At 64.0% G+C, this 57,671-nt stretch carries 47 protein-coding genes, 1 tRNA gene and 1 pseudogene (1 of these 49 running past the window's edge); 36 read left to right on the forward strand and 13 right to left on the reverse strand.

The features are described from left to right. From IVB13_RS25070 to IVB13_RS25085, 4 genes and pseudogenes are all read left to right on the forward strand, one after another. A pseudogene (locus IVB13_RS25070) lies at positions 1 to 184 on the forward strand (amidohydrolase); the annotation flags it as partial. Positions 185 to 195: 11 nt separating this feature from the next. After that, the gene (locus IVB13_RS25075; RefSeq protein ID WP_247522949.1) at positions 196 to 858 is read left to right on the forward strand and encodes a trimeric intracellular cation channel family protein; all 663 of its coding nucleotides are present in this window, start codon (positions 196 to 198) and stop codon (positions 856 to 858) included. Positions 859 to 915: 57 nt separating this feature from the next. After that, positions 916 to 1,488 carry an NADPH-dependent FMN reductase gene (locus tag IVB13_RS25080; protein ID WP_247490837.1) on the forward strand — a complete coding sequence of 191 codons (573 nt, stop codon included), beginning with the start codon at positions 916 to 918 and terminating at the stop codon, positions 1,486 to 1,488. A 22-nt stretch (positions 1,489 to 1,510) separates the two neighbouring features. Then, positions 1,511 to 2,026 (forward strand): heme-binding protein, encoded by a 516-nt coding sequence (locus IVB13_RS25085; RefSeq protein WP_247490839.1) that lies wholly within the window; start codon positions 1,511 to 1,513, stop codon positions 2,024 to 2,026. Between the two features lie 7 nt (positions 2,027 to 2,033). Here the strand turns inward: IVB13_RS25085 and IVB13_RS25090 are convergent, their stop codons facing one another. Further along, a complete protein-coding gene (locus tag IVB13_RS25090; RefSeq protein ID WP_247490842.1) occupies positions 2,034 to 2,342 on the reverse strand; it encodes a hypothetical protein in 309 nt (102 codons plus the stop codon). After that, positions 2,335 to 2,994 (reverse strand): hypothetical protein, encoded by a 660-nt coding sequence (locus IVB13_RS25095; RefSeq protein WP_247490844.1) that lies wholly within the window; start codon positions 2,992 to 2,994, stop codon positions 2,335 to 2,337. The genes IVB13_RS25090 and IVB13_RS25095 overlap by 8 nt, the downstream gene beginning before the upstream one ends. 156 nt (positions 2,995 to 3,150) lie before the next feature. Here IVB13_RS25095 and IVB13_RS25100 point away from each other — a divergent pair, with 156 nt between their 5' ends. After that, the gene (locus IVB13_RS25100; RefSeq protein ID WP_247490846.1) at positions 3,151 to 4,311 is read left to right on the forward strand and encodes a hypothetical protein; all 1,161 of its coding nucleotides are present in this window, start codon (positions 3,151 to 3,153) and stop codon (positions 4,309 to 4,311) included. 9 nt (positions 4,312 to 4,320) lie between these two features. Here IVB13_RS25100 and IVB13_RS25105 read toward each other — a convergent pair whose 3' ends face one another. Next, complete coding sequence (locus IVB13_RS25105; RefSeq protein ID WP_247490848.1) at positions 4,321 to 6,381, reverse strand: hypothetical protein; 2,061 nt, start codon at positions 6,379 to 6,381, stop codon at positions 4,321 to 4,323. A 766-nt stretch (positions 6,382 to 7,147) separates the two neighbouring features. On the opposite strand from IVB13_RS25105, the gene IVB13_RS25110 reads away from it, so the two are divergent. The 3 genes from IVB13_RS25110 to IVB13_RS25120 all read left to right on the forward strand — a co-directional run bounded on the left by IVB13_RS25110 (position 7,148) and on the right by IVB13_RS25120 (position 11,363). Further along, positions 7,148 to 9,976 carry a CHAT domain-containing tetratricopeptide repeat protein gene (locus IVB13_RS25110; protein WP_247490850.1) on the forward strand — a complete coding sequence of 943 codons (2,829 nt, stop codon included), beginning with the start codon at positions 7,148 to 7,150 and terminating at the stop codon, positions 9,974 to 9,976. A 289-nt stretch (positions 9,977 to 10,265) separates the two neighbouring features. After that, entirely contained in the window at positions 10,266 to 10,964 is a 699-nt protein-coding gene (locus IVB13_RS25115) for a hypothetical protein (protein ID WP_247490852.1), read from the forward strand. 295 nt (positions 10,965 to 11,259) lie between these two features. Next, a tRNA-Ser gene (locus tag IVB13_RS25120) sits at positions 11,260 to 11,363 on the forward strand. Between the two features lie 129 nt (positions 11,364 to 11,492). On the opposite strand, the gene IVB13_RS25125 is transcribed toward IVB13_RS25120, so the two are convergent. Beyond that, positions 11,493 to 11,717 carry a hypothetical protein gene (locus IVB13_RS25125; RefSeq protein WP_018453038.1) on the reverse strand — a complete coding sequence of 75 codons (225 nt, stop codon included), beginning with the start codon at positions 11,715 to 11,717 and terminating at the stop codon, positions 11,493 to 11,495. Between the two features lie 227 nt (positions 11,718 to 11,944). Between IVB13_RS25125 and IVB13_RS25130 the strand changes: the two genes are divergently transcribed. From IVB13_RS25130 to IVB13_RS25150, 5 genes are all read left to right on the forward strand, one after another. Continuing rightward, positions 11,945 to 12,430: a hypothetical protein gene (locus tag IVB13_RS25130; RefSeq protein ID WP_018453039.1), complete on the forward strand. Its 486-nt coding sequence runs from the start codon at positions 11,945 to 11,947 to the stop codon at positions 12,428 to 12,430. 698 nt (positions 12,431 to 13,128) lie between these two features. After that, positions 13,129 to 13,287: a hypothetical protein gene (locus IVB13_RS25135; protein ID WP_018453041.1), complete on the forward strand. Its 159-nt coding sequence runs from the start codon at positions 13,129 to 13,131 to the stop codon at positions 13,285 to 13,287. A gap of 256 nt (positions 13,288 to 13,543) precedes the next feature. Further along, entirely contained in the window at positions 13,544 to 15,697 is a 2,154-nt protein-coding gene (locus tag IVB13_RS25140; RefSeq protein ID WP_018453042.1) for a GumC family protein, read from the forward strand. Positions 15,698 to 15,756: 59 nt separating this feature from the next. Then, positions 15,757 to 16,863, forward strand: coding sequence for a cellulase family glycosylhydrolase (locus tag IVB13_RS25145; protein WP_245288363.1), 1,107 nt, complete (start codon positions 15,757 to 15,759; stop codon positions 16,861 to 16,863). Between the two features lie 78 nt (positions 16,864 to 16,941). Next, a complete protein-coding gene (locus IVB13_RS25150; RefSeq protein WP_247490854.1) occupies positions 16,942 to 18,522 on the forward strand; it encodes a hypothetical protein in 1,581 nt (526 codons plus the stop codon). 45 nt (positions 18,523 to 18,567) lie between these two features. Here the strand turns inward: IVB13_RS25150 and IVB13_RS25155 are convergent, their stop codons facing one another. Next, positions 18,568 to 19,590: an LLM class flavin-dependent oxidoreductase gene (locus IVB13_RS25155; protein WP_018453045.1), complete on the reverse strand. Its 1,023-nt coding sequence runs from the start codon at positions 19,588 to 19,590 to the stop codon at positions 18,568 to 18,570. Between the two features lie 273 nt (positions 19,591 to 19,863). Between IVB13_RS25155 and IVB13_RS25160 the strand changes: the two genes are divergently transcribed. The 6 genes from IVB13_RS25160 to IVB13_RS25185 all read left to right on the forward strand — a co-directional run bounded on the left by IVB13_RS25160 (position 19,864) and on the right by IVB13_RS25185 (position 27,687). After that, positions 19,864 to 20,373 carry a DUF2867 domain-containing protein gene (locus IVB13_RS25160; protein WP_018453046.1) on the forward strand — a complete coding sequence of 170 codons (510 nt, stop codon included), beginning with the start codon at positions 19,864 to 19,866 and terminating at the stop codon, positions 20,371 to 20,373. Positions 20,374 to 20,646: 273 nt separating this feature from the next. Beyond that, positions 20,647 to 21,729 carry a hypothetical protein gene (locus IVB13_RS25165; protein WP_018453047.1) on the forward strand — a complete coding sequence of 361 codons (1,083 nt, stop codon included), beginning with the start codon at positions 20,647 to 20,649 and terminating at the stop codon, positions 21,727 to 21,729. Positions 21,730 to 21,790: 61 nt separating this feature from the next. Next, positions 21,791 to 22,906, forward strand: a complete 1,116-nt coding sequence (locus tag IVB13_RS25170) for an efflux RND transporter periplasmic adaptor subunit (RefSeq protein WP_256467286.1) — start codon at positions 21,791 to 21,793, stop codon at positions 22,904 to 22,906. Continuing rightward, the gene (locus tag IVB13_RS25175; protein ID WP_026232448.1) at positions 22,903 to 25,941 is read left to right on the forward strand and encodes an efflux RND transporter permease subunit; all 3,039 of its coding nucleotides are present in this window, start codon (positions 22,903 to 22,905) and stop codon (positions 25,939 to 25,941) included. The genes IVB13_RS25170 and IVB13_RS25175 overlap by 4 nt, the downstream gene beginning before the upstream one ends. 215 nt (positions 25,942 to 26,156) lie before the next feature. Further along, positions 26,157 to 27,065: an alpha/beta fold hydrolase gene (locus IVB13_RS25180; protein WP_157642887.1), complete on the forward strand. Its 909-nt coding sequence runs from the start codon at positions 26,157 to 26,159 to the stop codon at positions 27,063 to 27,065. A 76-nt stretch (positions 27,066 to 27,141) separates the two neighbouring features. Next, entirely contained in the window at positions 27,142 to 27,687 is a 546-nt protein-coding gene (locus IVB13_RS25185; RefSeq protein ID WP_018453052.1) for a hypothetical protein, read from the forward strand. A gap of 660 nt (positions 27,688 to 28,347) precedes the next feature. On the opposite strand, the gene IVB13_RS25190 is transcribed toward IVB13_RS25185, so the two are convergent. Further along, a complete protein-coding gene (locus IVB13_RS25190; protein WP_018453053.1) occupies positions 28,348 to 30,369 on the reverse strand; it encodes a YgiQ family radical SAM protein in 2,022 nt (673 codons plus the stop codon). Positions 30,370 to 30,635: 266 nt separating this feature from the next. Here IVB13_RS25190 and IVB13_RS25195 point away from each other — a divergent pair, with 266 nt between their 5' ends. After that, positions 30,636 to 30,800 (forward strand): hypothetical protein, encoded by a 165-nt coding sequence (locus IVB13_RS25195; RefSeq protein ID WP_162847272.1) that lies wholly within the window; start codon positions 30,636 to 30,638, stop codon positions 30,798 to 30,800. Between the two features lie 6 nt (positions 30,801 to 30,806). On the opposite strand, the gene IVB13_RS25200 is transcribed toward IVB13_RS25195, so the two are convergent. Both IVB13_RS25200 and IVB13_RS25205 read right to left on the reverse strand, forming a co-directional pair. After that, a complete protein-coding gene (locus IVB13_RS25200) occupies positions 30,807 to 31,472 on the reverse strand; it encodes a GntR family transcriptional regulator (RefSeq protein ID WP_018453055.1) in 666 nt (221 codons plus the stop codon). 8 nt (positions 31,473 to 31,480) lie between these two features. Next, positions 31,481 to 32,893, reverse strand: a complete 1,413-nt coding sequence (locus IVB13_RS25205; protein ID WP_018453056.1) for an FAD-binding oxidoreductase — start codon at positions 32,891 to 32,893, stop codon at positions 31,481 to 31,483. Positions 32,894 to 33,074: 181 nt separating this feature from the next. Between IVB13_RS25205 and IVB13_RS25210 the strand changes: the two genes are divergently transcribed. The 6 genes from IVB13_RS25210 to IVB13_RS25235 all read left to right on the forward strand — a co-directional run bounded on the left by IVB13_RS25210 (position 33,075) and on the right by IVB13_RS25235 (position 42,139). Continuing rightward, the gene (locus IVB13_RS25210; RefSeq protein ID WP_018453057.1) at positions 33,075 to 33,959 is read left to right on the forward strand and encodes a dihydrodipicolinate synthase family protein; all 885 of its coding nucleotides are present in this window, start codon (positions 33,075 to 33,077) and stop codon (positions 33,957 to 33,959) included. A gap of 204 nt (positions 33,960 to 34,163) precedes the next feature. Further along, entirely contained in the window at positions 34,164 to 36,488 is a 2,325-nt protein-coding gene (locus IVB13_RS25215) for a TonB-dependent siderophore receptor (protein ID WP_026232450.1), read from the forward strand. A 63-nt stretch (positions 36,489 to 36,551) separates the two neighbouring features. Then, entirely contained in the window at positions 36,552 to 37,745 is a 1,194-nt protein-coding gene (locus IVB13_RS25220) for a PepSY-associated TM helix domain-containing protein (protein WP_018453059.1), read from the forward strand. A gap of 78 nt (positions 37,746 to 37,823) precedes the next feature. Next, entirely contained in the window at positions 37,824 to 39,056 is a 1,233-nt protein-coding gene (locus IVB13_RS25225) for a rhodanese-like domain-containing protein (protein ID WP_018453060.1), read from the forward strand. Between the two features lie 99 nt (positions 39,057 to 39,155). Continuing rightward, a complete protein-coding gene (gene serA / locus IVB13_RS25230; protein ID WP_018453061.1) occupies positions 39,156 to 40,400 on the forward strand; it encodes a phosphoglycerate dehydrogenase in 1,245 nt (414 codons plus the stop codon). A 77-nt stretch (positions 40,401 to 40,477) separates the two neighbouring features. Next, complete coding sequence (locus tag IVB13_RS25235; protein ID WP_018453062.1) at positions 40,478 to 42,139, forward strand: tannase/feruloyl esterase family alpha/beta hydrolase; 1,662 nt, start codon at positions 40,478 to 40,480, stop codon at positions 42,137 to 42,139. A 21-nt stretch (positions 42,140 to 42,160) separates the two neighbouring features. Here IVB13_RS25235 and IVB13_RS25240 read toward each other — a convergent pair whose 3' ends face one another. Then, complete coding sequence (locus tag IVB13_RS25240; RefSeq protein ID WP_247337563.1) at positions 42,161 to 43,879, reverse strand: ATP-dependent Clp protease adaptor ClpS; 1,719 nt, start codon at positions 43,877 to 43,879, stop codon at positions 42,161 to 42,163. A 209-nt stretch (positions 43,880 to 44,088) separates the two neighbouring features. Here IVB13_RS25240 and IVB13_RS25245 point away from each other — a divergent pair, with 209 nt between their 5' ends. From IVB13_RS25245 to IVB13_RS25270, 6 genes are all read left to right on the forward strand, one after another. Continuing rightward, entirely contained in the window at positions 44,089 to 44,556 is a 468-nt protein-coding gene (locus tag IVB13_RS25245; protein WP_026232451.1) for a MarR family winged helix-turn-helix transcriptional regulator, read from the forward strand. 17 nt (positions 44,557 to 44,573) lie between these two features. Continuing rightward, a complete protein-coding gene (locus IVB13_RS25250) occupies positions 44,574 to 45,344 on the forward strand; it encodes an enoyl-CoA hydratase (RefSeq protein ID WP_018453065.1) in 771 nt (256 codons plus the stop codon). A gap of 133 nt (positions 45,345 to 45,477) precedes the next feature. After that, complete coding sequence (locus IVB13_RS25255; protein WP_247490859.1) at positions 45,478 to 47,559, forward strand: methyl-accepting chemotaxis protein; 2,082 nt, start codon at positions 45,478 to 45,480, stop codon at positions 47,557 to 47,559. 124 nt (positions 47,560 to 47,683) lie between these two features. Next, a complete protein-coding gene (locus IVB13_RS25260) occupies positions 47,684 to 48,625 on the forward strand; it encodes a dihydrodipicolinate synthase family protein (RefSeq protein WP_026232453.1) in 942 nt (313 codons plus the stop codon). Positions 48,626 to 48,884: 259 nt separating this feature from the next. Further along, entirely contained in the window at positions 48,885 to 50,285 is a 1,401-nt protein-coding gene (locus IVB13_RS25265) for a selenium-binding family protein (protein WP_247299231.1), read from the forward strand. 77 nt (positions 50,286 to 50,362) lie between these two features. Beyond that, entirely contained in the window at positions 50,363 to 50,956 is a 594-nt protein-coding gene (locus IVB13_RS25270; protein ID WP_018453069.1) for a hypothetical protein, read from the forward strand. Between the two features lie 3 nt (positions 50,957 to 50,959). On the opposite strand, the gene IVB13_RS25275 is transcribed toward IVB13_RS25270, so the two are convergent. From IVB13_RS25275 to IVB13_RS25285, 3 genes are read right to left on the reverse strand one after another with little or no spacing between them, the layout of a single operon-like run. Further along, entirely contained in the window at positions 50,960 to 51,658 is a 699-nt protein-coding gene (locus tag IVB13_RS25275; RefSeq protein ID WP_018453070.1) for a DUF1045 domain-containing protein, read from the reverse strand. A gap of 18 nt (positions 51,659 to 51,676) precedes the next feature. Then, positions 51,677 to 52,870 (reverse strand): alpha-D-ribose 1-methylphosphonate 5-triphosphate diphosphatase, encoded by a 1,194-nt coding sequence (locus IVB13_RS25280; protein ID WP_247490861.1) that lies wholly within the window; start codon positions 52,868 to 52,870, stop codon positions 51,677 to 51,679. Continuing rightward, complete coding sequence (locus tag IVB13_RS25285; protein WP_018453072.1) at positions 52,867 to 53,526, reverse strand: acetyltransferase; 660 nt, start codon at positions 53,524 to 53,526, stop codon at positions 52,867 to 52,869. The genes IVB13_RS25280 and IVB13_RS25285 overlap by 4 nt, the downstream gene beginning before the upstream one ends. Before the next feature lie 183 nt (positions 53,527 to 53,709). Between IVB13_RS25285 and phnC the strand changes: the two genes are divergently transcribed. From phnC to phnE (IVB13_RS25305), 4 genes are all read left to right on the forward strand, one after another. Continuing rightward, entirely contained in the window at positions 53,710 to 54,519 is an 810-nt protein-coding gene (gene phnC, locus IVB13_RS25290) for a phosphonate ABC transporter ATP-binding protein (protein ID WP_018453073.1), read from the forward strand. 63 nt (positions 54,520 to 54,582) lie between these two features. Then, complete coding sequence (gene phnD / locus IVB13_RS25295; protein WP_026232455.1) at positions 54,583 to 55,518, forward strand: phosphonate ABC transporter substrate-binding protein; 936 nt, start codon at positions 54,583 to 54,585, stop codon at positions 55,516 to 55,518. Between the two features lie 76 nt (positions 55,519 to 55,594). After that, complete coding sequence (phnE, locus tag IVB13_RS25300) at positions 55,595 to 56,479, forward strand: phosphonate ABC transporter, permease protein PhnE (protein ID WP_026232456.1); 885 nt, start codon at positions 55,595 to 55,597, stop codon at positions 56,477 to 56,479. Further along, on the forward strand, positions 56,476 to 57,324 hold the full coding sequence (phnE, locus tag IVB13_RS25305; protein WP_026232457.1) for a phosphonate ABC transporter, permease protein PhnE: 849 nt from the start codon (positions 56,476 to 56,478) through the stop codon (positions 57,322 to 57,324). Before phnE (IVB13_RS25300) ends, phnE (IVB13_RS25305) begins: the two co-directional genes overlap by 4 nt. A 164-nt stretch (positions 57,325 to 57,488) precedes the next feature. Here the strand turns inward: phnE (IVB13_RS25305) and phnF are convergent, their stop codons facing one another. Beyond that, positions 57,489 to 57,671: the 3' portion of a phosphonate metabolism transcriptional regulator PhnF gene (gene phnF / locus IVB13_RS25310; RefSeq protein ID WP_018453077.1), read on the reverse strand. It continues 549 nt past the right edge of the window; only the last 183 of its 732 coding nucleotides appear in the window; the start codon falls outside the window, past its right edge — the gene reads right to left on this strand; the stop codon is at positions 57,489 to 57,491.

Below are 57,671 nucleotides of genomic sequence, written 5' to 3' on the forward strand. Positions count from 1 at the left end.
CCCCTCCGTTTTCTGGTTTGTCGGCGGCACCGACCCGGAAACTTATGCGAAGGCGAAGGAAGCCAACCGGCTCAACGAACTTCCCGTGAACCACAGCCCGAAATTCGCACCCGTTCTTCACCCGACGCTGCAAACCGGCGTCGAGTCGCTGGTCGTCGCGGCACGCGCTTGGTTGCCAGCATAGTAGGCCCAGACATGGTGGACGAGCTTTCGCTTGCACTCGATCTGGTCGGCACCTTCGTCTTCGCGCTGAGCGGGGCCTTGGCCGGGGTCAAGCGAGGGCTGGACCTGTTCGGGGTTCTGGTTTTATCGTTCGCAGCGGCGAACTCGGGAGGTATCACGCGCGACCTCCTGATCGGTGCGGTTCCGCCCGCCGCGTTCCACGATCTGCGCTATCTCGGCATCTCCCTTTTCGCGGGTCTCGTCACCTTCTACTGCGCGTCCTTGATCGTGCGGCTATCAAACGCGATCCTGTTGTTCGACGCGGCGGGCCTCGCGTTTTTCGCCGTCGCGGGCGCATCGAAAGCGCTCGATCACGGACTTAGCCCGGTCATGGCGGTCGTGCTCGGCATGGTGACGGGGATCGGCGGTGGTATGGCGCGAGATGTGCTGCTCACGGAGATCCCGACCGTGCTGCGCGCCGAACTCTATGCTGTCGCGGCACTTGTTGCGGCGACCGTCGTCGTGATCGGTCACTCCCTGCAGTTGCCAGTAGCGCCGGTGACGATTGCCGCCTTGGTCCTGTGCTTCGGCCTCCGCGTCATGGCAATTCGGTACAGATGGCAGCTTCCCGTCGCGAAGTTCGCCAAACAGTCCGATCTGAGCGCTAAGGATCGGAACAATCCCGAGAGTTTCTGACCACCAGATGCCGAGCGGTGCGCGGCGCCACAGAACCGAACCGAGAGGAGTTGCCAGATGACCGGTTACAAGGTGGGATACTTCGTCGGAAGCCTTGCTACCAAGTCGATCAATCGCAAACTCGCGCGGGCGCTGACGAAGCTGGCGCCTGCGAGCCTCGAATTCACGGAAATATCGTTCAAAGACCTTCCTCTCTACAGTTACGATTACGATGCCGACTTTCCGCCCGTTGCGCGCGCATTCAAGGACGCCGTCAGCGCGGTCGACGCGTTGCTGTTCGTTACTCCGGAATATAACCGGTCGATTCCGGGCGGCCTGAAAAATGCCATCGACTGGGCAAGTCGGCCTTACGGGACCAATTCGTTCACGCACAAGCCTTCCGCGGTCATTGGGACCTCCCCGGGAGCGATCGGGACGGCGGTAGCGCAGCAGAGCCTCCGCAGCGTTTTGAGTTTCTGCAATTCGCCGCAGATGAATGCGCCGGAAGCCTATATCCAGTTCACACCCGGCCTGGTCACCGACGAGGGTGAGGTGACGGTCGGGTCGACCGAGGAGTTTCTGCGCAATTATATGGCCGAATTTCACGCGTTTATCGGGCGGGTTCTGTCGGGTCGTCCAGAGGATAGTTGATCCGCCAATCTTTTGGTGGATTATGGGCGGCGCCTCGATCTCCGGCGAGGCGGCGGCGCGCTGGATCTTGCAACCAAAGCAGTCGCTGAAGGTTCGTTCTGGAAGAGTTGCCAAGGTGTCGGGATCTGGCGTGGCGATCACCCTTTCAGAGGCTAATAAACTGGTCGACGGCGCTATTCGTCGAGCAAGGTCGATTTCCGCGCATGTGAGCGTCTCTGTGTGCGATCCGTCCGGTCATCTGATCGCTCATCAGCGCATGGATGGCGCATCGGCCGACGCCTCGTGGGGGTCGATTGGTAAGGCCGTGGCCTCGGCGGAGGAGGGGCGCCCCAGCGGAGAAGCCCTGTCCGGCCACGAGCCTTTTCCCCAGACCGGTTTGGTGACGGCCATGGGCGCGCCGCATCTCAGGCGGCCCGGTGGTCTGCCTGTCTTCATAGACGGGGCGCTGGCAGGAGCGATCGGTGTAAGCGGGGCTGGCACCAATTCTGATGATGAAGATTGCGCGCGGGCGGGAGTTGCCGCTCTCGCTCCCAAATGAAGATGGACTATAGCGTGCATCGGCCCGGCCCGCATTCTACTGGGCAGGACGACTTGCGGAGCGCATCGCGCTCGCGGCTGAGGTCGTCGACCTTCGTCCGCATCCTCGAGAGCAGCAGTTCGGCCGAAGCGGTCGCGACGCCGGACCGCTGCAGCATCTGGATTTCGCGCTCCTGGGCGCGGATCTGCCCGCGCATCCGCGCCTCGGCCCGCATCACCGCAGCGTTGGCGCTCAGGCACTCGGCCGCCTCGCCAGCGGCCACGCCGTCGTCGGAGAAAACGAACGGCAGAGCGACATAATAGGTCACTTCAGACATCTGCCTCATCCTTGCGTTCGCGCGGCCCTGGGAGCCGCACGCGGGCGTAGCCGGTCGACACCTTCCCCCGGAGTTCGTCGAGTTGGGCTTCGAGAAAGTCGGTGGCGACGATGCGAGCGACCCCGGTCCGGGCAAAGACCATGTCGGCATGTCGGCGATGCACTGTTCCGACGGCTGCCCTGTATTCCGTCGCGAAGACGACGATCGCCAAGCGAGCGCCGCGAGCTTTGGCCCGCAAGTCGTCTATGGACGGCGGTCGGACACCATAGACGTAGTTCTCGATCACCTCGATCTCCGCGAGGGTCGGAAAGCCCTTGAGGGGTTTCGGACGACCGCGCTCCCGAAACGTCGTGACACGCGGAGAAGCCAACGCATGAAAAAGCAGGCTTGCTGCCGGTGCTCCCGGCTCGATCCCGCGGACCCCTTCGCGCGCGAAGTCTTCGAACCCTGGAAAAGACCGGTCTATTCCGCTCAGGTGCTTGGACAGCTCGGCGGGCAGATCTTTCGCGGACAGGTCGATCCCGTGGTGCTTGAAAAGGGTCGCCCAGCCTAGGGGACCGAGACGTTGGACGACCGCCTTTACCCCTGAAAGCAGACTGACCTTGGGCTTGTCTGCCGTTTCGACGAAACGCCGTGGTGCGTCGTTGTCCATCGAAAGACCCCCCAAATCGATCAAGAATTGTCGATACAGAAAAGAAAATTCGAAATGCTGCGGTCCGACGCACTTGGACGGTCAAACCCGACCGTTCTTGGCGAAATGTGCCTGGTCGGCGTTCCAGAAAAGCTTCCGAGCGCTCCTGGATCATAGTTGCGTTCCCTTGACACAACAACCCAATTGTTGCCCAATGCCATTGGGAAGATTGCGGACGCTGCTATCGGGGGCAATATGTGGGGGCTTTTGCGCGCCGTCGCGCCGCTGACGTTGTCGGCTGCGCTCATGTCATGCACGAGCATGTACTATATTCACGATCCTGCATCCGGCGTGATATCCGCGGGGCAGCTTCCCGATTTCCTGAAATCCATCCGCTGCGAGATGGTGACGTTCTATGAAATCGAGCGCTCCCGCAAAGCCGCCTATGATAAACTGAAAAAGTCGGATTCGATCGAGGCGTTTCGAAGGTATTCCCACTTCAACATTGCACCGGATCTCTTCGGCGCCTTCACGCTGGAACTGAAGGTCACCGACACGGCGAACCTCGGACAGGGAACGACGTTCGACTACAAGCTGCCGCCGGACTTCGCGAAGAACGCAATCGCGCATCTCGGTCCCACGGCCGGCTCACAAGGAATATACGACCTCATCTGGGCTTTTCTGCTGAAGCAGAACGCCAAGCTTGCTCCGGGCAATGCATTGGCTCCGGACGCGCCTCGCGAGCTATGGGAAAAAGCCTGCTTCAGCGGAGCGATTCCCGATCTCGATACGCTGGAGGCCTTGGCCGAAAACCGATGGCCGGAACGGGCACGCTTCGCGCGGATGGTGGTCAACCTCAGCAAGCCGCTCGCTGCATGGCTCAGGGACAACGGCAGCCTCATGAGCGCGGGCGAACTGTTGCCTGGCAAGGACTCGGAAATGGCCGAGGCCGCGCAGATGTACTACTCCTTCGCGCTGCAGGCCAGCGCGGGTCTGGAGGGGAAGTACTCTCTCACCGCCCTCCATTGGAGCGCGCTGGCGGGACAGGCGAGCGGCTCTCTGCAACAGAACAGCAATCTTCAGATCTATATCAACGGGCCCGGCGCCGCCTACGTCAACGGCGCCAAGGCGGGCACGGCCGGCTTCGGCCCCAAGCCGGACGAATTGGGGAGCGAGAGGAAGCCGATGCACGTCACGATCGACAACCAGCCAGGCGGTGCGGGACCTGGACCGGCCGTCACGAAGGGCGGCAGGTCCGGTCGGTCGGGCGGTCGGGGCGGAGAGCAGCGCTTCCTCATCGCGCCCGTCCCCATTTTTCCGCCCGCGGCGTCGCCCTAGCGGACGCGACTACTGGAGGGGGATCTTGGCGCCAAGGTCCAGTTGCTTGCTTGTCGCGACGGTCTCATGGATGCCGTCGCTCGCCCGCACGCGTACGTCCAGCGTCGTCGCGCCCTGGATCCAGCTCGGATCGATTGCGATGCTGTGCTGTTGTGTCTCGACCGCAACGGTATTCCACTCCTTACCTCCGTTCGTGGAAATCTGAACCGTGTACTTCAGATCGGGCGGACCTTGTGCTTGCCACTGGTAGACGAGCGGGCCTTTGTCCCCCCCGTTCGGAGCCGCCGGGGCTGTCGTCTGAGGCCCAACGTTGAATGGACCGCCTTGGATCGTATTGAAATTGTTTCTGAGCAGGTTGATGAGTGCCGTCGGCTCGAGTGTCGGCGGAGTTATCGCCGGGCGCTCTGGCGACGACGATCGTACGGCCAAGGTCTTGTCCTTGAAGACCAGTTCGAGCCGCGCGATATCGCCGGCGTAGGGCACCTCCCCGCTGACCACGCCCGTGCGTGGACTATCGGGCGATGTATCCGTGTCCAGCAGGACGGTCGCTGGTCGTTGAGCCAATAATCTTCCCTGCGAGTCGAAGGATTTTATGAGAGGCGTTTCGGAGCCGCCTGCGGCCGGCTTGGTCGTCTCGACCGATTGTTGGAATCGGTTGACTGACGAAATCGCGCCGGTTTCCCGATCCAGATTTATGCGGCCGGTGACCGAAAGCACCGGGCCGCTCACGTTGGCCGGAAGATCGGCGCTCGAAGGCGCCGCTGCAGGCGCGGGCGTACCGGTCTCCGCGGTCCTCACGATCGGGGGAGCCATGCGACCGACCATGGTGATCGGTCCGCCCGGGCCGGAAACCGAAAGCGCCGCCACTGCTCCCGGGCCCGCACCGCTGGTTTGTGCGGACAGAGGGCAGAACGTCTTGTTTTCCGCCGAGGTCCTGTTGCAGATCTCGACGTAATTGTGCGCGCTGGGCCAGACCGAGTCGCAATACGTCATCAGGTCCGCGCCCACGTCCCACGCCAAGACGCTGATCGGAGCTTGGATGGATGGGTCGCCGCGATCGAAACCGACGTAGGGATGGTCCGAAGTGCCTAGCTTGTTTTTCGGCATTTGTGCCGGCCATTGCGGATCGCCCGTCCGGTCCCAATCGCCGCAGCCACTGTTGGGATGATGGCGGCCGAAGGTGTGACCCAGTTCGTGACCGGCATACCAACCGGCATAGGACGGGCCCTTGTCCCACGGAAACAAGACGGAGGTGGCAGTGCCGGCGGGGCCGCTCCCCACAGCGGACGGATCGGGATCGGCCGGAATCGACGCGCATCCTCTCATGAAGTTTGCCAGCGACGATCCGTCGTATACGACGCCGTAATAGTGGAATAGGGCGTTCTTTCCGTTCGCGACGTCGAGCTTACGGATCGCCGTTATGGCCGCGTTGGCTTCGCCGCATGCCTCGGTGCCGGTGTCGAACACCGACGGCGCGTTCCAATCCACGACCCTGGTGTGAAACTCGAACTCCGAAGCCGGATAGGCTCTCTGTATCCATGAGACGATGGATCGGTAGTCGATGTCGCGAGGAACGTGCGTCTTCGCGTTCCGCACGTACCGCATACCCAGGAGCTCGATCCTGACCGGAGATGCTTGACCAAACTTGAGGTTCTCTTTCAGGTCGCACTTCCCGCAATCCAGAATGGCGCCGTCCGATGCTTTCACCGACGAGAGCGAAAGCGATAGGTCCCCCGGCACGGTCCAGTCGGCAGGCAGTTCGAATACAAGGCTGCGGTCCGCGACCCGCCGCTTGACGTCCAATTTCCCGTTTTGAGCCGGGTCGAGCACCGCCGTTAGCCCGCCGATGCTGTCCACGGAACGGGCCGCGCCGGCCTGACGGCGCAATTCCAACGTGCCGCGGACACCGGATGCCGTCGCAGGCGCGGCATAGTCCACGAAGATGCGCACGAAAGTCCGCTTCCCGGCGATCAATCCGACGGAGTTTCGATGGTCCTGAATGCCCTGCGTGATCTCGATGTGCTGCACCTCGACGCGAGGCCCGGCCGCAGCCGCGACCTGCGCCAACATGCAAGACGTTCCTAAGGCGATGCTGACAGCGAAAGAACCGGTCTGATATCCCGCTCGGGTCATAGGAAAGCTCTCCACCGCCTGGGAAATCCGAAGCCGCAAAAGCCTGGTATCCGTTGGCACAAAGAGGGTTGGCCTACTTAGAGTAGTCCAATGGAGCATATTCGACCATTCGCTGGCGGGTCTATCGTTTATTGTCGAGTTTTCCCGATCATCGGGAATGGGCCTGTTGGCCGGCACGTGGCATCAACATCGTCGATCCATGCCTGGCGTGCAGTTGCCGATGCTGAGATCCCCGCAAATGGGCTCCTGAAGGTCGGCGACGCGGGCGGCTCCGGACATGAACGATTTCGACCGAAGTCTGCACATGCTGCGGTCTCTTGAGATCACCGACGAGGTATTCGCCGGCGACCACACGGGCCGAACTTCGCGTTCGAAATGATGCGATGGAATTGATGAAGGCCAGGCACACGTTGACGAACCAGCATCGTGCCCTCGAACGTCTTTTGCCTACTGGCCTCAAATTGATACGCGACGATGCTCCGCAAGCCGCCCAGGACCCGCGACATCCGATAGACGCTTCACCCAGATTGTGGACGACCTTACTTCGTGGCACCATTTTTTGCGGGCCGCTGCGGCATTGCGGGAAAGGTGCTGAGCGCCCGCGCTCGGTCAGAACGCTTGAGGGGCGGCCGTCACTTGCGGAAACGAAGGTACGAAGATAATTTGCAATCCTCTGTTGCCGTGTTTCGAAGTCGCTACCAACTTGCAGATCGGGATTGCGATGAGATGTCTTGCCGCCCCCTTGCGCTATCTCTTGTTGCTGGTTTGCGCTCAATTAGTTCTCTGTCATTCAGCATTGTCCCAGCAGCCGCCGTCGTCGAGCGGCCCCGCGCTGCCGCAAGCGCAGAGGGCGGAAGATGGCATCGAGCGCGCGAAAACCGAGTTGGCCGAAGCGAGAGCGTCGCTCGGCTCCTCAAATGCGCAAGTCATGTCGAAGGTCGACGAATTGGTGGATCTTCTCGATCGTCGTGGACGCGTTCAGGAAGCGGAAGCCGCGCTGCGGGAATCGGCGGACGCCAATGAAAAGGCGCAGGGCGAGGAGGCTCCTGCGACTCTCCAGACCAAGGAGAAGCTGGCCGCCTATCTTCGCCGGCAGGGAAAGTACACCGAGTCGGAAAGGTTGCTCAGGGAATCGCTCGCGACGAGGCGCTCCGTGCAGGGCGCGGAACACTCCGACACTCTGCGGACTGCGAATTCGTTGTCGGGACTCCTTCGGGTCGAAGGAAAGTTCGGCGAGGCTGAACGTCTGATCGAAAAGGAACTGGAGATTCGTCGGCGCATCCAAGCAAACAAGCACGCAGATACGCTGACCGCTATAAACAACCTCGCGACCATCTATTTCGAGCAAGGGCGGTATGACAAAGCGGAACCATTGCTACGCGAGAACCTCGAGGCGAGAAAGCTAACGCTCGGAGATCACGACCCCGCGACGCTGCGGAGCATGAACAATCTCGCTTCCGCCAACAGGCTATTGAAGCGAAACGCTCTCGCGGAGCCTCTTCTCAGGGAAGCGCTCGAGTTGCGTCGGCGCTACCTGGGACCCGAGCATCCCGACACGCTCAGCAGCATGAACAATCTGGCGCTGGTGCTCAGGGACGAGAAGAAGTTCGCCGAGTCGGAAGAATTGCTCGGCACCGTGTTGGCGGCACGAAGGAAGTCGCTTGGAGACGACGATCCCGACACGCTACTGATCATGAACAATCTGTCGGTTCTGTTCCGGATGAAGGGAGAGTACGGCGCGGCCGAGGATCTGCTCGGTGAAGCCCGCGAACGAAGCGTGCGCAGGCTCGGGTCCGAAAATCCGCTGACGATGGCGATCCTGACGAACAGCGTGCTGAACAGCATCGCAGCCCGGCAACTCGCAAAAGCGGCTTCGATCGAGAAGCGGATCGAGCAGTCTTTGCTTTCCTACCTGGGATCGGAATTGTACAGCACGGAGGCGGTATCCGCCCGACGACAACTCGTCCACGGGCAGGCGAGCTTCCAAGACGTCGCCATCAGTTTCGCGCTCATTCCCGACGCCGACGACGATGCCATTCTAAACGCGGCTTCGATCGTACTGCATTTCAAGGGGCTCGCCACGGAAGAGAATGCGTTCCTGTCGCATCTGATGCGCGAACGAAGCGATCCACGCATCCGTGCGCTCGCGCAGGACATCTCCGCGCTCCACAACAAGCTCTCCCTCGCGTTCCAGATGGGCCAGAGGCGCGAAGTCTTGAGCGAGCTCTCGTCGCAGCTGGACCGCAAGGAACTGGAGCTGGGAGGCATCAGCCGCGAGTTCACGCAAGCGCTGCAATCGCGTACCGCTACCACCGGGGACGTGCGCGCGAAGTTGGACCCGGAGGATTGCCTGCTGGAAATAAGGCAATACCGCCCCGTGGACTTCGTGTCCGGGGAAGGCGGGGAGCCCCGCTTCGCCGGGATTTTCCTCGAACGCTCCGGCCGCATCCAGATCAGGGATCTCGGATCGGTTGCGGCTTCGAGGGATTCCGTTGCGGCGATGAGCGACAAGAAGCCGGACGACGACAATCTGAAAGCCGCCAACCGGCGATTGCACGACCAGTTGCTCGCTCCGTTCGCAACCGAATGGAAGCAGAAACGCAGATTGTACGTCGCCCCGGACGGAATTCTCTATTTGGTCCCGTTCGGCGCCCTCGCCGACCGGACGGGACTGCGTGTGGTGGAGATGAAGGACGTACGTCTGCTTCAGACCGCACGAGATGTCCTGCGCGCGCCCGCGGAAAGGATGGCGCAAGGTCTCGTCGCCATGGGAGGCATCGATTTCGGTCCGCCACCGCGGGACGACGTGAAACCGGCCCCGGAGGTGCCCGCGCGTAAGGCAACCGCCGTCAACGAGGCCTCGGGCGCGGTCGCCTATGCGCGCGAAGCCGGCACCGACGCCGTGCGCGGCGGCTTCGGTCCGCTGATCTTCAGCAAGCCCGAAGTGGAGGGCATCGGCATGCTCTACCGTCTGAGCCGGCCGGACGAACCCGCGCCACAGATCGTGACGGGCGCGGAGGCCACCAAGGCCAGGTTGCTGAGCCTGCAGCGGCCCCCCCGCGTTCTCCATCTCGCCACGCATGCCTTCTTCAGGCCGTCCAGACAGCCGGCCGATCTACCTCTTCTGCTGTCGGGCATCGCCGTCGCGCGCGCGAACGACACGCTTACCGACAAGTCCGCCGCCGGGCTTCTCTACGGGATCGAATTCCTGGACATGAATCTGGAAGGCACGGAGCTCGCGGTGCTGTCGGCATGCGCGACGGCTCAGGGGCAGATAGACTACGGTGAGGGAGTCTCGGGACTGGTGCAGGCGCTGAGAACGGCTGGAGCGCGGACGGTCATCGTGACCCTTCGTCCCGTGGAGGACGAGGCTGCCGAGGAATTCATGACGCTCTTCTATCATCACTGGCTCAGTCAGGACGGCGGCGATCCGGCCGAGGCGTTCCGCAAGGCCCAACTGGACTCCTTGGGGAGCGCGGCTCGCGCACCGGGCTCCTCTGCCTGGAGCAATTTCATCTTGATCGGAGGTTGAAAGTGCGGCTATCGCAGGTCATCGCTTGCGCCATCCACGCCATCGCGATCGTCGCGTCCGGCGGGAGCTTCGCCCAGCAGGCCGCTCCCACCGACGGAAAGACATGTTTCTGTCTTCTGCGGGACGGCCCGCCCAAGACGGTACAGCACGATTGTACGGGCTTCCGGCCGCCGAAGGCGGCGGACACCACCGCGACATGCAGGGGCGAGGATCCGACGGCGACGCCGGTGCAGATCACCGTCGCGCCTCCCTGGTCCGTCGTTGCGGACGGACAGGAGGGCTGCGCGCCATGCCGCGGCTCCAGGCGGACGATATGGGTGCCTCGCAACGATTCGGCCGACCAATGAACGGGACCCATCAAGGCTCGGGGAGCGCCCCGCCCTCCCTGTCGGACATGCTGACCGCCGCGGGGCTGTTGGTCGGCCTCGCCACCGCTTGGCTGTACATGGCGGGTTGGAACTATGCGTACAGCTATTTCGACCATTTCCGCATTCCGCTGCTGATGATCGAACTGCCGTTCGAGCACTACCTGATGTACGGAGGATCTCTGGCGACGACGTTTCCGGGCTGGACCTTCTTCCTTCTCTGTGTGCTCCTGGTGGTCGCCCTCGTCGTCCGCCGCTGCGCGCACGTCCTGGGCAGGGTCGGGCTAACGATCATCACGATCGTCATTGGTCTTTCCCTGGTCGATCTGGCCCGTTGCGGCGGAGAAGCGGCGGCCAGACATGACATCCGGATGCTCGAACGCACCGATTTCGCCGCCTTCCCCAGGGTTCAATTCGTTCTCGACGTTAAATCCGAGGCGCAAAAGGCGATCGGCGACGTCGCGACGGCGGACTGCGGTCGCCTCGTGGCGTCCGGTAAGGAAAGGATGTTCATCATCAGACCGATCAAGGGCGCTCCGACGGCCTCGCTGCCGACCATCGTCGTATCGGCGAAGAGCGCGGAGGTATTCGTCATCACCGCCGAATATTCGAGCTGCAAGTAGCGGCGGAGCGTTGGGGCGGCGGGGCGTCGCGGGAGAGGTAAAGGTCCGACGCCGGCGCGGGTGGTGGAAAGCGTTTACCATCCGCTCGATTCCTGTTGAGCTGCTGCCGCCGATCCGGTACATACCATCGGTACACGCAACCCACCGCGGTTGTCCGGAAACGCTGATTTAACTGCAGTTTTCGAGGGTCCTTGGACCCCGGCGGAGAATCCCTCCCTCTCCGCCACCTTTTAACTGCCGCCCCTCAATATCAGTAACCAGCCACGTCCACTAAGGCCGGAGATCGCACGGTTTTGCGAACTTGGTCGCTCCTTACGGTAACAAGCCCTAGGGATATCAATAGCCTCGACCAGACTACGAATCTGAGGGTCGGACGTTCGAATCGTTCCGGGCGCGCCATTTTCGAATACGCGATCGACGCCGATTTCCCGCATCCATTCGTTTCGTCCGCAGGCGGCGCACCCGTTTCGGCGCGATGACAATCAATTGCACTGTTCGGGATTCTGCGTACCGCCGACAAAGCCCGCTTTAGCGCCGCCCTACATCTTGCGCCGCCGGATCCGAACCAAGCCCCTTGCTCGTCAGCAAACGGTTGAACTGATCGGCGGAAAAAAGCTGCCCGTCCGGAGCCGTGATCGACACCACAAAACCATTCACCGCATGCTTGCGGGCCAGGATCACCGCAACGATCGCGCTGTCACGGAAATCCACGGTGCGGCAGTCGTCTTTTACAGCTTCGATGATGAATGTCATTTGGCCCACGACCACCGTTGGCACGCGCCAATTGCGCGCCCGGCCACTCAATCCCGTATCGGTGAAAATGATATTGCCGACAAGCCGGCTATTGACCCGATTGAACCGCAACCATACCCATATTGGGGGAACAGCAGACCGGTCCTGCCTCACGCGTGGTGCGCCACGGATACATAGAACCGGCTTGTGGGCGTCGGACCGGACATCTGTAGAAGCGGGGACTGGTGATGGTTGGTACGACTGAAGGCGAGGACATCGCGTCGGATTTGATCCGAACCGTCTCCCGCCACTCGTTGGCCTACATGCTGTGCGCAGCCAGCGAAATGTTCCGCCACTACGATTTCGATCCGCTGGACTTGATGATCATTCATGCGGTCCTGAACGCCAACGTTCTCAAGATCATGAAGACCCCCGAACTCGACCGGCAATTTGGCAGTATCCAGGCGGTGGAGCCGGACAAGATCAAGCAGGGCGTTTCCCGTGCCGCCCTGTCCCGCTTTTTCGGTCTGCCGATCGAAACCGTTCGGCGGCGCGCCGATCGCTTGAAGAAGCAAGGCATTTTCCGCGAGACCGACCAGGGTCTGATCGTAACCGAAGCCAACCAGTTCAAGTTCGGCAATAATCACGAGTTGCAGAGAACTAACATGCTCCTGGTGCGGAAATTCCTCCGTGACCTGACGGAAGCGGGCGTTGAGCTTCCCGGCGGGATTTGATGGACCATTGGCGCTTCCGAATCGGGACCGCACCAGACGGTGCGCCATTCATCATCCGGCTTTCACGCGCTCTTCGGCCGAAAAGCGACGATGGATCCGCTTGGCTCGTCTTCGCGCATTGCCGCCTCGATTGCCTTCGCCAACGCAGCCTGGTCGAATGGCTTTGATAAACGCGGCAGGCTGGATCGTTCGTTGCTGGGAATCTCTGCGTATCCCGTGCTCAGGAGGATGACCGTCCCGGGGCGCTCCGCGGCGACAGCGCCGGCCAGCTGCAGTCCAGTCATCCCAGGCATGGCAAATTGTCCTCCCCTGACGACGCCGAATCATCCTCGGCACCAAGATCGTTTCCGCCTGACAGGGACCGCGCCGATGAGCGGCCGCGACATCCGTACCTCGTCAGACGAGAATCAGTTGAGAATAATACCGGCCGCGAGCCTGCGCCGCAAAGTGGCAGCAAGTCGGCTGTTTCCCGCATAAGATGTAGGTCGCGCGACCGCCCGTGATACGCGAGGGGCACGTCACGCGCTGCTGCGCCGGCAAGAGCGTGGTGCTCTATGAATGGTAAGATCCAGGCACGCTCGGCCGGCGGTGTAAGGTGCAGCACGCAACATCACTTGTAATCTGCTTCACACGCAAATGCGCCCAATGACGCTAGACAAAACAGGTCGCGCCTTCGCGCGGCCTGTTCGGAGCTGGCGATGATGGCTGCACTGGCAAAGGCGATATCCCGCGCGACGAGAACCAACGTTGATGTCGAAACTCTGAAAGTCCTCGTGATCTTTTCGGGCGCGGGCTTGCTGCTCTCTCTCGTGGCCGCAATGATCTACGGGCAGGCTGGCAACGCCGCTTTGTTTTGAGATCCGGCGCGCCGGGTCGTCGAAGCGCAAGAAAGTCTTCCGCAAGCGTCCGCGCCAACCAATAGCGGACTTTATGCATTCGGTGTCGCCCGGTATCCGGACGCACGGAACCCCTCTCCGCGCAGGGCCGTGCGTCGTCTCCTTAACGAATCGTTTACCGAGCTTCGCGGCAGCCGTAACCGCGGGTTAACCATGGATATTTACGGTGCAGCAAGTCTCTAGGCTGTGCCTGTTAGTTGATTTCGAGTCCAACCCCATGGCGTTCGGTAGAAGCGCATCTCCGCGAAGCATCGCCCCGACGGAGCCCGCGGCTTCGTGGGAAGCGCCGCGGGCTGCGGCGGCGACCCCCGACAACACCGCCCCCGCGCTGATCAAGGGATCGCTGACCCTCACCGGCGCGTTCTCTTTTCTGCGTGAGAACGGCCGGCGCATCCTGATGCTGGCGCTGGCACTCTTCGCGCTCGGCGTCGCCGTGCTGATGGTGCTGCCGGTCCGCTATGCCGCGACGGCGCTCGTCGTGGTCGATCCCCGCGAGCTGCGCGTGACCACGGACCAGGACGTGCTGCCTGGCATCGGCCAGGACGCCGCTGCGCTTCAGAGCCAGATCGAGATCGCCAAATCGGACGGCTTTCTCCGGCCCCTGATCGAGAAGCTCAAGATCGCCGACGACGAGGATATCGCAGGCGGTCATACCGACATGACGCGCCTGCTCGAAAAACTCCGCAGCCGCCTCGATATCTCGCGTCGCGGCCTGACTTACGTCATCGCCATCTCGTTCACCTCGAACAGTGCGGAGCGGGCAGCGTATTATGCCAATGCCATCGCAGAGGCGTTCGTCGCGACCCAGAGCCGCGTGCGCAGCGATGCGACGGACGAGGCGGCCGACTGGCTCAAGGACCGGCTGAAGACGCTCAGCGAGCGCCTGCGCGTCTCGGAAGACGCCGTCGCAGCCTTCCGGCTCGAGCACAAGATCCTCAATGCCGGCAAGGATTCCACCACCCAGCAATTGCGGGTGACCGACCTGAACCAGCAGGTCTCCGCGGCTCGTGCGCGCACCGAGGAAGCCAAGGCGCGTTACGAGCAGGTGCAGCGCGATCTCAAGGCCAATGTCGAAGGTCCGGTGAAGCAGGATCTCCTGAGCATGCTGCGCGCGCAGCGCTCGACCCTGAACGACCAGATCGCACAGAAGAAGGCGGTCTACGGCGACCGCCATCCTGATCTTGCGATCTCCTACAGCCAGTTGGCTGACATCAACAGGCAGATCGAGGTCGAGCGGAAGAAGAACATCGACACCGCGAAGTCCGAATACGAGGCCCAGCTCGAGCAGCAGGCCGCGCTGGAAAAGCAGCTCAAGGCGGTCGAGACGCAGATGCTGGTGGACGGCCAGGCGCTCGTGAAGCTGCAGGAGCTGCAGCGCGATGCCGATGCCAACAAGAACATCTACGAGCAGTTTTTGTCGCGGTTCAAGACGACCAACGAGCAGCGTCAGCTTCAGAGCTCGCAGACCAAGATCGCTTCGCCCGCGATCCCGCCGCTGCGCTCGACGCGTCCGCCGCTCGCCCTGCTGCTCGCCGCGCTCGCGATCGGCTCGCTGCTGACGTCAACCGCTACGGTTGCGGCGATGACGAGCATGTCCGACAAGTCCGATCCTGCCGAGGCTCCGGCTCGAACGCCCACGCGTGCGGAGGCCAGGGAGACGCCGAAGCGGCAAGCCAAGCGTCCGGCTCCGGCCGTGCAGCAACCCGAGGCGATGCCGAACCTTCCGGTCTGGTCCCGCATTCCCGAACTGATGTCGGGAGCTGCGCCCAACACTGTCTGGCAACGACCGATTGCCGCCCCAGCCGAGCTCGATCTCGGCGCTTACTTGCGTCCGCTGCTCGAGCGTATCGATCGTGCCCCGGTGCGTGGCTGCAAGGTCGCCCTCGTGCTGTCGGTCGGCAAGAGCGCCGGCGGCAATACCGTTGCGCGCTCGCTCAACCGCGCGGCCGTCAATCGCGGCATGATGAGCGTGCTGATCCGGCTGCAGCCGGAATTCGCGGGCGCCCAGCCGCCGGTGACCGAATGGCAGGACGGCTCGACCACGGCAGGACTCCAGTCGATCGACGAGCTGCTGAGCGCCGGCAGGAAGGCCGATGCGCGGCCGGAGGACGACATTCGCTCGGAGTTCGACCTGATCATCGTCCATGCGAACAATCTTGCCTTGCAGCCAGATGCGATCGCGCTCGCCGCGCACGCGGACCTGATCATCCCGGTGGTGCGCGCCGGCGAGCTCGGTTCGGCGGCGATGCGACGGGTGACCGCCGCGCTGTCGAAGTACGACACCGTGCCGACCGGTCTCGTCGTCAATCATGCGCCCGCCGGCTCTGCCGCGCCTCACCCTGACGGCGGTGCGCTTAGCAGGGCGGTTTGACGATGGCGACGCCGTGCCGTCGTCTGCTCCTTGCCACGATCTTGCTATCCACGATCTTGATGCCAACGTCGCTCGCCTCCGCGACATCGGCCGAAACTTGCGTACCTGCCTCGCAGACCGTCGCGCCGCACAGGCTCGCCGCACTGTCGCGCGGGTTCAATGCCGACGGCTGGATCAATGGCGAAAAATCCGCGCCTCCAACTCGCGAATTGCTGCAGCAGCTTCGCAAGGCGGGGATGAGTCATGTCCGCTTGCCGGTGCCGGCCGAGCGCGTGATGCTGCGCTTCGCTTCGAAAGCGGAACGCGATGAGACGCTGCGTGCGCTCGACAAGGCATTGAAGCAGCTCATCTCGCTCGGCTATTCAATCTCCGTCGATCTTCATCCCGGCGATCGTTTCAATCGCCTGCACAAGGACGACGCCGACGCCTCGCTGCGCGAGCTGGAGGATGCGTGGGGCACGCTCGCCCGGGTCATTCAATCGTTCCCGGCCGACCGCGTGTTCGCCGAGCTGCTCAATGAGCCCGACATCGAAGCCGGCAGATGGCAAAAGCAGGTCGAAACGCTCGCCGCCTTCGTTCGCCAATTGCTTCCCGCGACCACGCTGATCGTCGGCCCGGTCGACTGGCAACGCGCGGACTCGCTGCCGCGGTTTCGCCCGTTGCCGGATCCAAACGTCGTCTACGCCATCCATTTCTACGATCCCATGGTGTTCACACACCAGGGCCACTGGGACGTGCAGGATCCGCTGCACGACATCACGGATCTGCGTTATCCGATCAGCGCCGGCGATCCCGGGGTTCAGGCGCTCCGCCGGGATTTGCAGGACAGAGGCGCGACGAAGGCGCTCCTCATGCTCGACACGGCGATTGCCGCCGCCAGGGACAAGCCGGATGTCAGCCGCTGGCTCGCGCCCGCGGTCGCGTGGCAGCAGCAATTTTCGCGGCCGATCATCATCAACGAATTTGGCGTGTTGAAAGCCGCGGCGCCCCGGGACAGCCGCGTACGCTGGCTCGCGGCCGTGACCGCATATGCGCGGGCGCATTGCTGGGGCTGGGCGCATTGGGAGCTGGCGCAGGGATTCGGCCTGCTCGAAAACGGGACCGGCAAGCCCGATCCCGACGTCATGCGCGCGCTGTTCGGCGCCGCGAAGCCGGGCCGCCGCTGAAGCCGGTCCGTCATCGTTAACGAATCCTTACGCATCCTGCCGCTATCGTGGCCGCCGCGCTGCGCCAAAGGACGAGTCATGAGTGGCGGGACCTCACCGCATCTTCAAGCCGTGCAGGCGGGCTGTCCCGAGCCTTCGCGTTCGCCTTCACGTTCGCCTTGGCGCGAGCTGATCCCGACGCTCTGCATCGCCATCGCAACCATCGGCTTTGTGCCGGTCCTGCACGGGGCGAGCCCGGTCCTGTCCCTGACCGTCGAAGTTCTCGTCGCCATCGCCATCGTGGTTGCGGCTCCAACCTACGCGCCGGCGATCGCGATCTTCGTCCTGTTCTTCCAGAACCTGTTCGTCTCGATCCTGTCGCCGCTGATTTCGGCGCCGTCCGACCTGGACTTCATCAAAGGCTATAATTTTCTCGTCTGCTCCGTGATGTGGCTGACGACATTTGGGCTCTACGTCGCCGGCCAAAGGAACCGGTCGACTGAGGTCAATCAGATCATGCGCTGGGGCGTCGTGACCCTCGCCGTGGTGTCGTTGTATTTCGCGATCGGCTTCGTCCAGGACGGCCAGGCGGCAACGGTCTATCTGCGCAACATCGTGCTGCCGCTGTTCCTGTTTCAGCTCTCGCTGCTGACGGCCGCGACCTATGAGGTTCGCGCCACGCCGTTCCTGGTGACGCTTGGAGTCATTCTGATCCCGTGCGGATACGTCGAGTTTGCGTTTCGGGATTTCTGGCTGGCCGTCACCAACGGCTACACGTTCTGGGGTTTCGACGAGCTCAAGGCGGCCCGCTCCGGCGCTTGGGAAGCCGAGATGCGCGCCACCGGCAACGTGCCGGTCGATCTGAAGGATCGCTTCAGCTTCGACTTTCTCAATACGCCCCTGCTCGAAGGGTTCGGCGTGTCGAAGATCCTCCGCATCCACGGGCCGAATATGCACCCGATCAGCTTCGCGTACGGGATCGCGTTTTTCGGGCTTTTCCTGTTTTCGGTAGGGCGTCCGGTTCTGGCCCTCGTGGCGTTGCCGCTGCTGATCGTTTGCAGCGTGAAGGGAGCGCTCATCGTGGTGGTGTTCGTCGCCACGGCCTGGATATCGACCCGTCTGCTCGGCGCCTTGGTGACGCTATGGCTCGGCTTCGTGGCCTTGATCGTGTTTGCAATTGTCGCGATCCGCGTCGGCTTGCAGATCGGCGACTATCACGTCCTCGGCCTCATGGGCGGCTTGAACGGATTTCTCGAAAAGCCGTTTGGCCGCGGCCTGGGCGTCGGCGGAAATCTGTCGGACGATTATTTCTCGATCGACTGGAGCGCCGCGCAGGCCGCCGGAACGACCAACGGCGCCGTCGAGAGTGCGATCGGGGTCCTGCTGTACCAGATGGGCATCGCCGCCCTCGTTCCGCTGGCGTTTCATTTCGCGGTGGCGCTGAAGGCCTGGCGTCTTTATGCGTTCTCCGGATATCTGACGCAGGGGCTCGCGGGCTTCGGCGTCATGGTCGTGCTGCTGAATGGATTGTTTCAGGAAGAGGCCTTGTTCGCGCCGCTGGCGCTGGGGCTCATGCTCTCGCTCACCGGACTGGTCATCGGCAGCCAGATCAGGGCGCAGACGGTCTCCGTTCCGGATGCCGATCCGGAGCGGCTGGCACACTACCAGCCCGCGACGTAGCCTTTAAAAGCCGTAACCTTTAAAAATTGTGCGGCAGTCCAGGCGTCACCGCCACCCCAGCGCAGGCGCCACATGCGTGAGGATCGCCTCGATGGCGTGCGCGCAATAGTCGACGCCGAGCTGGTTCGGAATCGTCAACAGCAACGTGTCCGCCTCGGCGATCGCCTCGTCCGTTCGGAGCTGCTCGATCAGCACATCAGGCTCCGCCGCATAGGAGCGGCCGAAGATCGCGCGGGTGCGCGGGTCGATGAAGCCGACCTGGTCCTCGCTGCCGCGCTCGCCGCCGAAATAGGCGCGGTCGCGATCGTCGATCAGCGCGAAGATGCTGCGGCTGACGGAGACGCGCGGCTCGCGGGGGTGGCCGGCCTCTTTCCAGGCTGCGCGATAGGTACGGATTTGCGCGGCCTGCTGCACGTGGAAGGCTTCGCCGGTCTCGTCGTTCTTGAGCGTCGAGCTCTGCAGATTCATGCCGTGCCTGGCGGCCCAGACCGCCGTGGCGTTCGAGCCGGCACCCCACCAGATCCTCTCGCGCAGACCTTCCGCATGCGGTTCGAGCCGCAACAGCCCCGGTGGATTTGGGAACATCGGCTGCGGGTTGGGTTTTGCAAAACCTTCGCCGCGCAAGATGTCGAGAAAGACCTCGGCATGACGCCGGCCCATGTCGGCGTCGCTCTCGCCGTCGGCCGGCCCGTAGCCGAAATAGCGCCAGCCATCGATCACCTGCTCGGGCGAGCCGCGGCTGATGCCGAGCTGGAGGCGCCCGCCGGCGATGAGATCGGCAGAGCCTGCGTCCTCCGCCATATACAGCGGGTTCTCGTAGCGCATGTCGATCACGGCCGTGCCGATCTCGACCTTGCTGGTCCTGGCGCCGACCGCGGCCAGCAGCGGAAAGGGCGAGGCGAGCTGGCGCGCGAAATGGTGCACGCGGAAATAGGCGCCATCGGCGCCGAGCTCTTCCGCCGCAACCGCAAGCTCGATGGATTGCAGCAGCGTGTCCGCAGCCGAGCGGGTCTGCGATTGCGGCGAGGGCGTCCAGTGCCCGAAGGAGAGGAATCCGATCTTTTTCATGGAGGCAACATATGGAGGACGGGAGGAGTTTGCGACACTTCGGCCGGAGGAAAGATGACGACCTGGGAAGCGCGTATGGGTAAGTGCCGCTCCTCGAGGGGGAAGCGGACCGAAGCAGACATCGCTGCCAGCTGGCCTTTTGGCCTAACTGAGACATGTGCGCCGCAGGATTGTTGCGTTGCAGAGCGCGTGGATATAAAAGGACGGCGGCGGCAAGATCCTCTGCAACGCCGGCTGCGCTACGCCCCTCCCCGGCATGCGGTACCTGATCCCATGACAAAAGCGCGCGCCGTGCCGATGCCCAGCAACAGCGTGCTTGCGCCGCTTTACGCGGGCGCGGACCTTTTGGACGCCTTTGCAATTCAACTGCCGGCGGGCGCCAGCGATGATGTAGAGGTGCTGGCACGCGCCGCGCTCGAGCGACAGGCGTGGTGGATTCGTGCGCTCACGCGTGTCCGCGATGTGGTGATGGCGGCAGTCGCGGTCAAATCGTCGCGCGCCGTCGGTCTTGCCGCGGCGGCGCGTGGGCCGGTTATCGGCTTCTTCCCGGTGCTGTCAAAGAGTGCGACGGAGTTGGTCGTGGGTGCGGATGACCGGCATCTCGACTTCCGCGTCACCATTCAACTTCGCGCCGATGCAGCAAATGGGCGCGAGCTGGTCGCGGGTACCGTGGTGCATTGCCATAACCGACTGGGGCGCATCTATCTTGCTACGATAGCACCGTTTCATCGCGTGATCGTTCCGGCCAGTTTGGAACAGGCGGCAAGAGCAATGAAGAATTGAGCAGGCTTGGTGGTCGTGACCGGCTGCGGTCGACCAACGAGTCGGCTTCTGGCCCCTCAGCTGACTTGCCGCGCAATCTGTCGAGGACCGCTTGTGACCCGAAGCGGACCTAAGCCGCGAGGAAAACCCCTGGCTGTTTCCGGATGTCTTTCAATCATTGGAGGTTCCCGCGTATGATGGGAGGTCACAAGAGGCCGGCCCATCACAGTACTTGGCGCCGGCCGTCGGGATGAGAATCGCGCCTGAGACGCGATCAAGAACCGGGGGATCGACATGGGTGTGGTGGGTACGACAGCGCGCTGGACGTGGATTTGGCCGGCTCTCGCCTGGGCCATCTTGTTGCTCAGCCTGGTTCTCGGCGGCGGCGGAATTGTATACGCAGCCGCCGGCGCGGCCCTGTTCGGCACGGTCTTCGCCGCCGTATACCACGCCGAGGTGGTCGCTCACCGCGTCGGCGAGCCGTTCGGCACCCTGATCCTCGCGTTAGCGGTGACCGTGATCGAGACGGCGCTCATCGTCTCGGTGATGATCGCAGCGCCTGCCGAGAAAGCCGGACTGGCCCGGGACACGGTCTTCGCGGCGGTCATGATCGTCTGCAACGGCATCGTGGGGGCCTGCCTGCTGTGGGGCGGCGTCCGGCACCGTGAACAGGGTTTCCAGGCGCAAGGCGCCGGCGCCGCTCTCGCCGTGCTCGTCGCTCTCACCAGCCTCACGATGGTGCTTCCGAACCTTGCGGCGCAAGAACTCGGCCCGCTGTACAACACCTCGCAGCTGGTGTTCGCCGCGCTTGCGTCCTTGGTTCTGTACCTGGCGTTCGTTTTCGTTCAGACGATCAGGCACCGTGACTATTTCCTGGCCGCGAAGGGTGCCACGGCGGACGAGCATTCGCCTCCTCCGGACAACAGAACGACCGGTCTGAGTGCCGCTCTCCTCGTCGTCTCCCTTGTGGCCGTCGTGGGCCTTGCAAAGGTCCTGACCCCCAGCGTGGAGAGCGCCATCGATTATCTTCAGGTGCCCAAGGCAGTCGTCGGCACGATCATCGCCGCGCTCGTTCTTCTTCCCGAGGCGGTGGCGGCCGTGAAGGCGGCCCAAAGCGACCGGCTGCAGACCAGTCTCAACCTGGCCCTGGGCTCGGCGCTTGCGACCATCGGGCTGACGATCCCCGCGGTCGCCGCGGTCTCGATCGCGATGGGTTATCGGCTCGAACTCGGGTTGGACATAAAGGATTTGGGCCTGCTGATGCTCACGCTGCTGTTGAGCGTAATCACGCTCGGGACCGGGCGCACCACGGTGCTGCAGGGCGTCGTCCACCTGGTCATCTTCGCCGCGTTTCTGTTTTTCGCGGTGGTGCCGTGATTTGCCGGAACTACGCGGCCGCTCCGAACGGTCGAATTCGGCAGGACTCGAGGAATGCCCGATGATCCGACATCTCGCGCGATTCACCGCTTTGGGCCTCCTTGTCGTCGGCCTGCAGGGCTGTGGAGAGAAGAAGAAGGAAGCGAACGAACAGCCTGTCCGCGGTCTGCGCGCCTACAAGGTCGCTGCGACAGCCGAAAGCCGTGTTCGGCGCTTTCCGAGCGTGCTGCAGCCGGCCGACGTCAGCAGCCTCTCGTTCGAGATCGGCGGGCAGTTGAAGACCGTTGGCCTCACCGTCGGCCAGAAGGTGCAACTCGGGGACGTCCTCGCCGAAATCGACCCGAGATCGCTGCAGAGCCAGGTGGACCAGGCCAGCGCCGGTGTGCAGCAGGCGCAGGCGCAGCTCGACAACGCTCAGTCGGACTTCCAGCGCAAGGAAGAGCTCCTGAAGCGGGGCGTCTCCACCCAAGCGGCTTTCGAACAGTCGAACGCCACCCTGCTCAGCTCCAGGGCCCAAGTTGACCAGGCACGGCGCCAACTCGAATTGGCCAACCAAAACCTGGACCGGAGCAAGCTGCTGGCCCCCTTCGCCGGGACCATCTCCCGGATCGAAGTCAAATCGTTTGCGCAAGTCGCTGCGGGGCAGCCGGTGGCCACGCTCTACAGCGACGACAGCTTCGAGATGTCCTTTCTGGTCCCGGCCGCGACTTTCCAGAATCTAAAGGTTGGAGCCAAGATTGCGGTCAAGGTCGCCGACAAGCCTGACCTGCCGCTCAAGGGCGAGATCAAGGAGCTCGGGTCGAAGGCGGAGCAAGTGTCGGCCTTCCCGGTTGTCGTCCGGCTCGAGAACACCGCCCCGGGTCTGAACGCCGGCATGTCGGTCGAGGTCACGATCGAAGAGCCCTTGGTCGTGGGTCGCAGCGGCTTCCTCGTCCCGCTCAGCGTGCTTGTGCCCGACGGCGGAAGGGTGCTGCAGAATACCGGGACCGTGTTTGGTTACGACGAGGCAAGTTCGACTGTGAAGAAACGCACCATCACCGTCGGCGGGATCCGGGACAATCGCCTGGTCGTCGTGGAGGGCGTCAAGCCAGGCGATATCCTGGCCTCGGCCGGGGTGTCGTACCTCGCCGACGGACAGAAGGTGAAGCTGCTTCCCTTGGAGGACGCCGCGCCGTGAATCTCCTCACCCGATTCGGACTTGCACGGTCTCGATTCACGATCATGGCCATGATCGGGCTTCTGATCGCCGGGATCGGGCTCTATCCGAACTTCCCGAAGCGCGAAGACCCCGTGATCGTCATCCGGACTGCGGTCGTGTCGGCCCTCTTCCCGGGCATGGCCCCCGAGCGGATGGAAAATCTAGTCGCGATTCCCATCGAACGAAAAGTACGCGAGCTCGCCGAGGTCAAGGACATCAGGACGCTTGCGGGCGAAGGATCCCTGACGATCTATGTCGACTTGAAGGACGAGGTCGCGAACGTCACTGCCACCTGGCAGCGGCTTCGCGACAAGATGGCCGATGCTAAGGTCGAACTGCCCGACGGCGTCGTTGGACCCTTTGTCAACAGCGACTTCGGCGACGTTGCGATCGCCACCATCGCCATCACGGGCGAAGGCTTTTCGCCGCGCGAGCTGAAGGATGCGGCCGAGGATTTCCGGAAGAAGCTGTACCAGATCGCCGGCATCTCCAAGGTCGAGCTTCACGGCGTACAGGACGAACGGGTCTGGCTCGAACTCGATACCCGGAAGTTGGCCGCGATCGGCGTTCAGGTGAACGCTTTGATCAAGGACCTACAGGGGCAGAACGTGGTGCTGCCGTCCGGCAACATCAACGCGGACGGCACGCGCCTCCTGCTGGAGACCTCCGGAGATTTCCCGAACGTGCGGGCGATCGAGACCATGCTGACCCGTGTGGGCAGCACCGACAGCCTGGTCCGGCTCGCTGACATCGTCACTGTCCGCCGGGATTACGTCTCTCCAAAGGTTAAGCCGATCTATTTCAACGGCCGTCCTGCTGTAGTCCTCAGCGTGATCATGCAGCCGGACCAGGATGTCACCCAGATCGGTGTCAAGCTCCGTACGGCGGCACGCGAATTTGAGCAGCGGCTCCCGATCGGCTTCGCCCTCTCCTTCCCCACCTACCAGGCCGATCAGGTCAGCGCCTCCGTCAATTCGGCCCTCTCCAGCGTGGCCCAGACCTTCGTCGTGGTGGCCGTGCTGGTGGTGGTCTTCTTGGGCCTGCGGGCGGGCACCATCGCCGCGATGATCGTGCCGTTCGCCGTGATGTTCTCGTTGATCGGGATGCGGGCTCTTGGGATCGCGCTTGAGCAGGTCTCGATCGCGGCGATCATCATCGCGCTCGGTCTGCTGGTCGACAATGGCGTCGTGATCGTCGAGGACATCGTGAGCCGGATCGGCCGCGGAGTGCCTCCCGAGGAGGCCGGATTGGCGTCCGGAGCACAGTATGCGCTGCCGCTCCTGATCTCTTCGATCACTACGATAGCGGCGTTCTTGCCGCTCATGCTGCTGTCCGGAGCGTCCGGCGAGTATGCGTTCTCGCTCGCGGCCGTGGTGGCGCTCACGCTTGGGGGATCCTGGATCACGGCGCTGTACATCCTTCCCGCTTTGACCGTGTGGCTCATCGGCCGGCGAGCCGGCTCCGGAACGGAGGATGCCGCGCCCTCACGGCTGCAGCGGCTCTATGCCACCGCGCTCGGCCGGGCCTTGCGCTTCTCGCCCATCGTCCTCGCCGGTTGCGTCGCGCTGGTCGTGATCGCGCTTACACAATTCCCACGCATTCCAAAGGAGATGTTTCCGCTCAGCGAACGGAGCCAGTTTCTGGTCTACATGAACATGCCTGACGGGACCGACATCTCGCAGACCGAAGCTCGCGCGCGCGAGATCGAGCGATGGCTGGGCGACAAAACGGCCAACCCTGAAATCTCCAGCCAGATCCTGTACGTCGGAGATGGCGGCCCGAGGTTCTACCTCACCTTGACCCCCGTCCCTCCGGACCCGGCGTCCGCTTTCTTCCTGGTCAATACCACGGACTATCAAGGCGCGGTGCGTGCGGCCGATCGCGCCTGGAAGTATCTCTACGCCAACCATCCGGAGGCAAGCTTCAAAATCAAGCGGCTGGCCATGGGCGCGGTGGAATCCGGCGTCGTGGAGCTCGAGATCTCGGGGTCCGATGGGGACCGGCTGCTTGGCTTCAGCGAACGGGTCCGATCCCTGCTGCAGGCGGCTCCGGACGTGCGCGAGAACGACGACGATTGGGGCAACAAGATCGTCAAGGTGGTCGTCGAGATCGACCAGGACCGTGCCCGCCAGCTCGGGGTGACCTCGGAGGAAGTGACCCGACTGCTGAACACCTACTTCAGCGGCACCGCGGTCTCGATATACCGCGAAGGCGACAACGCCATCCCCATCGTACTGCGCGCCGGCGCCTACACCTCGCAGAGCCTGGAAGGCCTCACCAGCGCCACCTTCGCGAAGAACGGCGGGCTTATCTCGCTGGCGCAGGTCGCCAGGCTGAAGCCCGGGTTCGACTTCGCGCGGATCCGCCGCAAGAACCAGGAACGGACGATCACGGTCACGGCCCGCAGCACCTCCCTGACGGCCGGGCAGCTACTGGAATCGATCCAGCCCCGGCTCGACGAGATGGACATGACCGGCGGCTATCACGTGACCGTGGGGGGCGAGATCCAGAAAAGCGCCGAGACGAACCAGAAGCTGGCCGCCGGCTTTCCCGTCGCGCTCGCCGTGATGGTGCTGGCGATCATCCTGCAATTCAACTCCTTCCGTCGTACGCTCCTGACCTTCGTCAGCATACCGCTGATCCTGATTGGCATTCCGTTCGGGCTGTTGGCGACGGGACAACCGCTCTCGTTCTTCGGCACGCTGGGCATCATCAGCCTGTCGGGGATCATCATCAACAACGCCATCGTGCTGATCGATCAGATCGACATCGAGCGCGAGACGCTCCCGCTGCGGAAAGCCCTCGTCGCTGCGTCGGAAAAACGGCTTCGTCCGATCCTCCTGACGTCCGCCACCACGGTGCTCGGGCTCGCACCGATGGCACTGGCCGGCGGCGCGTTGTGGCAGCCCATGGCGGTGCTCATGATGTCGGGACTAGCCGTCGCATCCGTCCTGACACTCTTCTTCGTGCCGGCAGGATACTTTCTGCTGTTCCGCTCGGCTAAAGGAGCCTGACTCCCTTGTGGCGCGCGCCCCTCAGCCATGGCGAAACCGGGAAGATCTGCCGGTCAACCCTCGGCCTCATCGTCTTGGCGCTGTGCTGCTGCGCCTGCAGCCGCGTGCCTCTGGACACGCTGCTACCCGTCGGACAGGTCGAAGCGGAAGGCGTGTCGGTCGTCCCGCTGCTGGTGGCAACGACGCGCAACCGAACGGCTGCCGGAAATGCAGCGATGTTCGACAGCGAACGGGCGGACCAGGTGAACTACGCCTCCATCGCCGTTTCCATCCCGCCGGACGCATCGCGCACTGTCGGTCAGGTTCAGTGGCCGACTTCCTCGCCCGGGGATCCACGACTAAACTTCGTGACGGTCTCGGCCGAAGCGGCCGAAAAACCGGCATTTGGCGCTGCGCTGGCGGCGGCCGCAAAGAAGCCGCGAGCACGTGGAAGAGTCCTTGTATTCGTCCATGGCTTCAACAACAGGTTCGATGAAGCCGTGTACCGGTTCGCCCAGATCGTTCATGATTCCGGAGCGCCGGGGGCTCCCGTCCTGTTCTCCTGGCCGTCGCGGGGGTCCGTCAGCCTGGAAGCCTACAAGGAGGATGCGGAGAGCGCGGCGCAGTCTCGAGATGCATTTTCGCAAGTGCTCGATGCGATCGCCGCTACTCCGAACGTCAAGGAAGTGACCGTCCTGTGTCACTCGATGGGGTGCTATCTCACGTTCGAAACCTTGCGCGCGCGAGCGATAGCTGGCCGCATTGGGGCCAAGATCAAGAACGTGCTGTTCGTTGCGCCCGACGTAGACGCCGACAGTTTCCGTACGCAATTGCACGACATGGGAGCGGTACGGCCACGCTTCGCATTGTTCGTGTCGCGGGACGATGCCCCATTGAAGCTATCGAAGTCTCTCCATGGAGGCGCAATCCGCCTCGGCGGCATCGATCCGGACCAAGAGCCGTATGCCGCTGAATTTCGGCGGGAGGGCGTCGAGCTATTCGATTTGACCCGCCTGCATGGACGCGCTCATTCGCGAGCGTTCGACGACGTGACGACCGTCATGAGTATGATCCAGGCACGCCTTGTCGGCGAGCAGCAGGGTACGGGCGGCGTCTCGAGGCGCCAGGGAGCCGCGCTGCGATGATACGGTGGAGTGGACTCGCATTGCTCATTCGGAAGGCATCGGCCGAAATCGAAACCCAATCAGTTGGAAGGCGCCCTTGATCAAGCGCGGAGAAACACCATCCGATTCCATAGCTGAGGAAATCCCTGAGCCCCTGGCAGAGCCGATTTCCCATTCTTCCGCGGGGCGCGGTGTGCTCACCTACCTGCTCTTGATGGCGGTCCAATTGTTCGGATCGGATTTCATCGTATGGAAGGGCCTGCCGGCCTTCCGGGAGCTAGTGCTCGCGCCTGGTCAGCAGCCGGCCAATACGCCCTATGACGACAATCTGACCCTTGCTGTTCTCATGCTTATGCAGGCGGCTTACTGGTACCGCCTCTTGAAGGTGGCGATCCCGTTCAAAGGCGGACGGCTGTCCCTGAGCCACCTCTTCCTGTTCCTAGGCCGGCTGAACTTCATCTTCGGCAGCGCTGTGTTCTCGATCGTGCTGTTTCGCCACCTTCCCGAACTCGGCCCCGATACCGACGTGGTCTTGATGGCCCGACGTGGGGTGTTGATGGTGATTACGCTGTTCGCGCTGTTCTGCTTCACGTTAGAACTCGAGCGTCTGGGGGATGCACTTGGCGAGAACAAACGAGAGTAGCGCATGCGGCTCGACCGCGCTCTCCACCGAGGTCTGCCGGAGACTATCACCGCTACTACCAGGCCGCCGCGATTACTGTCCAATTTCCTCCTGTGCTTCGGAGGGACCAGGGATCCCGAGCGGAGCGACGCGAAGTCACCGTACTCTGCGATCGCCCCCCTTTAAGAGAGCACTGTCATGACCGCTGTTGGCCCCTAGCTGACTCACAAGGCGGGACTGGCTATGTCCGGTTTCGCGGACAGAGCGGACACCGGCTACCCCGCGAGCTATCGGGTTTACGACTACGCTCCCCAGCGCATCCGGGCGCGCATCGACGCCTGCTGTGTTGAATGGATTCAAGTCGGAGGACGGTTGCTTCGAGCCTCCGCGCGGGACGCGGTGTGAAGCTCGAGGATATCGATACGGAGTAGCGGTTGGGGCTCGCCCTGCCACGCGTGCCGCGACAATGGCATCTTGCGCCTGTTTTGCCCGACGAGTCAATATTTCGTCAAAACATAATTTCGGTTTTTCCGTTATCTCACCCCGCGGATTCAACGGATTCGGCAATCGCCTAAGTCATTGATCCCGCTCATGCCGGCTACTGTGCATGGGGTTGTTTTCGAGGTTTTTGTTTTGAGGGCGACAATGCGAAGCTGAACCGGACCTGATCCGGCTCGCCCGCTACTTCATCACCCGCAAATTCTTGGTCGTGAACCGCTGCGTCTTGCCGTCTGGACGAACCGGCCGCCGCGTGCCGGCGGCCTTGCCGGTGCCGGGCGGCTGGTGCGCGGGGACCAGCTGGTCGGGGCGCGAACCGATCAGATCGGCGCGGCCCATCTCTTTCAGGGCTTCACGCAGCACCGGCCAATTGTCGGGGTCATGGTAGCGCAGGAACGCCTTGTGCAAGCGACGCTGGCGCAGGCCCTTGATCGCCTCGACCTTGTCGCTGCCACCGCGCCGCACGCCGCGCAGTGGGTTGACGCCGGTGTGGTACATCGCCGTCGCGGTCGCCATCGGCGAGGGCAGGAAGGTCTGCACCTGATCCGCGCGGTAGCGGTTCTTCTTCAGCCATAGCGCCAGGTTCATCATGTCCTCGTCGGTCGTGCCCGGATGTGCCGCGATGAAATACGGGATCAAATAGTATTTCTTGCCGGCCTGTTCGGCCGCGGCATCGAACATCCGCTTGAACTGGTTGTAGGCGCCGATGCCGGGCTTCATCATCTTGTCGAGCGGCCCGCGCTCGGTATGTTCGGGCGCGATCTTGAGATAACCGCCGACGTGATGGGTGACGAGCTCCTTGATGTATTCGGGGCTCTCGACCGCGAGGTCGTAGCGCACGCCGGAGGCGACCATCACCTTCTTGATGCCCTTGGTCTCGCGCACCTTGCGATAGAGCCGGATCAGATCGTCATGCGAGGTGTTGAGATTCGGGCAGATCTCGGGGAAGACGCAGGACGGCCGCCGGCACGCGGCCTCGACCTTCGGGTCCTTGCACGCCATCCGGTACATGTTGGCGGTGGGACCGCCGATGTCCGAGATCACGCCGGTGAAGCCCGGCGTCTTGTCGCGGATCTTCTCGATCTCGCGCAGGATCGAGCCCTCGGACCGGTTCTGGATGATGCGGCCCTCGTGCTCGGTGATCGAGCAGAAGGTGCAGCCGCCAAAACAGCCGCGCATGATCGTCACCGAGAACTTGATCATGTCCCACGCCGGGATCTTCGCGTCAACGTAGGACGGATGCGGGGCGCGCGCGTAAGGAAGATCGTAGACGGCGTCCATCTCCTCGCTGGTCAGCGGAATCGGCGGCGGGTTGAGCCAGAGATCGCGATCGCCGTGGCGCTGCACCAGCGGCCGCGCATTGCCGGGATTGCTCTCCCGGTGCAGCACGCGTGACGCGCGCGCATAGGCTTCCTTGTCCTGCTCGACCTGCTCCAAAGCGGGCAGCCGGATCACGGTCAAGCCTTTCGTGCGCGAAGCGCCCTCATCGGCGGAGTCGATATCGTCGGCGTGCAGCTCGGTGTAATCGTCGGGCACGCGGCGGAACAGCGCGACGCCCCTGATGTCGTCGAGCTCGCGCGGCGCCTCGCCGGCGGCGAGACGATTGGCCACTTCGACGACGGCGCGCTCGGCATTGCCGTAGAGCAGCAGGTCCGCCTTGGCGTCGGCCAGCACCGAGCGGCGCACCTTGTCGGACCAGTAATCGTAATGCGCGATCCGGCGCAGCGAGGCCTCGATGCCGCCGAGTACGACCGGGACGCCCTTGAACGCCTCGCGGCAACGCTGCGCGTAGACGACGGTGCAGCGGTCCGGCCGCTTGCCACCTTCGCCGCCCGCGGTATAGGCATCGTCATGGCGCAGGCGACGATCCGCGGTGTAGCGGTTCACCATCGAATCCATGTTGCCGCCGGTGACGCCGAAGAAGACTTTTGGCTTGCCCAATGCCTTGAACGGCTCGGCCGAATGCCAGTCCGGCTGCGAGATGATGCCGACCCGAAAGCCCTGCGCCTCCAGCAGCCGGCCGATGATGGCCATGCCGAAGCTGGGATGGTCGACATAGGCATCGCCCGTCACCAGCACGATGTCGCAAGCGTCCCAGCCGAGCGCATCCATCTCGGCGCGACTCATCGGCAGGAACGGCGCCGGCTTGTGCGGGCGTGCCTGCGCCATCAGGGGTTTTTCGGCGGCGATGATCTGGATGTCCATGGCGCATACGCATAGGACTCCGGGCCTCCGAATACAACCGACGGGCAGGTGAAAGATCCGGTTCCGCGACCGGCAGCCCGGGCGTGCGACCGCGTTAACCGTTCGCGAGCGCCGCCATCAGCTGTCTGCACCTTCTCGGGTCACGCGCAGGAACCAACTGCCCTCGCGAACATTCTGATGCAGGGTTGCGCTGGGCCCGGCTGGCGCGCGCTCGCCTCCGGGGTGTAATATTGCCTCGATGTTCGCCCCTGGCGGATGGGGGAGCCGTGAGTACAGTCATAGAGAACTTGCTGCTCCGAAAGCAGAAGCTGGTTGAGCAGCTCGAGAAGGCGCCCACGGCCGAGGACCGCGACAAAATCGAACACCAGCTCGAACAGATCAACACCGCGCTGGATTTTCTGGACAGGCCCGGCACGAAAAATGCGCGGTAGCAGCGCTCAATCGACCTGCAGCGCTTTGGCGTAGACCACGCCAGAATTGGTGACGTGCGTGGTCATCAGCGTCGCGAAGGCGGCAAACTCGCCGCGGGCGAACAGATCGAGCAGCTTGCGATGCTCGTCGAAAGACGTGCGCGTGCGCACGTCGATCGGCGAAGTCAAATTGGTGCGGAGTGCCGCGACGCGGCTAGATGCGAGCTGATAGGATTCGGCGAGATAGCGGTTGCCGCAATGGGCGAACAGCGCCTCATGGAAAGCGGCATCGGCGCGGCCATAGGCGATGTTGTCCCTGGCTGCAATCGCCGGCTCCATCGCCGCGATCGCCTCGCTCATCGTCGCGATCGCACCGGCGCGATCATGGCGGAAGGCGAGCTCAGCGGCCTTGGGCTCCAGCGCGATCCTGAACGTGCAGAGCGCGGTGATGTCTTCCGCGCTTGGCGTAAAGACAAAACTGCCGACCTGCGGCCGGATCACGACGAGGCCCTGCGCCTGCAGCTGACCCATCGCCTCGCGCACCGGGGTGCGGCTGACGCCGAAGGAGTTTGCCACCATCTCCTCGGAGATGGCGGCGCCGAGCGCGAACTCGCCGTCGATGATGGCCTGGCGCAGCCGCTGCATCACCCGCTGCGACAGCGATTTCGGCGCATCGAGCTTCAGCGATCGCATTGGCTCTCTCAGATCACCTTGCCGGGGTTGAGCAGATGATCGGGATCGAGCGCGGCCTTCAGCGTTCGCATCAGCGCGATCTCGGCCTCGCTGCGGGCATGACCCAGCCACTTCTTCTTCAACGTGCCGATGCCGTGCTCGGCCGAGACGCTGCCGCCCATCTCGCGCACGAGACCGTAAATGATCGCGTCCATCTCTTCCTTCGGCTGCTGCTCGACGGCAAGGCCGGTGACCCAGGAGACGAGATGCAGATTGCCGTCGCCGATATGGCCGTAATAGACGCTTTCGCATCCCTCGACGCCATCAGCCAGCGCCGCCTTGCAGCGCGTGACGAACTCGTCCATCCGCGCCACGGCGAGGCCGATGTCGTAGGAGATGTGCGGACCCAACACCTGGCCGAACTCGGCGCAGATGTCGCGCACGCGCCAGAAGCTTCGCGTCTGCGCCAGCGATTGCGCCACGGCGGCGTCGGCGAGCAGCCCGCGCTCCATCAGCTCTTCGAGCCAGCTTTGGAAGCGCGGTGCGTCGAGGCTCTCGTCGGTGCCCTGCGCTTCCACCAGCACGTAGAGGCCATGGCCTGCGGCGACCGGCGGCTTGACGCCTGCGCGCGACGTGATCACGTCCCAGTAATCCGGCCACATCACCTCGAACGCCGACAGCAGCGGGCCGAGCCCGCTTCGCGCGGCGCCGAGCAGCGCGATCACCGCGGCATAGTCCTCGAGCGCGCAGAGCGCGGCCATGGTCGAACGCGGTTTTGGAAACAGCCGCAGCACCACGCGGGTGATGATGCCGAGCGTGCCTTCCGAGCCGATGAACAGATGCTTCAGATCGTAGCCGGCATTGTTCTTCATCAGCTTGTTGAGGCTAGTGATGATGGTGCCGTCGGGCAGCACGACTTCGAGCCCGAGCACCAGTTCGCGCGTCATGCCATAGCGGATCACGCGATTGCCGCCGGCATTGGTCGAGAGGTTGCCGCCGATGGCGCAGGAGCCGCGCGAGCCGAGATCGAGCGGAAAGAAGAAGCCGGCTTCGTCGGCTGCCATCTGGATCGTCTGAAGCGGCGTGCCTGCTTTCACCGTCATCGTCATCGAGGCGTGATCGATCTCCTCGATCCCGCTCATGCGCTCGAGCGAGATCGCGACCCAGCCTGCTTCAGGCGATGCGCCGCGGCACAGCCCAGTCAATCCGCCCTGCGGCACGAACGGCAGATGCGCCTGCCGGCAGGTCAGAATCGCGTCGGCCACGCCTTGCGCATCGACCGGGCGGATCACCGCGAGCGGCGTTTGCGGCAGGCTCGCGCTCCAGTCGTTGCAATTGCGCGCGGGCACGTCCGGGCCAACGAGCACGGCGGCCGCGCCGAGGCTGTCGCGCAAGGCGCCGAGCAACTGGGTGGGCCGCTCGACCGGGGTCACCATGTCCATGCGAGACCTCCTCGGAATCTGGCTGCGTGTTATGCGCGCCATGACGGCGGAAAGGATTTGCGCCTTTGTTGTATGTAAGGTACAAGCCCGAAAGTAAAGCAAAAACAAGGCTTGCCAAGCTCTGGTTTGATCGTCCGAGACCAGACGCCTGGTCCGAAGCCACAGCAACGGATGGTGTGTGATGACGGAGGCAATTCGCGGGTTCTGGGTGGCTTCGGCGACGCCGCTGGCGACGGACGGCAGCGTGGACTCCGCCAAGCTCGCCGCCCACGGCAAGCAACTCTTCGGTAAGGGCATCGACGGTGTCGTGCTGTTCGGCACCACCGGCGAGGGCACCTCGTTCAATGTCGCCGAACGCGTCGCGACCATCGAAGCCGTGCTCAAGGCCGGCGTTGCGCCGGACCGAATTGGAATCGGCGGCGGCTTCCCCGCGATCGGCGACAGCATCGCATTGACGCGTGCCGTGCTCGGTCTCGGCCTGCGTCACGTGCTGTATCTGCCGCCTTACTTCGACCGAAGCGTCAGCCCTGAAGGCATCGAGGATGCCTTTGCGGCGATCCTCGACGGCGTCGCCGACGATCGCCTGCGTGCCTACCTCTATCATATCCCGCAGATCTCGGGTGTCGCGATCCCGACCGGCGTCGCCGCGAATTTGCGCAAGCGCTACGGCAAGGTCGTTGCGGGCCTGAAAGACTCTAGCGGCGACTTCAAGCAGTTCCAGGCGTTCCGTGCCGCCGCTCCCGAGCTCGCCATCACCGTCGGCAACGAGGTTGACATCACCCGCGCGATCGCCGCCGGCGGTGCCGGCACCATCTGCGGCATGGCCAACATCGCGCCGGAGCTGGTCAAGGCAATGATCGACGGCAAGGATGTCGAAGCACGCATGCAGGCTGCCGTGGACATCGTGGTGAAATCACCATCCTTCCTCACGACGCTGAAAGCCATCCTCGCGGCACAGACGGGCGACGCGAGCTGGCTACGCGTGCGGCCGCCGCTCCGGGCCTTGTCCGACGGCACCGCGCTCAAGCGCAAGCTCGACGAGCTGATGGCTCCCGCGATCGCGTGAGATCGCGGGAAGCCGCGACACGTTGCCGCGAATTCGCGCGCTGCGTGTCGCGGTCGCTGCGCAATCCATCGAGGATTGTCGAATAGCGATCAAAGCCTAGAACCATTCAACACTAGAGCGATTCAAGGCCGCTTGCGGTTCTCTTCACGAACAACGGCTGTTAGACGCGCCAGCTTCTGCGTCTGACTTGGAAGTGAATCGAAAGTGCGTGCTCATCTGGATGGCCAGCGCGTCAGCGGCCGTCGAACTCCTGCCGGCACGAGCTGCGCAGTCCTCCTCATTGGAGCAGCCGTTCTGCTCGGCGCACCTTCCTTCAGCGCGACGGCCGCCCAAGCGCAATCGGCTCTGCCGCCGGTGACGGTCGAGGCGCCGGCACCGCGGCCGAAAGCGGCGCGTGCATCGGACCAGTCCCCACGCCGCGCTCAGACCGCCGCGCGCCAGCGCAATCGCAATCCCGCACCCGCAGCGCCGACGCTCTCGGAGCGCGCGGCCGCGGAAGCCGCCGCGCAACAGGCCGCCAAGCTCGGCTACCGCGCGATGCCGAGCGCGACCACGCTGCGCAGCGGCGCTTCGCCGCTCGATACGTCGCAGGCCGTCAACGTGGTGCCCGAGCAGGTGCTGAAGGACCAGCTCCCGCGAAACATCGACGACGCGCTGATCAACGTCAGCGGCATCACCCAGACCAACACGCTCGCCGGCAGCCAGGACGCGGTCATCCGCCGCGGCTTCGGCGACAACCGCGACGGCTCGATCATGCGCAACGGCATGCCGCTGGTGCAGGGGCGCAGCTTCAATCCCGCAGTCGAAAGCGTCGAGGTGCTGAAGGGGCCGGCCTCGCTGCTCTACGGCATCATGGATCCCGGCGGCATCGTCAACACGATCAGCAAGCGGCCGGAGCTGTACCAGCACGGCTCGGTTACGCTGCTTGGTTCGGCCTTCAGTGCTTCCAAGACCGGCGCCGACGGCTTGCTCGACATCACCGGTCCGATCGGTGATCAAGGCCTCGCCTATCGCTTCATCGGCTACAGCGTCAGCGAGGATTACTGGCGGAATTTCGGCCGCCACCGCGAGATGCTGGTTGCGCCGTCACTGGCCTGGTATGGCCAGGACACCACGGTGCAGCTCAACTACGAGCATCGCGAGTTCATCTATCCGTTCGATCGCGGCACGGCGTTCAATCCGGTGACGAAGGCGCCGCTGGCAGTTCCCACGACGCGCCGGCTCGACGAGCCCTTCAATAACACGTGGGGCACGTCGGACCTGATCCAGGCGTCGGTCGAGCACCGTTTCAATCATGATTGGAAGCTCTACGCCGGCTACAGCTACAACACCGAGACCTTCAGCGCCAACCAGCTTCGTATCACCGGCATCAACTTCACGACAGGCGCCGAGACCCGCAGCAACGACGGCACGCAGGGTTCGCTCAGCAACGCCAGCTATGGAACGTCCTATATTTCAGGCGGCTTCTGGCTCGGCGACATGCGCAATGATGTGGTGTTCGGTGGCGACGGCCAGTATCGCACCATCTACCGGGACAATCTGATCCGGCAGATAACGCCCGCCTTCAATGTCTACAATCCCGTTTACGGCCTGATCGGGCCGGGAACGACGGTGTCCAATCCAGACAGTGCGCAGACCGACAAGCTCGGCCAGTGGTCGATGTTCGTCCAGGACACGTTGCATCTGACAGAGCGGTTCGCCTTGGTCGGCGGCGTGCGCTACATGGACTACGACCAGATCGCCGGGCGCGGGAAGCCGTTTGTCACCAACACCAATGTGTCCCAGGACAAGGTGCTTCCGCTCGGCGGCGCCATTTTCAAGCTCACCGACCAGATATCGCTCTATGCGAGCTATACTGAATCGTTGAAGCCGAATTCGACCATTGCGCCGATCGGCGTCACGATCGGCTCCAACGTCGCGCCGGAAGAAGGCGTGTCATACGAGACCGGCGTCAAGTTCGATTTGAACAAGCGCATCTCCGGCACGCTGGCGCTCTACGATCTCGACAAGAAGAACGTGCAGACGACGAAGACGAACAGCGCAGGCGTGGTAGAACTCCACACCGTGGGCCGTGCCCATTCGCGCGGTGTCGAGTTGGACGTCACCGGCAGGATCACCGATAGCTGGGCCTTGATCGGCAGTTATGGCTACACCGACGCCCGCGTGACGGCATCCGAGGACATCACGCTGCTCGGCAGGAAGTTGCAGAACGTCGCGCTGAACACGGCCTCGCTCTATCTGGTCTATGACTTCGGCACAGCCCTGCCGGGTCAGCTCCGCCTCGGCGGCGGCGCGCGTTATGTCGGTGATCGTCCCGGCGATTCGATCAACTCCTTCTTCCTGCCCTCTTATGTGGTCGCCGATATTTTCGCGACCTATGAGATGAAATACCAGAACACGCCGGTGATCTACCAGCTCAACGTCAAGAACCTGTTCGACACTGTCTACTATCCCTCCGCCGTCAATAATCTGAACGTCGCCCTCGGCGACGCGCGGCGGGTCTCGCTGTCGGCGACGGTGAAGTTTTAGCGATGGGCATGTCGCGCAGGGACGCCCTTCGGATGATCGCGCCGAGCAGGAGGGCTCGCGCCGATGCGTGAGTCCTGGCGCGCGATCAAGGCCGCTCTGCTTCATGTCCATTCCATCGCGGGCCTCGTGCTGGCGCTGCTGCTCGCCGTGATCGCACTGACCGGTGCGATCATGAGTTTTGAGGACGAGATCGTCGATCATCTCAACGCCGGCATCATGCAGGTCGCGCCGCGCCAGGCACCGGCGCTGATGCCGGACGAACTGGTTGCGCGCCTGACTGCGGCGCAGGACGTCGGCAAAATCTCCGCCGTGACGCTGGCGAGTGATCCGTCGGCCGCGGTGCATGTGCGCTTCGCCCGCGACGAACGAGGCGCGCGGCCGTCCTCGCTCTATGTCGATCCCTATGACGCGCGCGTGTTGGGCACACCGGACGGCGAAGAGTTTTTCGCGACCGTGCGCAAGCTTCATCGCTGGCTGTTGATTCCCGGCGATGCCAAGGGCTGGGGGCGCCAGATCACGGGCGTGGCCGCGCTCGGCCTGATCGTGATGCTGATCTCGGGCCTCGTGCTGCGCTGGCCGCGTCGTGCAGGCAGCGTGAAGATGTGGCTGAAGCCGAATCTCGGGCTCAGTGGCCGCGGTCTGCATCGGTCGCTGCATGCGGTGATCGGCACCTGGGTCCTGCCGGTCTATCTGGTGATGACGTTCACCGGGCTCTGGTACTCGTTCGACTGGTACAAGGATGGCGTCGTCTGGTTGCTGTCGCGCCCGCAGATCGCCGCGGCGAAGATGCAGCCCAAGATGCCCACAAAGGCGTCGCGTGCTGCCGGTGTCAGCGAGACGGCACAGCCGATCGGCTTTGATCGCGCGTGGGCCGCCTTCCTGCACGAAGAGGGCGGCCGTTTCTCCAAGGCGTTGCTGACGCTGCCCGCCGGTCCGGGCACGGTGATACGGATCCGCTCCTGGGGGAAAGACTCGACCCTCGACACCACCCGTGACGAATTCCGCGTCGATGCCATCACAGGCCAATTCGTGTCTGCGGAGCGTTATTCCGATAAGACCCTCGGCGAGAAGACCATCGCGAACGTGCTCGATATCCACCGCGGCGCATTTCTGGGCTGGCCCGGCAAGCTCGCGTTCATGCTCGCGGCTGTGCTGATGCCGCTGTTCGCGGTCACCGGCGTTTTGCTTTATTTGTCGCGTCGAAAGCTGAGGCGGCTGGCGCAGCCACGGCTCGGGCGGCTCGTTCCCGGCGAATGAACGGGCTGCCGCAAAGGCTAGCCAACACTTCTGCAATCGTTCAAAAGCCCATGGCCAATCCTCGTCAGGGTTTACGCCATGAAGATCACCACCGTCACTCCCGCCGACATCCGCCGTGCACTGCTGCTCCGCGAGGAGATCGCGTTGCTTGATCTCAGGCACGAGGCTGGTTTCGCGACGGGACATCCGCTGTTCGCCGCCAACATGGCTGCCGATCGGATTGCGATCGAAGCGGACGTCAGGCTGCCGCGCAAGAATGTGCCGATCGTGCTCTATGATGACGGCGAAGGGCTCGTCACCGCGGGTGCCGAGCGGCTGGCCGCGCTCGGCTATACCAACGTCCGCGCGCTCGATGGCGGACTGAAGGCCTGGCGCGACGCGGGCTATCAAATGTTCGAGGACGTCAACTCCTACTCCAAAGCCTTTGGCGAGCTGGTCGAGTCGCGTAGGCACACGCCCTCGTTCAGTGCCGACGAGGTGGCAAAACTCATCGCGGACAAGGCCAACATTGCCATCCTCGACGTCCGCCGCTTCGACGAATATGCTACCATGAACATTCCGGGCTCGGTCAGCGTGCCCGGCGCGGAGCTGGTGCTGCGGGCAGGACAGGCGGCACCCGATGCCGACACCACCATCATCGTCAATTGCGCCGGCCGCACCCGCTCGATCATCGGCACCCAATCGCTGATCAATGCCGGCGTGCCGAACAAGGTCCGGGCGCTGCGCAACGGCACCATCGGCTGGACGTTGGCGCGGCACACGCTCGACCATGGTGCTAACAGGCGTGGCGCGATCGGGTCGTTCGAGGGCGGCCCGGCCAATGCGCGCGACGTCGCCTATCGCGCCGGTGTCCGCCATATCGGCGCGAGCGAGATGGCTGCGCTTGTCGCGCAGACCGATCGCACGCTCTATCGCTTCGACGTGCGTGACGCCGAGGGATATGCCGCAGGCCATCTCCCGGGCTTTCGCCACTATCCCGGCGGACAGCTCGTCCAGGAAACCGACATGGCCGCACCGGTGCGCGGCGCGCGTATCGTGTTGACCGACGATAAGGGCGTCCGCGCCGACATGACGGCGTCCTGGCTCGCGCAGATGGGCTGGGAGGTCTATGTGTGGGAGGGCGGCTATGACGGCGCGCTCGAAATCGGTCCGCCGCACGTCCTGCCCAAGCCCGACCCCGCCCACCGCTACCGCCGCCCCTATGAAGGCACCGGCGTCGACGAACGCGCGATGCAGGCCTATCTCGACTGGGAATATGGCCTGGTCGAACAATTGCGTCTGGACGGGACGCACGGGTTTTACGTGATCTGACGACCGCTCCGCCATCTTCTCCCCGTATCCGAACCCTATTGTGCTGCGCATCCCCCGCGGTCTATGAGCTGCGGCGAAGCTGTGACCCACGGAGATTTCATGTCAGTCCCAGGCCGAAGCCCTGAGCGGAGCGCGAAGGCGCTGCTGCTCGAAGGCGTCAATGACAGCGCCGTGGACCTGTTCAGAACGGCGGGTTTCACCAATGTCGAGCGCCTGACCAAGGCGCTGGACGGCGAGGATTTGCGGCGGGCGCTCAAGGGCGTGTCGCTGCTCGGCATCCGCTCGCGCACCCAGATCACCGATCAGGTCCTGGAAGCGGCCGACCAGCTTCTCGCCGTCGGCTGCTTCAGCGTCGGCACCAACCAGGTCGATCTGCTGGCGGCGCGCAAGCGCGGCATTCCGGTGTTCAACGCGCCGTTCTCCAACACGCGCAGCGTCGCCGAGCTCGTGATCGGCGAGATCGTGATGCTGCTGCGGCGCATTTTCCCGCGCTCGGTGTCGGCCCATGAGGGCGGCTGGGACAAGTCGGCGACCGGCAGCCGCGAGGTGCGCGGCCGCACCCTCGGCATCATCGGCTACGGCAATATCGGCTCGCAGCTCTCGACCCTGGCCGAGGCGATCGGCATGCGCGTGATCTATTTCGACCGCACCGACAAGCTCCGCCACGGCAACACCGAGCCAGTCGAGAAGCTGGAGGAGCTGCTCGCGCAGAGCGATGTCGTCAGCCTGCACGTGCCGGAGACGCCGGAGACATCAGGGATGATCGGCGAGAAGGAGCTGCGGGCGATGAAGCCCGGCTCCCTTCTGATCAACAACAGCCGCGGCACCGTCGTCGATCTCGATGCACTGGCGGGGGCTCTGCGCGACGGCCATCTCGCGGGTGCCGCCATCGACGTGTTTCCGGTCGAGCCGTCCTCGAATTCGGACCGCTTCAACAGCCCGGTGCAGGGCCTCGGCAATGTCATCCTCACGCCGCATATCGGCGGCTCGACCGAGGAGGCGCAGGAGCGCATCGGCGGCGAGGTGGCGCGCAAGCTGGTCGACTTTTTCATCACCGGATCGACCACGGGCGCGGTGAATTTTCCGGAAGTGCAGCTGCATCTGCGTCCCTCCGGCGCGCGCTTCAGCCACGTCCATCGCAACGTGCCCGGCATGCTGCGCCGGCTCAACGAGGTCTTCCTCCAGCGCGACATCAACATCGCTGCGCAGTATCTGGAGACCTCCGGCGACCTCGGTTACGTCGTGCTCGATGCCGACCTCGGCGGCCAGGATTCAGGCGCGCTGCTCCAGCAGATCCGCGCCCTCGACGGCACCGTCGGCGCGCGGCTGGTGTTTGAGCACTAGCACTGCATTGACGAGCGGCCGCAGGGCGCCTTGAATGCGGCCTGCTGACATAACGAACAGAAACTCAGGGGGAAACGATGGCGCAAATCCATGTGAAGCTGTGCGCATTGCTGGTGGGCGCAGCGGGCGCGCTGGGCGCGAATTCCGCTTCAGCGGTGACGCTGACTGAGGATGCGGACACTGTCTGCAAGGGCCTCGTCGGCGGCGCTGACGCCGTGAAGGTGGATTCGGCGACGTTGCTGGCGCCGTCGCAACTGGCCGTCGCCGAACGCGGCCCGACGCCGTCGGGGCGCGTCACGCCCGCCAATCCCGGCTTCTGCAAGGTGCTCGGCCACATCGATCCCACCGATCCCAAGGCGCCGCCGATCAAGTTTCAGGTCAATTTGCCCGTCGAATGGAACGGCCGTTCGCTGCAATATGGCGGCGGCGGATTCAATGGCGTGCTGATCACGGGCCTGGCGCTGCCGCCGGCCTATCCCTTCGACAAGCCGTCGCCGCTCGCGCGCGGCTTCGTCACCTACGGCACCGATTCCGGTCACGAGTCCAAGCCGGGCGAGCCGCCGCAGCTGTTCGCGCTCAACGACGAAGCCTTCGAGAATTTCGCCCATCGCGCCTACAAGAAGGTGCGCGATGCCGCCGTCGCGCTGATGCAGCGCGCTTACGGCAAGGCGCCGGAGAAAATGTACTTCATGGGGTCGTCCGAAGGCGGCCGCGAAGGCCTCACCATGGCGCAGCGCTACCCTGATGATTTCGACGGCATCTTTGCTCGCGTGCCCGTCATCAACTGGGTCGGCCTGCAGCATGCCGGCACGCGTTCGGGGCTCGTGACCATGGGTGATGGCTGGATCAATCCGGCGCAGGTGAAGCTAGTCGGCGATGCCGTGCGGGCCGCTTGCGACAAGGCCGACGGCTCCGATGACGCGCTGGTGCAAGATCCCGTTTCCTGCAAGGCGGCCTTCAAGGTGGAGACGCTGCGTTGCGCGAGCGGCAAGACGGGCGATCAGTGCCTCACCGACGCACAGATCAAGGCGATCGAGACCTTGCATGCGACCTACAAATTCCCGTTCGCGCTCGCCAATGGCCTCGACGATTATCCGGGCTGGGGCGTGTCGGGCGAGGACACGCCGGCGGTCGGCCCGACCGGCGGCTGGGTCGCGTGGTGGCTTGGCACGGCGCCTCCCGCGCAGCCGCCCGCGCCCAATAATGGCATCGCCTGGATCTACGGCGCCGGCGGCATCCAATACGTGTTCGCGCGCGATCCCAAGCTCGACGTGACGACGTATAAGCCCGAAGCGCACAAGGCGCGGCTGCTCGAGGTCTCCAGCCTGATGGATTCCACCGACCCCGACCTCAGCCGCTTCCGCGCTCGCGGCGGCCGGCTGATCATGCTCGAACATATGGCGGACTACGCGCAAAGCCCCTATGCCGGCATCCGCTATTTCGAGAACGTCGAACGCAAGGTCGGCAAAGCCGAGACGGCCGAGTTCGCGCGGCTCTACACCGCGCCAGGGGTCGACCATGTCGGCTCCGGCGCGCCGGCCAATGTCGACATGCTGAGCGTGCTGGTCGACTGGGTCGAAAAGGGCAGGGCGCCCGGCGATCTGGAAGTTACCGAGCAGAAGGTCGAGGCGCCGTCGTTTGCGACGCTTCGCGCGCTGCCGCTGTGCCGCTGGCCGGCCTGGCCGCACTACAAGAGCGGCCCAGTGACGGAGGCGTCGAGCTTCATGTGCGCGCCGTAGCAGGCGCGCCACTTCGGAGCGTCACCCGGTGGCCATTGCCTGCGCGCCGCCGAGCAGCTGCGCGTTAAGCCGGCCGCCGGAGAACAGCATGTCGTCAAGCGCCTCGTCGATATCGGCCGAGATCACGGTGTTGCCGCCGTCCCGCGCGATGCTTCCTTGCGCCAGCCGCCGCATCAGCTCCTTGATGAAGGCGCAACTCGTGCCCTCGCTGCGTCGGGCAGCCTCCGCGATCACGGCCCCCTCGAGCGGCAATCCCCTGCCGTAGAGCCGGACCAGCTTGCCGCGGCCGGTCTCGTCTGGCAGCGGCACTTCGATGGCTTGATCGATGCGGCCGGGGCGACCCGCGAGAGCTCCCTCGAGGTCCTCCGGCCGGTTGGTGGTCAGGACGAACAGGATGTCGGCGTCTTCCTTCAGCCCGTCCATCTCGTTGAGCAGCTTGTTCAGCATGGATTCCTCACACGGCCCCATGTCATCGCGGTCGCGGGCGATGAGATCGACATCCTCGATCACCACCATCGACGGCTGGAGCAACCGTGCCAGGCTCATATAGGCGCCGAGCAGACCGATCTGCTCGGCCGTGATGATCAGCGTCGTATGCCCGGGCAAATGCGTTGCGAGATAACGGATCGTGTGGGTCTTGCCAGTGCCCGGCGGCCCGTACAGCAAGATGCCTTTGCGTGTCGATTGACCCAGCCGGCGCAATTGGTCTCGGGTGTTGACGAAGGTCAGAACGTTGCGATCGAGCAGCCGCAGGGTCTGCTCCGGCAGGATCACCTCGTCGCGCGCGACCTGCGGCAAGCGATGCACCGTGATGCCGCGCGAGCGACCGCGATAGTCGGAATCGGCATCGAGCGACAGGATCTTGCCGCGATAGGTCCGCGCAGCCTGTACGGCTTCTTCCAATTCACTGAAGCATTGCTGGACGAGAGCCGCGCCTGCGGAACCTGAGGGTACCAGGATTTCGATCCGAATTCCGGGCTCGCGACTGTATTCGCGGTGTGCGCAGAGCAAAACCGCATAGCGGAGATGATCCTGCTCACACAGCCACAGCCCGTTATCCAGACACTTGACCGGGCTCTTCTCGCCTACGTCGACGTCGGAATATTGCAGCGGGGCAATCGCGATCGCATAGCGGCCCTCCTTGAGCAGTCGTGGAATCGACAGCGTTTCGTAGCGCTGCTCCTCGTTCAGTCCCACCAGCCGGATGGCCTTGCCGAAGAGCCGGTCGACGGCGGCCTGGAGATCGACCCGCATGTGGCCGGGAAATTGGCGGATCGTGGTCACGAGTTTGCTGCGCGCAGTGCTGGCAAGGTGCCAATCGAGAATGTCGCATGCAAAGTCGAAATTCTCCTCTCGCTCGTTCGAGGGCTCATCCGCCGCACGCATGCATTCGCTGCACAGCCAGACCGTGCGGCTGCCGATACGAACGTCGGTCTGTCCCTCAGGCTTGCCACAGAGTTCGCAAGGACTCTTGACCGCCTCTAGCGTGACCTGCAGTTGGTGGCCGGCCAATTCGATGGATTGTTGCGCAGATTTGAAAAGGGCTTCGGCAACCGATTGCGGGTAAGGTCCGCAAACCGCTTTTTCCTTCTGCTCGATCTGGGTGATCAGCGCGGTCGCTTCACGGTCTGATTTGCCGAAAACCTGCCGAAGCAGATCCATCACGAATTGGTCCGGCGTATCATCGTCATTATGAATTATGAGCTGGGTCGGCTGGTTCTCGCCACGCATACTGTTCATCACGAAAGGCCTCCGGGACAATCTATGATTGAATAGAACGAATAGAGAACATAAAGGGAAGCGGCCGTCAAGCGTGACGGCGGCGGCTAATTGCGATTGGTGGGTGAGGTCCTGGTGCGCCGGGGCGGCCCTGTTCCTCGACGACTGCCGCGGCACATGTCCAGCTGCCGTCCTTTGACAATCTGATCCGCCTCGATTATCTATTTCGCATGCGAAATAAAGACGAGGGCGCGAGACACCATCGGTTGATCTACCTGTTGAGCGTGGCGCAGCGGCGCGTGCAGCGCTGGATGGCGGCGCAGCCTTCGAGCGAGGTCACGCCGGCGCAAGCGGGGCTGCTGTTCATCCTCGGCAAGCAGAACGGCGTCCTGATGGGTGAGGTGGGCGCGGCGCTCGACATGGGGCCAGCCGGCATCTCGGGGCTGGTCGACCGTACGGCGGCGGCTAAACTGGTCGAGCGGCGCGCGGATCACGAGGATGGTCGCGCCTGGCGCGTCTGGCTGACGCCGAAGGGGCGGACGGCACTGGCGCAGGCGAAGGCCAGCGCGGCACGGGTCAACGCGGCGTTGACGGACGGATTCACCAGTGCGGAGATCGATATCGTCGCGCGCTGGCTGACCAGCATTCAGGACAAGTTTCCAAGACAGCTTTCAACAGAGCTTTCTAGAGATCCATAGGAATAGAGGAGAGACCCATGACCGAGCACGTCCGGATCCGGAACGACGGCGGAATTCTCACGCTCACGCTGGCACGCCCCGACAAGAAGAATGCGCTGACGGATGCGATGTACGGCAAGCTCGCCGATGCCATCGAATCAGCCGAGCACGATCCGTCGGTCCGCGTGATCCTGATCCGCGGCGAAGGCGACATGTTTACCGCCGGCAACGATGTCGGCGAGTTCGCGGCGGTCGCGGCGGGCAAGTCGGAAGGAAGCCGCAACGTCGTGCGCTTCATCCAGTCGCTGGCGCGCTGCTCCCGGCCCTTGGTGGCCGCGGTGCAGGGCCGCGCCGTCGGCGTCGGCACCACGATGCTGCTGCATTGCGACCTCGTCGTGCTTGCCGCCAACGCGCAATTGTCGACGCCCTTCGTCAGCCTCGCACTGGTGCCGGAAGCAGCTTCCAGCCTGCTGATGCCGGCGCGCATCGGCTATGCGCGGGCCTACGAGATGTTCGCGCTGGGCGAGACGGTGCCGGCCAAATCCGCGCTGGAATGGGGGCTCGCCAACCGCGTCGTGCCGCTCGACAAGCTCGATGCCGAGGCGCTCGCGCTGGCGCAGCGTCTTGCCCGTCAGCCGGCCGGCGCACTCACCGCCACCAAGAAGCTGATGCGCAACGGCGAGACGCTGGTCGCGCAGATGAATGCCGAAGGCGAGCAGTTCGGGCTGCGCCTGCGCACCGCTGAGGCGCGCGAGGCCTTCACGGCGTTCGCGGAACGCCGCCCGCCGGATTTCACCAAGGTTGCGTGATATCCGGGACTGCGCTGAGGCTCGTCGGGCCGGAAACTCACGCCCATTCGATTAAAACCTTAACGGAACATTGGCATGTCGCGGGCAAGGTGGCGCTCGAAAGAATAGGCCCCCGACCCAGGCCCCCGACACCATGGCAATGTTTAAGAAATCGGTAAGTTCGCTCCTTCTGACCTTGATGGCCCTGCTGGCTGCGGGTGCGCTGGCCTCCACGGCGATCCAGATGGTTGGGGCGTTCGGCCGCTATAGCGACAGCCTCGAGACCGCGCGGCTTGCCGCGGCCGACAAGGCGATCTTCCATGGCGTGCTGGCGCTGCGCAACAATCGCGGCGATGCCCAGAGCGCGATCCTCGGCGAGGATGATCCGCGAGCAAAACTCGAGGCGGCGGAGAAGGCCGAGCAGGGCGGCTATGACGCCATCGGCGCCGCGCTCGCCACCGTCGATTTCGCCCGCCGCGACGAACTCGCTGGCACATTGAAGCAGGGCTGGAGCGCCGCCGCGCCGCAGTTCCAGCTGTTCTACGACGAGGCCAAGCGCCCGCGCGCGGAGCGCAAGATCGAGCGCACCAACTCCTGGTATGATGGCGTCACCAAGGTGATCGAAACGGCCAACCTCGCTTCCACCGCGGTGTCGAACCGCGCCTGGATGGACGACCCCTTCATCGCCCGCATGATCCAGGTCCGGCGCTTCGCCTGGCAGGTGCGCGATCGTTATGGTATCCATTGTTCGTCCCTTCGCTCCAACGTCAACGCCAGCAAGCCGCTCGACGACGCTCAGAAGCGGTCAGTGGCGCAATGGGATGGCACGATCGCCTCCGGTTGGGCGGGCATGGCCGAGTTGCTGGCCGCGCCCGGCGTGGCGGCGGAGCTGGTGACGGCAGCGGCGGACGCGAAGGCCAAGACCGACGGTGCCCTCAAGCAGATCGGCGACCTCACCAAGAATTTCGACGGCAGCGGTAAGCCCGCGATGCCCGCCGCGGAATGGAATACGCTGTGTCAGTCACCCTTTGCGTCCATCGTCGCGGTGGCGAACAAGGCGCTCGACCAGTCGATCGTCCGGGCGGAAACGGTGCAGGCCAAGGCGCTCACCAATCTCGTCGTGCAGTCGCTCGCGTTCCTGCTCGCGCTGGCCGTGACCCTGACCGGCGTGTACGTGGTGCGCAATCGCCTGATGCGCCCGGTGCGCGCCATCCTGGACGCGATCGCCAAGATCAGCGCCCGCGACTACGCGACGCCCGTCCCGCAATCCAGGTATCCCGACGAGTTTGGCACCATGGCGGCCGCACTCGAAAGCCTGCGCGAGAGCGCGGCGACCGCGGAACGCCTGGGCCAGGTGCGCGAATCGCAGCAGGCGCTCCAGCTCGCCCGCTCCGGCACCGTCGATGCGGCCTGCCGCAGTTTCGACGACACCGTGCAAGCCGTCATTCACAGCGTTGCGGCGTCGACCAAGGAGCTCGATGCCACCGCGACTGACGTCCGCTCACTGGTTTCGGAATCGAGCAGCCAGACCGCGGCGGTCTCCTCCTCCGCCGAGCAGGCCACCAACAATCTCGAGACCATCGCAGCGGCGACCGAAGAACTCTCGGCGTCCGTCGGCGAGATCTCCGCGCAGGTGCAGGCCAGCGCCCGCGAGGCCCGCGAAGCCGTGTCGCAGGCAGCGCAGACCAATGCGACGGTCGAAATCCTCGATCAGACCGCTGGCCGCATCGGCGAGGTCGTGAAGATGATCAACGCCATCGCAGGGCAGACCAATCTCCTGGCGTTGAACGCCACCATCGAAGCCGCGCGCGCGGGCGAGGCCGGCCGCGGCTTCGCCGTGGTCGCCGGCGAGGTCAAGAGCCTCGCTTCGCAGACGGCGACGGCGACGGAAGAAATCTCCCGCCAGGTCGCGGAGATCCAGGGCGCGACGGGCCAGGCGGTCGCGGCCATCCGCGCGATCGGCGGCGCGATCAGCGGCATCGACGAAAAGATGACGGCGATCGCGGCAGCGGTCGAACAGCAGCGTGCGGCCACCACCGAGATCTCCCGCAACTTCCAGCAGGCCGCGCAGGGAACCCGCGAGGTCACCGACACCATCGGCAGCGTCGCCAGGCTGAACCAGGAGACCGGCAATGCCGGTTCGGTCCTGTCGGTGTCCGTGACGAAAATGTCCGCCGACGCCGATCGTCTCCGCGTCGCGGTCGAGGGCTTTTTGGGCGCGGTGAGGACCGCATAGCTTCGACAATCTTCCGTCCTTACGTCGCGCGATCGGCATTGCCGCCGATGCGCGCGGCGGGTACATCTGTGGCGCTGTGCGAGCGTCGCGGCAGATGTAAGAGATATCAGGGATGGAGAGTTCGATGCCGGTCACGCCCCACCACAAGGCCCAGCGCCCCTATCGCGGCGTGTTCCCGGTCGCACCCACCATCTTCGACGAGCGCGGCGAACTCGACCTTGAGGGACAGCGTCGCTGCATCGATTTCATGATCGACGCAGGCTCGAACGGTCTGTGCATTCTCGCCAATTTCTCCGAGCAGTTCGTGCTCACGGATGCCGAGCGTGAGACCGTGATGCATGCGGTGCTGGAGCATGTCGCGGGCCGCGTTCCCGTGATCGTCACCACCACGCATTTCAGCTCGGCCGTCTGCGCCGCGCGCAGCCGGCAGGCCGAGGCGGCCGGTGCCGCCATGGTCATGGTGATGCCGCCCTATCACGGCGCCACCTTCCGCGTGCCCGAAAAAGGCGTCGTCGAATTCTTCAAGGTGCTGTCGGGCGCGATCAAGATTCCGATCATGATCCAGGATGCGCCTGTCGCCGGCACCCCCCTGTCGGTTGAGCTACTCGCGCGGCTGGCGCGCGATTTCGCCAACATCCGTTATTTCAAGATCGAGGTGCCGGGCGCGGCTGCAAAGCTGCGCAGCCTGATCGACGCCGGCGGCAGCGATATCGAGGGTCCCTGGGACGGCGAGGAAGCGATCACGCTGCTCGCCGATCTCGATGCCGGCGCCACCGGCGCGATGACCGGCGGCGGCTATCCCGACGGCATCCGCCAGATCGTCGATCCCTATTTCGCCGGCAAGCGTGAAGAGGCCAAAGCCGCCTACGAACGCTGGCTGCCGCTGATCAACTACGAAAACCGCCAATGCGGCCTGATCGCCTGCAAGGCGATGATGCAGGCCGGCGGCGTGATCAAGTCGGACACGGTGCGGCATCCGCTCCAGCCGTTGCACCCGGCGACGCGGGCCGGGCTGCTGGAGTTGGCCAAGGAGCGCGATGCGCTGGCGTTGAGGTGGGGGAAGTAGCGCAACGCTGTCGTCCCGGCGAAGGCCGGGACGACGCTGAGTGTGAGGTGCGCACCCCTGGCCTGATCCCGCCAGCTTCCATCTGGCTGAAGGCGTCGAATTAACGCGGTTCGGGCGGTTTCCCGCAGCCCGGCGATGACATATTGTACGCTCGCCAACCTGGCCCGCGGAGCAACTCAAGACATCGCGCAACAGCTCTTCATTATGCCGCTATTCCGAACCAGGTTGGTGCGAACCAACGAAACAGGGAGGCAGTGCCATGACGATGAGGCCGGATCCCACCTTTCACGCATCGCCCAAGCTTGCGATGGAAGCTCCTGCGGAGAACTTTGCCTACACGTTGCTGCTCAGTCCGGATTTCTCGAAACCGGATGCTCTCGCGGTGATCGACGCCAAGCCGGGATCGCCGACCTACAGCCAGATCGTCCACACCGTGACGATGCCCAACAAGGGCGATGAGTTTCATCACTTCGGCTGGAATGCCTGCTCCTCCGCCTTGTCGCCGCTCACTGGGCATGCCTTCATCGAGCGGCGCTATCTCATCATCCCCGGGCTGCGCTCGTCGCGGATTTACATCATCGATACCAAGCCCGATCCGACCAAAGCCAAAATCCACAAGATCATCGAGCCCGAGGAAGTCTTCAAAAAGACCGGCTATTCGCGGCCGCACACCATCCATTGCGGGCCGGACGGCGTCTATGTGAGCACGCTCGGCGGCGGCGGCAAGGACGGCACCAACGGGCCTCCAGGCGTCTTCATCATGGATTGCGAGACGTTCGAGGTCCTTGGACGATGGGAGATCGACCGCGGTCCGCAGACGCTGCACTATGATTTCTGGTGGAACCTGCCGCGCGACTACGTGGTGACGAGCGAATGGGCATTGCCGCCGCAGTTCGAGAACGGGATCGTCCCGGAAGATCTGCTGGCGAACAAATATGGCCATCGTCTCCACTTCTGGGATCTCCGCGCCCGTCGCAACGTGCAGACCATCGACCTCGGCGCCAATCATCAGATGGCGCTGGAGGTACGGCCGGCGCACGATCCGGTTCGCGAATACGGCTTTGTAGGCGTTGTGGTCGACACCACGAATCTCGAAGCCTCGATCTGGACCTGGTGGCGCGAAGGCGGAAAATTCCATGCGGAGAAGACGGCGACGATCCCGCCCGAGCCTGCGCCAAAGGAGAAGCTCCCGCCGCTGCTTCAGGGCTTTGGCGCCGTGCCGCCGCTGGTGACCGACATCGACCTGTCGATGGATGATCGTTTTCTCTATGTCTCGTGCTGGGGCACGGGTGAAATGCGCCAGTACGACGTGAGTGATCCGCGAAAGCCGAAGCTTGCGGGCTCGGTTCACATCGGCGGCATCGCGCGCCGCACCCCCCATCCGAACGGCAAGGCATTTGCGGCCGGTCCGCAGATGGTCGAGATCAGCCGGGACGGCAGGCGGGTGTACTGGACCAATTCGCTCTATTCCACCTGGGATGACCAGTTCTATCCCGATGGCGTTCCGGGTTTGGAAGTCATGGCCAATGTCGGTCGCAATGGTGGCTTCGAGCTCGACAAGAACTACTTCGTGAGCTTCCCCGACGGATATCGTGCGCACCAGATCAGGCTGGAGGGCGGCGATTGTTCGACGGACTCCTTTTGCTACCCGTCGGCCTAGATTGGGCACACGCGAGCCTCGGCTGGCTGTGGCTCGCTCTTGTTGCGAGCGGTTTCTATCACGGGGTCAATCCGGGAATGGGCTGGCCGCTCGCCGTTTCGGCCGGGCTCATGGACAAGAGCCCGCGCGCGCTCTTTCGTGCGTTGTGGGCTCTGGCCGCCGGACATCTCCTGGCAACGCTTCTCGTGCTGCTGCCATTCGCGTTCCTGCTCGTGCTGGCCGAGTGGCAGCGTTCGATCCAGCTCGGCGCGAGCCTTTTCGTCATCGGCTTCGGCGTCTATCGGCTGGTCGAGCGGCGCCATCCGCGCGCGCTGGCACGAATTCCGCCGACGCAATTGGCGCTCTGGTCATTTGCCGTTGCCATTGCTCACGGCGCCGCCTTGATGCTCGTGCCGATCTATCTCGGGCTCTGCCAGGCCTTCGAACTCGATGCCGGCCATGAGGCCGCCGGCGCGCTGATGAAGGCGAGTCTCGGGATGGCGGTTCTGGTGTCTTTGGTGCACGTCGCTGCCATGGTCAGCGCCGGCGGATGTCTGGCGTGGCTGGTCTACCGCCATCTGGGATTGAGGTTCGTCTCGCGAAGCTGGTTCAATCTGGATGTAATCTGGGCCACCAGCCTCATTCTGGTTGGCGTTGTGGCCTTCGGCTTCAATCTCGCGAGCTGGCACTGACACTTACTGGGTCAAAGCCCACTCGCCGATGATGCGGAAGCGAGCCTTGGCGTGGTCCTGTTTGAACAGCGCGACGCGATCGATCGCAAGCGTCTTGAGGCCGAGCGCAGCAAACCTTCCCTGCAGCATTTCCAGAATCGGCCCGCGCCGCTCCACGTCGAGCCGGCCCGTCAACGTCATGTGGAAACGGAATTCCTCCATCACGTAAGGATAGCCCCAGCGGTCGAGATAGTGGCGCTGCCGTTCGCTCAGCTTCTCCGGCTTGCGCCGCGCACGGTCTTCCGCGCTCAGCGGCGCGCGGAAGGAGTCGAAGTCGCGCGCGCAATCGGCGGCGAGCTGCTGGAGTTCGCCGACCGGCTCCCCGGGAATGACGGCGATGAAGCCGCTGATGGAATCGACGACCGGGCGGATCACCGGAATTGCGCGTGCCCTGCCGGCGAATGTCGCGCAGGCCGCAACAAGCTCGACCTCGCGCCTGTCGGACGCCAGCGCCATCGGCGCCTTCAGCGTGGCGTGAAAGCCGTATTTGCGGGGATCGGCGGTGACATCACGCCAGTCCGGCGCGAGACGCGATGCGTCGGCGGGAAACGGCAGCTCGTTGCCGGTATAGGCATCGTAGCCGAGCAACTCCGCGCCGAAGCGGGTGAGCGCGCTGTCGCTGCCTGCGGCAAAATAGATCGCGTAGCGGGGGAAACTCGTCATCGTCCGAGCATAGCGGGTTTATGCCGCGGCGACAGCTTGGCGCGGGGTAGCTGGCATGCCAAGCAACCGCGTCGCCTCGGTGAGATGCACGAGCTTGCCGCCTGATATCACGGCGATCAGCCGCGGCCGCAGCGGCATGCTGTCGTCGACCAGCAGAATGTCCGCGCGCCGGCCTTCCGCGAGCACGCCGCGATCTGCAAGACCGGTCGCGCGCGCGGGCGCGGCGGAGACCAGATTCCAGGCCTCGGTCAGCGGCAGCACGCCATCGGCGGCGAGCCGGAACGCAGCGAGCAGCTGCGCGGGATAGTAGTAGTCCGAGGCCAGAACCGAGCAGAGCCCTTTGGCGATCATGTCGGATGCCCTGGTCCAGCCCGTGTGGCTGCCTCCGCGCACGACGTTCGGCGCGCCGTAGACGATGGCGTCACCGTGGCTTGCTGCCGCCCGCGCTGTCTCCTCGTTGATCGGAAACTCCGCAATCGCCACGCCCATGGCGCGAAAGCCTTCGCGCATCGCCGGCGTCGCATCATCGTGCGAGAGCATCCGCACGTCGGCGGCGCGGGCCGTCGCGGCCAGCCGTGACACGGAAGCCGGCACATCCGCGGCGCGGGACATTATGTGTCCGACCAGCCGGTCGAATTCCTCGCTCGACAGGCCGGTGCGCTCCACCATGCGATTGCGCTTGCGCGGCTTGGCCATGTCCCCAACCGTGCCGTCCATGTGGTCGTTGAAGGCGAACAGGTCGACGCGGCCCTCAGTGAGCCATTGGCTGATCTCGGTTTCGGCGTCGAGATTGTAGGTCTCGTGGCGCAGGTGAAAGCGGGTGTCGGCGGCGAATTGCGGGCGCTGCCGTTCGATCGCCTCCATCAGGCTGCGCGCATTGCCGGCGCTGCGCAGGCCCGGCTCCCACGAACAGGTCGTGGCGTGAAAAACCGTGGTGATGCCGGTGCTGATCGCCTGGCGGTCGCTGTCGGCGAGCGCGACGTCGATCGGGAAATCGACCCCGGCGCGCGGCATCATCTGTCGCTCGAAGGCATCGCCATGCAGATCGACGATGCCCGGCAGGACCAGCAGATCGCGCGCCTTGATCGCCAGCCGCGCCCGGCTGCGCGAGGCATTGATCTCTGCGATGTCCGTTCCGGACACGAGAAGCGACGTTTCGGCGAACTCGGAGCCGATCAGGGCCCGCCCGCCCTCGAGGAATATGTCTGTCACGCGACCGCGCTTCGTTTGCTGGCAGAAGAGGGTGCCCCTGCTTCGTATGCCGTGAGGAAATCCTCAATCCCGAGCTTGCGGAAATTGGGCAGGGCTTCACGCAACTTGTCGTGATCCCAGTCCCACCAAGCGAGCCTCGCAAGCCGCCCCGCAACCTCTTCCGAGAACCGCCGGCGCACGATGCGCGCCGGATTGCCGGCGACGATGGTGTAGGCCGGAACGTCCTTGGTGACGATGGCGCCGGCCGCGATCACCGCGCCGGTGCCGATGTTGCGGCCCGGCAGAACGATCGCGCCATGGCCGATCCAGACGTCATGGCCGATATGGACGTGATGCTGGCGCCGCCAGTCGAAGAATTCCGTGTCGTCGCTCTCGCCTTCGAAATAGGCGCTCGAACGATAGGTGAAGTGCGCCTGCGTGGCGCGTTGCATCGGGTGATTGCCCGGATTGATCCGTGTCATCGCCGCGATCGAGCAGAATTTTCCGATGGTGGTGTAGGTGATCTGGGCGTCGTTCACGACATAGGAGTAATCCCCCATCGTCACCTCGTGCAGCATCGTGCGCGCGCCGACCTCGGTGTAGGCCCCAAGCCTGGCGTCGTGCAGCTTCGCGGAGGGATCGACAGTCGGCTGGACCGAAAGAGCTTTGGCGGCCATGTTGAATCCGAACGAGAGGGCGGGCGTTTCTCTTCGAGCGGCTTGATGACAATGTCATGACGACGCCATGACAGGGGATGAACAGGAGATGAGGTGTGTAGGATCGCCGCACCGCAACGTCCGTGTCACACAAGTGTCAAGCGCCGGCGTTAGCGGTGGGTCCCAGCTACTCTGGAGCCCTGCATGCTGGTGGTTGAAGGTCTGACGTGTCGCTTCGGCGTGAAAGCCGCGGTGGACGACGCCTCGTTTCAAGTCTCTCCCGGCGGCTTCGTCGGCGTGATCGGACGCTCCGGCGCCGGCAAGTCGACCCTGCTGCGCACCATCAACCGTCTCGCGACCCCTGCACAGGGCCGCATCCTGTTCGACGGCCTCGACGTCACGGCGCTGCGCGGCAAGGAGCTGCGGCAGTGGCGGGCGCGCTCGGCGATGATCTTTCAGCAGTTCAATCTGGTGGGCCGGCTCGATGTGCTCACCAACGTCCTGATGGGACGGCTTGCGACGATGCCGGCCTGGCGCTCGCTGTCGCAGACCTGGCCCGAGCAGGACAGGGCGCTGGCGATGTCCGCGCTCGAACAGTTCGACATTGCCCCGCTCGCGGCCCAGCGCGCCGATCAGCTCTCCGGCGGCCAGCAGCAGCGCGTCGCGATTGCCCGCGCGCTGGTGCAGCAGCCCGACATCATCCTCGCCGACGAGCCGATCGCCTCGCTCGATCCGCGCAACACCAAGATCGTCATGGATGCGCTGCTGCGCATCAACAAGCACTTCGGCATCACGGTGCTCTGCAATCTGCATTCGCTCGACCTGGCGCGCAGCTATTGCGACCGCCTGATTGGCATGGCGCAGGGCCGCGTGGTGTTCGACGGCGCGCCGGCCGAGTTGACCGACCACGTGGCGCGCGAGCTCTACGATCTCGAAGCCGCCGAAGTCATGGGCGGCACGCCTGCACCGGTGCGACAGGGCATTCCGGCGCTTGGAACGGCGGCCGCCGCCTGAGCTGCGCCGCATCAGGACTTACCAATTTTGCGTCAACCGACCTCAACCAATGAAGAGGCTATCATGATTACTCGCAGATTGATTCTCGCCGGCGCCGCCGCGCTCGCGTTGACGACTTCGGCCTCCGCCGAAGACTGGAAAGCCAAATATCCCGAGCTGACCTTCGCGGTCATTCCGGCGGAAAACGCCTCGGGCGTGACCGAGCGCTGGGCGCCGTTCATGAGCTATCTCTCCAGGGAATTGGGCGTGAAAGTCACGCTGCGCATCGCCAACGACTACGCTGCCGTAATCGAAGGCCAGCGTGCCGGCAACATTCACATCGCGAGCTACGGCTCGGCCTCGTTCGCCCGCGCCCGCCTGACCGGCGTCAAGACCGACGCCTTCGCCAACGACATCAACTCCGACGGCTCCACCGGTTATTACTCGGTGTTCTTCGTCAAGGCGAGCAGCGCCTACAAGAGCATCGACCAGCTCAAGGGCAAGAACCTCGGCCTGGTCGACCCGAACTCGACCTCCGGCAACAACGTGCCGCGCTTCGAGCTCGACAAGATGGGCATCGCGGACGCCGACACCTATTTCAGCAAGGTCGTCTTCACCGGAAGCCACGAGAACGCGATCCTGGCGCTGGCGCAGGGCACGGTCGACGTCGCGGCCAACCAGTGGACCAGCGACAACGACTCGACATTAGCGCAGATGCTGACCAAGGGCATGCTGAAGAATGCCGATGGCTCGGCGATGAAGAAGGATGATTTCCGCATCATCCACAAGTCGGCGCCGATCATCAACGGCCCCTATGCCTACAATTCTGACCTGCCGGAAGAGGCCAAGGCCGCCATCGCCAAGGCGTTCTTCGACGCGCCGGCCAAGGACAAGGCTGCGTTCCATCGCCTCCAGGACGGCCAGAAGAAGGGTTTTCATCCCGCGACCACCAAGGATTGGGATGGCACGATCGAGCTGATCAAGTTCGTCGATGCGCTGCGTAAGAAGAAGGCGTCCTGAGTTTCGGGACGATGCCACTGGAGCCGGGTCGATGGACCCGGCTCTTTCTCTTTGATTGACCATTTTCCTGGCCAAGATGACCGTCGCGGTTTCGATCCTCCCCGAGCAACAGCTCGCCGTGCTCAACGCCGCCTATCGCCAGGCGGTGGCGCGCAAGCGGCTCCGAATCCTGTCTGGAGCCGTGATCTTCGCCGCAGCACTGTGTCTGGCCGCGATCGGCGCTGAAGTGAATCTGCGCACGCTGTTCGCCCACTTTGGCAACTTCATCAGCTATTTCGACCGCATCCTCACACTCGACACCGGCCAGCGGGTCTGGACCGATGTCGGCGAGTGGCTGTGGGGCTGGCGCAAATGGCTGAGGATGCTGGGCGAGACTTTGCTGATCTCCTATGTCGGCACGCTGATCGGCGCGACTTTTGCGTTTTGCCTGAACTTCTTTGCGGCTGAAAACACCTCGCCCGCGCCGTGGTTGCGCTTCGTCGTGCGGCGCCTGCTCGAATTCGCCCGCACGGTCCCCGGCATCGTGTTTGCCCTGATCTTCGTGATCGCCTTCGGGCTGGGGCCGATGGCGGGCGTGCTGGCGATCGCGATTCACTCCACCGGCGCGCTTGGAAAGCTGTTCTCGGAGATCGTCGAGAACGCCGACATGAAACCGGTCGAAGGCGTCCGCTCGACCGGCGCGAGCTGGCTGTCCTGCATGCGCTTCGCCATCCTGCCGCAGGTCACGGCGGGCTATGCCAGCTACGCGCTGCTGCGTTTCGAGATCAACGTCCGCGAGGCCTCCGTGATGGGCTTCGTCGGTGCCGGCGGCATCGGCCAGGAGCTCGTCGTCGCCATCCGCAAGTTCTACTACTCGGACGTCAGCGCCATCCTGCTCACCATCATCGTCACGGTTTTCATTATCGACATCAGCACCGGCTGGCTGCGCGGCCGCCTGTTCGGCAAGGAGGCGCGGACGTGACGGGGCCGCAGGACATTGACACATCAGCGCTTCGCGCGCGCTACCCTGATGTGTTCGACCGGCCGGCTTCGGCGCGGCTCCCGATGCCGGCGATGATCGTCGCGGCGCTCGCGGTTCTGATTTATGGCCTCATCGATCTCGACTTCTCGCCGTCGCGGTTGTTCGCGGGGCTCAGCCAGCTCGGTTGGATCAGCCTGATGATGATCCCGCCGGATCCCGGCTCGTCGCTGCCGGTCTATCTGAAGGCGCTGGGCGAGACGCTGTCGATTGCGCTGCTCGGCACGACGCTGGCCGCGGTCTTCGCGCTGCCGGTCAGTCTTCTTGCCGCGCGCAATGTGGTGCCGTCGAGGATTTTGCGGTTTCCGGTGCGGCGCTTCCTGGATTCAATCCGCGGAGTCGACACGCTGATCTGGGCGCTGGTGTGGATCAACGTGGTCGGGCTCGGCCCGTTTGCCGGCGTGCTCGCTATTGCCGTGTCGGATTTCGGCGCGTTTGGAAAACTGTTCTCGGAGGCGATCGAGGGCGCCGACCAGAAGCAGGTCGAGGGCATCCGCGCCTCCGGCGGTAGCGCGCTGCACGAGATTCGCTTCGGCCTGCTGCCGCAGGTCCTGCCCGTGATTGCCGGGCAGGTGCTCTATTTCATCGAGTCGAATACGCGCTCGGCCACCATCATCGGCATCGTCGGCGCCGGCGGCATCGGCCTCCAGCTCGCCGAGCAGATCCGCGTGCTGGAATGGCAGAAGGTGTCGTTCCTGATCCTGATGATCCTGGTCGCAGTCGCCGCGATCGATTTCGTTTCGGGCAAATTGCGTTTTGCGATTATCGGGCGGCGGGCGGTGGCGTAACCTTCTTCCTTCTCCCCTTGTGGGAGAAGGTGGCGCGAAGCGCCGGATGAGGGGTCTGCATCCTCAATTCAGATCAGTGCGCGGAGGCAACCCCTCACCCGTCTCGCCGCTAGCGCGGCGAGCCACCCTCTCCCGCAAGGGGAGAGGGGCAGAGGGCAGCCAGTTCACCCGTTCTCCACCAGAAATTCCACCCGCTCCGCCGCAAAGCGCGAATGCTTGGTGACCAGCGGCTTGCCGTCGAGATCGTGATCGGTGGCGTCGACCACCAGGATCGGCCGTCCCAGCGCCAGATCGAGCCGTGCGGCGTCGGTTGCGTCGACGATACCGGCGGTGATCCGGGTCGCGCC

Source organism: Bradyrhizobium sp. 17 (assembly GCF_023073515.1).
GTDB lineage: Bacteria > Pseudomonadota > Alphaproteobacteria > Rhizobiales > Xanthobacteraceae > Bradyrhizobium > Bradyrhizobium canariense_D.

Bases quoted from the DNA above. Each gene is read 5' to 3' on its own strand.
- IVB13_RS25145 (WP_245288363.1), top strand. From the start codon at position 15,757: ATGCCAACGTCGCTCGCCTCCGCGACATCGGCCGAAACTTGCGTACCT.
- IVB13_RS25085 (WP_247490839.1), top strand. From the start codon at position 1,511: ATGGGCGGCGCCTCGATCTCCGGCGAGGCGGCGGCGCGCTGGATCTTG.
- IVB13_RS25075 (WP_247522949.1), top strand. From the start codon at position 196: ATGGTGGACGAGCTTTCGCTTGCACTCGATCTGGTCGGCACCTTCGTC.
- IVB13_RS25180 (WP_157642887.1), top strand. From the start codon at position 26,157: ATGTTCGACAGCGAACGGGCGGACCAGGTGAACTACGCCTCCATCGCC.
- IVB13_RS25155 (WP_018453045.1), bottom strand. From the start codon at position 19,590: ATGAAAAAGATCGGATTCCTCTCCTTCGGGCACTGGACGCCCTCGCCG.
- IVB13_RS25260 (WP_026232453.1), top strand. From the start codon at position 47,684: ATGCCGGTCACGCCCCACCACAAGGCCCAGCGCCCCTATCGCGGCGTG.
- IVB13_RS25270 (WP_018453069.1), top strand. From the start codon at position 50,363: ATGGGCTGGCCGCTCGCCGTTTCGGCCGGGCTCATGGACAAGAGCCCG.
- IVB13_RS25160 (WP_018453046.1), top strand. From the start codon at position 19,864: ATGACAAAAGCGCGCGCCGTGCCGATGCCCAGCAACAGCGTGCTTGCG.
- IVB13_RS25080 (WP_247490837.1), top strand. From the start codon at position 916: ATGACCGGTTACAAGGTGGGATACTTCGTCGGAAGCCTTGCTACCAAG.
- IVB13_RS25150 (WP_247490854.1), top strand. From the start codon at position 16,942: ATGAGTGGCGGGACCTCACCGCATCTTCAAGCCGTGCAGGCGGGCTGT.
- IVB13_RS25205 (WP_018453056.1), bottom strand. From the start codon at position 32,893: ATGGACATGGTGACCCCGGTCGAGCGGCCCACCCAGTTGCTCGGCGCC.
- IVB13_RS25235 (WP_018453062.1), top strand. From the start codon at position 40,478: ATGGCGCAAATCCATGTGAAGCTGTGCGCATTGCTGGTGGGCGCAGCG.
- IVB13_RS25220 (WP_018453059.1), top strand. From the start codon at position 36,552: ATGCGTGAGTCCTGGCGCGCGATCAAGGCCGCTCTGCTTCATGTCCAT.
- IVB13_RS25255 (WP_247490859.1), top strand. From the start codon at position 45,478: ATGGCAATGTTTAAGAAATCGGTAAGTTCGCTCCTTCTGACCTTGATG.
- IVB13_RS25225 (WP_018453060.1), top strand. From the start codon at position 37,824: ATGAAGATCACCACCGTCACTCCCGCCGACATCCGCCGTGCACTGCTG.
- IVB13_RS25140 (WP_018453042.1), top strand. From the start codon at position 13,544: ATGGCGTTCGGTAGAAGCGCATCTCCGCGAAGCATCGCCCCGACGGAG.
- IVB13_RS25170 (WP_256467286.1), top strand. From the start codon at position 21,791: ATGATCCGACATCTCGCGCGATTCACCGCTTTGGGCCTCCTTGTCGTC.
- IVB13_RS25275 (WP_018453070.1), bottom strand. From the start codon at position 51,658: ATGACGAGTTTCCCCCGCTACGCGATCTATTTTGCCGCAGGCAGCGAC.
- phnE (WP_026232456.1), top strand. From the start codon at position 55,595: ATGACCGTCGCGGTTTCGATCCTCCCCGAGCAACAGCTCGCCGTGCTC.
- IVB13_RS25250 (WP_018453065.1), top strand. From the start codon at position 44,574: ATGACCGAGCACGTCCGGATCCGGAACGACGGCGGAATTCTCACGCTC.
- IVB13_RS25285 (WP_018453072.1), bottom strand. From the start codon at position 53,526: ATGGCCGCCAAAGCTCTTTCGGTCCAGCCGACTGTCGATCCCTCCGCG.
- IVB13_RS25165 (WP_018453047.1), top strand. From the start codon at position 20,647: ATGGGTGTGGTGGGTACGACAGCGCGCTGGACGTGGATTTGGCCGGCT.
- IVB13_RS25115 (WP_247490852.1), top strand. From the start codon at position 10,266: ATGCCGCGGCTCCAGGCGGACGATATGGGTGCCTCGCAACGATTCGGC.
- IVB13_RS25105 (WP_247490848.1), bottom strand. From the start codon at position 6,381: ATGTTGGCGCAGGTCGCGGCTGCGGCCGGGCCTCGCGTCGAGGTGCAG.
- serA (WP_018453061.1), top strand. From the start codon at position 39,156: ATGTCAGTCCCAGGCCGAAGCCCTGAGCGGAGCGCGAAGGCGCTGCTG.
- IVB13_RS25200 (WP_018453055.1), bottom strand. From the start codon at position 31,472: ATGCGATCGCTGAAGCTCGATGCGCCGAAATCGCTGTCGCAGCGGGTG.
- IVB13_RS25135 (WP_018453041.1), top strand. From the start codon at position 13,129: ATGATGGCTGCACTGGCAAAGGCGATATCCCGCGCGACGAGAACCAAC.
- IVB13_RS25095 (WP_247490844.1), bottom strand. From the start codon at position 2,994: ATGGACAACGACGCACCACGGCGTTTCGTCGAAACGGCAGACAAGCCC.
- IVB13_RS25125 (WP_018453038.1), bottom strand. From the start codon at position 11,717: ATGACATTCATCATCGAAGCTGTAAAAGACGACTGCCGCACCGTGGAT.
- IVB13_RS25190 (WP_018453053.1), bottom strand. From the start codon at position 30,369: ATGGACATCCAGATCATCGCCGCCGAAAAACCCCTGATGGCGCAGGCA.
- IVB13_RS25210 (WP_018453057.1), top strand. From the start codon at position 33,075: ATGACGGAGGCAATTCGCGGGTTCTGGGTGGCTTCGGCGACGCCGCTG.
- IVB13_RS25245 (WP_026232451.1), top strand. From the start codon at position 44,089: ATGCGAAATAAAGACGAGGGCGCGAGACACCATCGGTTGATCTACCTG.
- IVB13_RS25265 (WP_247299231.1), top strand. From the start codon at position 48,885: ATGACGATGAGGCCGGATCCCACCTTTCACGCATCGCCCAAGCTTGCG.
- phnD (WP_026232455.1), top strand. From the start codon at position 54,583: ATGATTACTCGCAGATTGATTCTCGCCGGCGCCGCCGCGCTCGCGTTG.
- IVB13_RS25090 (WP_247490842.1), bottom strand. From the start codon at position 2,342: ATGTCTGAAGTGACCTATTATGTCGCTCTGCCGTTCGTTTTCTCCGAC.
- phnC (WP_018453073.1), top strand. From the start codon at position 53,710: ATGCTGGTGGTTGAAGGTCTGACGTGTCGCTTCGGCGTGAAAGCCGCG.
- IVB13_RS25240 (WP_247337563.1), bottom strand. From the start codon at position 43,879: ATGAACAGTATGCGTGGCGAGAACCAGCCGACCCAGCTCATAATTCAT.
- IVB13_RS25130 (WP_018453039.1), top strand. From the start codon at position 11,945: ATGGTTGGTACGACTGAAGGCGAGGACATCGCGTCGGATTTGATCCGA.